Genomic DNA, 57,477 nt, shown 5'->3' with positions numbered 1-57,477 from the left:
AAACCAATGTTACTGCTGAAGAAGATGTTCAGCTCATGATCGATACAGCTGTCGAGACCTTCGGCACACTCGATATCCTTGTTAACAATGCAGGAATTATGGACAACATGTATTCCGCCGCAACGATTACAGATGATGTATGGGACAAAGTATTAGCAATTAATACTACCGGTGTCATGCGTGCAACACGTAAAGCCCTTTCCATCTTTGAAGAAAAGAAAGCTGGCGTAATTGTTAATATGGCGTCCATTTCCGCACTAACAGGCGGACGAGGTGGGCTTGCCTATACAGCCTCTAAACATGCGGTTGCAGGGATGACAAAAAACGTTGCATCTCATTATGCACATTTAAACATTCGCTGTAACGCGATTGCACCCGCTCAAATTCCCACAAATATCACAAACAACTTAGTACAACCCGACAAGCACGGTATGGAACAAGCAATGAAAGGCGTTAGCCAATTGAGCCGTCCTGGGACGAAAGAAGAGATCGCGAACATCGCGTTGTTCTTAGCATCTGATGAATCCTCTTATGTAAACGGTGTTATCATGCAAGCAGATAATGGCTGGTCTGCATACTAAGAATTGAATCCGCTTACGAATCGACTTCCTACTATTGGGAGTCGAATTTTGATTAATTTCGCAAAATCACACAACAATTTATTCAAAAAAGGGGGATTGTCGAAAATAGAAATAAGGATCAAATTATAAAACGCTATCGTTTACAAATGAAATTTCAGAGCGTATACTAATATAGTTAGATAGGGTAACTAACTATATTAGCCTTAAAGGGAGGCGAAGTAATGCATTTGGAACATCAATTCTTCAGAAGTTTTATCAAACTATATCGTCCTTTGGTGAACCAACTCAATAAACTGCTGTTGCATTATGATTTGTACAACGCACAATGGACCATTCTCAGTTTACTTTCGAGAGAAGGGGAGATGACTTCTGCAGAAATTGCGGAGGAACAGATGATTGAAAAACCGTCTGTTACAAAAGTAGTGAAACGTCTTCATGAAATCGGTTATCTGGATGTTACACAAGGGCAAGATAAGCGTGAAAAATTGTTAAAGCTCTCAAGAGAAGGGGAGCGAATCACCGCTGAGATTCAAGCGGAATTGCTACCGTTTTACGAACAGATCTTAGCTGGAATTCCTGAAGAAGGTATACAGGATGCTAAGCAGCTGCTCGATCAGGCGTACGAAAATCTTATCAACTAACGGAGAGGGTCGCTTTATGGAAGACAAGAAAAACTTATGGACAAAAGACTTTATTTTTATCTCAATCATTAACTTCTTTATAATGATTGTTATGTATATGCTTATCGTAACAATTGCACCATTTGCAGTTGACGAATATGGAGCATCCGCTAGTATGGCCGGACTAGTTTCCGGGATTTTCATCATCGGAACATTATCTGCCCGGCTTGCAACAGGTCGTGTTATTGAAAGCATAGGTAGCCGTCGCATCTTACTGATTGGTATGATTATATCAGTCATAGCCATTGCACTATATTTTACTGCACACTCGTTACCGATTCTTTTACTTGTACGTTTCATCCACGGAATTGGGCTCGGCATTGCTTCGACCGCAACCGGTACAATGGTAGCGCAAATTATACCACCATCACGACGAGGTGAGGGTATTGGATACTTTAGTTTGAGTACCGTACTTGCGACAGCAATCGGACCATTTTTCGGTATTTACTTAAGTCAACATACCGACTTTACATGGATTTTCGTATTCAGTTTAGTATTAAGTATTATTGGTCTCGGAATGTTTTTCTTTGTCGATAAACGTCCAGAAGAAGCACCACAAGAGATAAGCGAACCAAAGAATGCACCAAAAGGACTTGCAAATTACATCGAAAAATCTGCGATACCGATTGCGGTAATCACGTTGCTTGCAGGAATTGCATATTCAGGTGTTCTGTCGTTCTTGTCGTTTTACGCAAAAGAGGCAAACCTTGTCGATACAGCGAGCTTCTTCTTCCTAGTCTACGCCGTTGCCATCTTAGTTTCCCGTCCGTTTTCTGGAAAATTGCTTGACCGTAAAGGCGGGACATTTGTTGTAGTTCCTGCATTGATTTTGTTTGCAGGCGGTTTATTACTACTTAGTCAGACACATACTGGAATCATCCTGCTAATTGCTGGCGCTATAATTGGCTTAGGTTTCGGGAATTTCCAATCTTGTGCTCAGGCAATCGCTCTTATTGGTGTTCCTATTAAACGAATAGGAATTGCAACGTCTACATTCTATATCTTCCTAGACTTTGGATTTGGATTGGGTCCTTACTTCTTAGGTGGTGTAGCAACTGCAGTTGGCTACCGTGATTTATATATGATTCTTTCAGGATTAATCGTCGTTGCGCTTATCCTATACTTGTTGATTGGCCGTAAAAAGCGACCTGTTATTCAATAACTAAAAAACGGTTCTCCAGTAGATGGGGAACCGTTTTTTAAGAATGTACACGTTCAAATCCAAGAAAACGAGTACCTTGAAAAGTTAATTTACCAATATCACCTTCAGCTAACATGCCGTACTGATTCCCTCTCATTTGAAACTCCTGCCGGTCGCCACTTTCATATTCAAAAGTCACATAGTAGTAAGTACTCGCTCCTGTATCACCAGTTCCGCCGGAAGTTTCCGTTCGTTTCGTTTTCACATGTGCAGCAACCGTGAGTTGAGGAGAGTTGTTGTTTTTCCCCCATTCTGCTGCTCCTTTTATGAAAGTGAAAAGAATGATTCCTACTATAATGCAGAAGAAAATTGCGAAAAAAATAGGGATTCCGCCAAAAAATGAATTGTCAAAAGGATCCATAGTCGAACCTCCTTCCTGTTTCTTCTAGTATATACGAGTTTCAATGAAAACGGTTCCAAAAAAAGAAACCGTATTTTCATAGCTAATGCTTTGCATTCTTTAAATTGTGTGCTATCCTATTATTACTTTAACAGACTAAAGCGATGAAGCGGAGGAAGACAATATGAAAATGAAAAAAATGAAAGTTGCGTTAGCCGGACTTGGTATCATTGCACTGTTAGCTGGATGTGGGAATTCTAAAGAAGCAGCAAACGATGAAAAGGAATTAATCATCGGGGTGGATGATAAATTCGCACCAATGGGATTCCGAGATGAAGGGAATGAGCTCACTGGTTTTGACATCGACTATGCGAAAGCTGCAGCTGAACACATGGGCATGAAAGCAAAATTCCAGCCAATAGACTGGAAAGCAAAAGAAACAGAATTGGCTAGTGGACGCATCGATCTTATCTGGAATGGCTATACGATTACAGATGATCGTAAGAAGAAAGTACTCTTTACAAAGCCATATTTAAGCAACGCTCAAGTAGTTGCAGTGCTTAAGGATTCAAACATTCAATCACTAAGTGATCTCGAAGGTAAAACAGTTGGTCTTCAAGCATTGTCTTCAGCAGCTGACGCATTAGAAGCAAATCCAATCGCAGAGAAAGTTAAGAACAAAACGGAATTTGCTGATAATGTATTAGCACTTTCTGATTTAAAGAGTAAGAGAGTAGAAGCAGTTATTATCGATGAAGTTGTAATTGACTATTACATGTCTAAAGAAGAAGGTAAATTTAAAGTCCTCGACGAAACGCTCGCTCCTGAAGAATACGGTGTTGGTGTGAAAAAGGGGAACGAGGAGTTATTGAAAAAACTGCAGGATGCATTAGATACGATGAATGAAGATGGAACAGCAGCACAAATTTCCGAAACGTGGTTTGGTGAAAACAAAGTACTGAAGTAAGTCACGGTTTCTAGTTAGGTTGGAGGGATTCTCATGTCGCCAGATTATTTATTATCGATTTTAAAACCAATGCTCGAAGGGGCTAAGGCAACGATTCTATTATTTGTTATCGCAATCGTTGCTTCGATCCCACTCGGCTTCTTGCTTACTCTCGCGGTAAACAGTAAGTTTAAACCGCTATCGTGGTTAGCGAATACGTATATCTATCTCATGCGAGGAACGCCGCTCTTACTGCAATTATTGTTCTTCGTGTTCGGGTTGCCACTTATCCCTGTCATCGGGGAATACTTAGTTATGGATCGCTTCGCTGCGGCTGCCCTCGCTTTCGTACTGAATTACGCAGCATATTTCGCAGAAATCTTCCGCGGTGGTTTACTATCTATTGATAAAGGACAATACGAAGCAGCCCAAGTACTCGGGTTGAACAAATGGCAGACGACGACACGGATTGTCATTCCTCAAATGATTCGCATTGCGCTTCCTGCTCTTGCGAACGAATCGGTGACACTCGTGAAAGATACGGCGTTGTTGTATGCTGTTGCTGTTCCGGAACTGCTTCATTTTGCGCAAACGGCAGTAAACCGAGACTTTACGATTGTTCCATTTGTCATGGCAGGCGTAATCTATCTACTGATAACAGCGGTTTTGACACTCGTGTTCAAGTGGTTGGAACGACGATTCCATTATGTATGAGGAAGGTGAAAAGCAATGGCATTGATTGAAGTAATCGATATGAAAAAATCATTTGGGGATATAGAAGTCTTAAAACAGATCACATTCCAGGTTGAGAAGAACGAAGTGGTAGCGGTCATTGGACCATCCGGATCAGGGAAAAGTACAATGCTTAGAAGTCTAGCTCACCTTGAAGAAATTGAAGGGGGAACCATCCGAATCGACGGGGAAGCGCTCGTAAATGAAGGCGTTTATGTAAGCACTCCTGAAATCCGTAAGATAGGTAGACGGATTGGGATGGTGTTCCAACATTTTAACTTGTTCCCACACTTAACAGTTAAACAAAACCTAGCACTCGCACCGAAACTTGTTAAGGGAGAGCCAAAGGAGAAACTTGCTGGACGGATTACTGAACTTCTAGCAAAAGTCGGTCTTGCGGATAAAGTCAATGCGTATCCTGCTAATTTGTCAGGTGGGCAAAAACAACGCGTTGCGATTGCTCGCGCACTTATGATGGAGCCTGAGATTCTGTTGTTCGATGAACCGACCTCTGCACTCGATCCAGAATTGACGGGGGAAGTGCTCGAAGTTATGAAAAAGTTGGCAGAAGAGAATATGACGATGATTGTCGTGACACACGAAATGTCATTCGCGAAAGATGTCGCAACGAAAGCGTTGTTCATGGCAGACGGACAAATTGTCGAAGAAGGCGTGCCAGCTACGATGTTAACAAATCCGACACATGATCGCACAAAAGCATTCTTAGCGCGCACTTTAGGCTAATGTGAAGTGGCTCGGCCTTTCCTCATATGGTAAACTGGAAAGGTACGACAATTTACTAGCAATGGAGTGGTAACATTGAAAAACGCGTCTTCTACAATTGAAACGCCTATAAAAAAGCGGAATTATAAGCCGTTCATCATCATTGTATCGGTCATTCTAATCGGTGCAATCGGGATTCTTTCAGGAATACCTGGAGTCGAAAACTTTGATGCATTTGATATTACAATTCTTCCGATGCTCAATGCGATCTTCAATACCTTTACATTTCTGTTTCTGGTAGGGGCTTTGATCGCCATTAAAAAACGCAATATCACGGTACATAAGCGATTCATATACGCAGCATTCGTGACGACATTCTTCTTCCTGATCACCTATGTAATGTATCACTTCTTGGCGGAATCGACACCATTCGGTGGCAGCGGATTCATGAAAGGATTCTACTTTTTCATCCTAATTACGCACATCCTCTTAGCAGCAGCAATCGTACCACTAGCTTTAACAAGCGTAGCACGTGCATGGAATGGAGAAATCGAACGTCATCGAAAAATCGTCCGTTTCACCATGCCCATCTGGCTCTACGTCAGCTTTACCGGCGTCCTAGTCTATCTCTTAATCTCTCCTTACTATTAATAACTGATTCAGATGAATATGCTATCGTTAACAATCTCCGTTGATTGAAACGGAAGACGGCGACTCCTGCGGAATCAGCGAAGGACGAAGACCCCGCAGTGAGCGAAGCGATCGAGGAGGCTGAGTTCGAGCCCGCGGAAAGTGTCCGTCTGAAGTGGAAGTCAACACAGTCTACAATTTATACTAATTGAAAAAGCACGGACACCCCTTCAAAAATGGGATGTCCGTGCTTTTATGTCTTACAACTCCTGATACGGCTTCATAAACCGTCCGCTATCCTTCACTTCCGCGTGATACAGCGCCTTCAACGCAAAAGCCCGCTCCAATTCGTGCTCCTTCATAATCTGAGTCAACCGTGTAGATAGCTCTGGCTCCTTTTTCACAAGCTGTGCCATCTTTTGCTGATTATATTGCATATTCCATTCCGCCTCCGTTCTTTCCATGCCATTGCTACAGTATAGCACGCCTCGCACCGTTTTTCGATGCCCACACAAAAACCCCCTTTCCAGAAAATGGAAAAGGGGGAGAGAACCGCTTCCTTATAGAAGGGTACGGTTGTATTCATCTAGATCATGATCAGCTCTACGTGGATAATCCCCATCCACAAGAACAAGAATTTTACCTTCATCGAAATGATTATTGTATTGGTAGGCTTCTTCTTCAGGAATCCCCATACCAATGAGAGCACCAGCTAAACCACCAACACCCGCACCTGCAGCAGCACCCGTAATTCCTGCAACAATCGGGCCAGCAGCGATAATTGGACCGATACCAGGAATCGCAAGCGCTCCAATACCTGCTAATACACCGCCAAGTCCACCTAAGACACCGCCTGTCGCGGCTCCTGTTGCCGCACCATCCGTTGCATGTGTTCCAGTTTCTTCAACTACAGTGTTAACATGTTCACGCTCTTTACTAATCACTGAAATTTCATCTGATGAATAGCCTTGTCTTTTCAAGTCTTCAATTGCTAGAATCGCATCATTTTCACTTTCATAGTAGCCTACTACTTGTCGCTTTACCATGTTAAACCGCCTCCTGAAATTTTTTCTATTAGATTTCGTTGCTAGTCTGAGAATACCCGCACCATGTTTTCTGAAACCTTTTACTCCTTCACAAAACGTTTCTTACCCACACATTTAGATGTAGTGAATTCTAATTTTATTTTTTCCCGAATAATAGGTTTTAGTTCTGCCGAGTAGGGAATAAATCTAAGAAAGATTTTTTAGGGGGAACTTACATATGGATCAGACAGATGCGCATCAGAAGCGCAGAAAGTTAACGAAAACGCTTAAACCATCATGGGTCTTCGCAATTGCGCTAGGATCATCCGTTGGGTGGGGAGCCTTTATTCTTCCAGGTGATTGGATTGGGGAATCAGGACCACTAGGCGCCATGATTGGTTTGCTAATCGGAGCGCTAGTGATGATGGTCATCGCATCTAGCTATGGGGTAATGATTAAGAAATTCCCAGTATCCGGAGGCGGGTTTACATACGCCTTTATTGGAGCAGGTAAAATTTGGGCATTTATATGCGGGTGGTTTCTATCACTTGGATACATATCAATTGTCGCATTAAACGCTTCAGCATTTTCATTACTTCTTAAGTTCTTAGCACCTGGTTTTATGAAGCAATTCTATCTATATAGTGTTGCAGGCTGGGATGTCTATTTGCCGGAGGTTATAATATCTTCAATAATCATCTTGTTGTTTGCTTTCATTAACTCAACAGGAACTAACATTTCAGGACGTATTCAGTTTTACTTCAGTATTCTATTAGTTACAGGTGTTGTAGTGCTCGGGGCGTTTACATTTGGCATAACAGAAGCTCCATTTGAAAATATGAAACCTCTTTTTAGCAGCAACCAATCCATTTTAACATCGATTCTTGTCATATTGGCAATTGCACCTTGGGCATATGTCGGATTCGACAATGTTCCACAAGCAGCAGAAGAGTTTAATTTCTCACCTCGAAAAGCGACGATGCTCATTGTAGCTTCATTATTTGCATCCTTCCTTATATATGCTGTAATGATTGGCTTAACAGCGTGGACATTCCCTACTGGTTCATCAGTAGGAGATGGTAGCCTTTGGTTGACAGGTGAAGTCGTGAATTCCGCACTTGGATATGGTGGACTCATTATTATGGCAGTTGCGATTATGATGGGAATCTTTACTGGCCTAAACGGATTCTATATGTCATCCAGTCGTCTTCTTTTCTCTATGGCTCGTGCTCGAGCATTACCGGACATGTTTAGAACGATTTCGAAAAAGAATCAGACGCCCGTATGGGGCATTTGGTTTGTAACACTCATTACTCTTCCTACTCCTTGGTTCGGTCGCCAAGCACTTTCATGGATCGTGGACATGTCTTCTACAGGAGTAACTGTAGCGTACTTATTTACGTGCATCGCGGCGTATAAAGTACTTGCTTGGGGAGCAGAAGAAGCCAATAGGGAAATCGCTCCTATTAAAAAAGGACTCGCGTTATTCGGAATTGTAGCTAGTATCGCGTTCTTACTATTATTGCTCGTTCCATTTTCTCCAGCTTCGCTGACAACACCATCTTATATTTTGTTAGTCTGTTGGGCAGTACTTGGAGGAATTTTCTATAGTGTCATCCAAAAGCGCTATAATAGTCTAACTCAGGAAGAAACAGAATATTATATGCTCGGGAAGACGATAGAGTCTGAAGTGGATACCACTGTTGAAGTACAAACGGAACGACCAAAGCCTAAAACTACAGATACAACGGGAACAGGTTTACCTACGTAATTCGACATATAAATCTTGAATAACAGCATGTCCCTAAAAGTACCATGGGGCATGCTGTTATTTTTTGTTTTCCATAGGCATTTCGTAGTCTGATGCTTGCCATAACTAGGAGTAATCGATTACAATTAATTATTAATTAGGTGATTCGAAATGCGGAATAGGACGGAGGGTTTGAATTGACTTGTAAAACGACATGTTTAGTAACTGACTTACAAATAGAAGTAAGGGTGGATGACCGAACACAGTGCAATATGCTACTAGAGCACATGGAACGACTGCATGCTCTGGGGACTTTTAACGAGGAGAATAGCTCTGTATTTACCGTTAATGAATCTGGTCTTCGAGATTTAACTGACTTCGCACGAGATTTTTTAGATATGAAGAAATTATACTTTAGGATATCTGGAGAGGGAACTTGGAGGTCCCTCATAGAAGTTGATGAAGTGTTCACTTCACAGTGGATTGATGATCTCATCCAACAAGAACGCGTCATTTCCTTTTATCAGCCGATAGTTGACGCAGAACGCGCTGTTTTTGGCTACGAGCTATTGGCTCGATTCCATTCGCCTGATGGGCGTATGATTTATCCAGATGAAGCATTTGCGGCGGCTAGGTCACGTGGAAGACTTTACGCACTCGATCGGTTATGTCGGATTACTGCAGTGCGTCATGCAGCACCTCTTATTAATAAAAAAGCCTTCATCAACTTTGTACCTACATCAATATATTCACCTGAGTTTTGTTTGCAATCGACCGTTGCAGTGGCTGAACAGTTCAATATCGACCCATTCCAACTTGTCTTTGAAGTTGTTGAGACAGACAAAGTAGATGATGTTGAACACTTAAAAACAATATTAAGATATTATCGAGACAAAGGATTCAATTATGCACTTGATGATGTAGGGGAAGGTTATAGTACAGTGGAATTATTATCAGATTTAAAGCCACATTATATGAAGCTGGATCGATCATTTGTAGATGGTGTCTCATTGGACGTGAAAAAACAAAAAAATGCAGAGTTATTCTTGATGAAAGCTAAAGAGAGCGGTTCTGTTCCACTTGCTGAAGGAATCGAAAGGGAAGAAGATTTCGAGTGGTTAAAGAAGAAAGGCTACCAGCTTTTTCAAGGTTACTTTTTTGGAAAACCAGCCCTATCACCGCTATAATAAGATTAGTTCAAGGGCCGCCATAAAGTGCGGCCCTTTTTTAGGAGGGCTTTTTTGAAAACAATTGTCTGGTTCAGAAATGATTTACGCCTGCATGATCATCCTGCTTTAAACAAGGCGTCAGAATGTGGTCAAGTGCTTCCTGTATTCGTTCTCCCGGACCATACGTCACCGACGGCTGCGGATTGGTGGGTGTATGAATCCCTTAAGCACCTTGAGCAACAGCTCTTGGAGTTAGGAATCGCATTGACAATTTTAAAAGGACCCGCCTCAAGAGTTTTATTTAGACTCGCAACCGAAACCCAAGCAGATGCTATCTACTTTAATGGACAAGTAGATCCCGTTTCCCGAAGAGAAGAAGTGGACTTGCTTGAAACAGTATCCTTATCGGAAATAGACATTCAACGTTTTCCTTCGAATATGTTGCTGGAGCCTACCCTTTTAAAAACAGGTACTGGTCAGCCGTATAAAGTCTTTGGTGCGTTTTGGAAATCTTTACAGCAACAGACGATTCCGTGGCCGATGCCTGCACCCACCACATTGACGAGCTGGGTTCAAGTGTATCCAGAAACAATACCATTGGAACAATCAGGTTTACGGTCTTCGATTGATTGGGATGCCTCACTTCAAGAAGAATGGACACCCGGCGAAACTGCTTCTTTTGAACAATGGGAAAACTTTCGCGACAAAAGACTAAAGCAATATGAATCCAAACGTGACTTCCCAGCAATGTACGGTACCTCCAGACTGTCCGGTTTTTTAGCATCTGGAAATATGAGCATACGAGCTCTTTGGCATGCTGTAAGAAATGCGCAGGAAGAAGGGATTGCACCTCAGCCCGAAGCATTCCTTAGGCAGCTTGCATGGCGAGAATTTTCGTACTACCAGCTGTATCATTTTCCGGACATTACAGAGCGACCGTTACGTTCAGAGTTTCTCCATTTTCCTTGGCTTGAAGATTCAGAAGGACTGAGTGCGTGGAAGAAAGGGAAGACTGGCTACCCTCTCGTTGATGCAGGGATGCGTGAATTATGGGAAACAGGGACGATCCATAACCGTGTGAGAATGGTTGTCGCATCCTTCCTTATTAAACACTTGCTAATTGATTGGCGGTTAGGAGCGGAGTGGTTTCGTGAAACGCTCGTCGACTTTGACGTCGCTAACAATACATTAGGGTGGCAGTGGGTAGCAGGTTCTGGATTTGATGCGGCACCGTATTTTAGAATATTTAATCCGACAATGCAAAGTAAGAAATTCGATAAAAATGGAGCTTATATTAGGAAGTGGGTTCCTGAATTAGCTGCACTCCCAGATGTATTCCTCCATGAACCTCATAATGTCCCTGAAGATGTTCTGGTTGGTGCAGGGGTTATCCTTGGTGAGACTTATCCGTTCCCGATTGTTGACCATTCAACCGCTCGAGCCCGTGCTCTTGATGCCTATGCGCTCATAAAAGGCAAAAAAGAGGGCTCAGCTTGAAACGGATTCTTTGGGCAGTTAGCTATGGGCTAATTGGCGGGTTGATCCTACCATTCTTATTCAAATGGATTGAGTATGCTACAGGCGAGAAAGTGTACACATTCTTGCTCAATGTCGATTACATACCTATTGTGGGGGATATCGCCTTCCCAGAATGGGTAGAAGTGTTCTTTCACCTTATCGTCTCGATTGCAGTTGCACTTGGGTTTTATTTGCTGTTTCAACTGCGTCCATCGTGGAAAAAAAGAGCACTTCCGATTTGTGCGGTAGGTAGCGTCATCATCGGGATCGCATTATTTCCAACTACAGCATTATCCGATCGCACACCAGAACTTACTGATGGTTTAGCTTTTCTCTATTGGGTACTGGGTCATGCAATTTTCGGGGCAGTGCTAGGCATCTTCTTCAAATTTGAAAAGTAGACATGTGTTCATACAAAAAGCACTTCAACTGTCAATCGACAGCTGAAGTGCTTTTTTAGTTAATGGAAAATCCCAGCTTCTTTCGATTTTTTCAATAGCTTATTTGTTCCTTTATTAATGCGCTCTTTGAGCAGTGCACCGAACAGGATAAACGCAATCGAACAGCAAGCTAGGAATGACAAATCTTTTGCAACTCGTTCCCAAACGATTCCACCAACCGCTTCACGCATAACGTCAATGGCATACGTAAACGGTAAGAACGGGTTGATCATCCCGAAAAAGTCGGGTAGCAATACAACCGGATACGTTCCACCTGAGCCTGCAATTTGTAAAACGAGCATGACAATCGCCATGGCTTTACCGACGTCACCAAATACAGAAACGAGCGTGTAGACAATTGACATGAAGACCACGCTAATGATTACTCCGAACACTACAAACCAAAATGGTTCGCGAATATGAACATCGAGCAACAATAGGTCTCCCGCAACGACAATGAACATTTGCAGTAAGCCGATCAAACCGAATGTCAGAAGACGTCCGAAGTAGACTTGTCGTGTAGTAAACTCCTCTCCATGCACATCCGTAGAAAGTAAAGAGATGAGAAGAAGACAACCGACCCAGAGGGAGAGCACTGTATAGAACGGTGTCATACCCGTTCCGTAATTCTCAATCGAGTATAACCGATTTTCCTTTAATTGGATTGGTTCTTCAAAGAACGTTTTTTCAGCATTCGGATCATTTTGTAACAATTCAATTATCTGATTAATATCCGTTTCACCTTGAATGCTACGGATTTTCTCCGCTAATTGATTTACTTTTTCAGATACGTACGGATACTCAGTTACAGCTTTTTCGATTGTTTCTTTTCCTTTAGCCAATTCCCGATCTGAGTTACCAAGAATCGTTTGCACTTTTGGAAGGGTGGATTGAATTTCAGTTAGAAGTCCTTTAGCCTTTCCGAGCGTACTTTTTGCTGTAGCGACTTCTTTTTTCACAGTCGGTTCAATCGTATTGACATATTCTTTCATGAAGGCATCTAATTCAACGGATGTATTTCCGGCAATTTTTTGTAAATCATCAACTGCCTGATCCAATTCCTCAGCTTTACCTGTAACGACGCTGTTCACTGTACGGGCATTTGTTTGTGCTTCTTGTAACAGCTTCTTCAAATTGTCTGTTTTTGTAATTGCATCATCCAGTTTGCCTGACAGGTCTGGGGAGGATAAGGAGGGCGTCGTTTGTTGTTCGTTATCCTGGTTTTCATCCGGTGTTGGTAATTGTTGCACCACTTCCTTCAAACGAACTAGATCTTGCTTGACGCCATCAACCCGTTCAATACTTGCGGACATCCGATCATCCAATGATTTTTTCGCTTTGTCAAGCTCTGTAAAGTCCAACTGAACACCTTGTAACTGTTTTAAAAAATCGTTTGCTTCATTAGAAATATCGCTTACTTTTTTCAAATCAGCTTTAATTTTAGGAGACATTTCATTTAACTTCTTTTCTGCTTCGTTTAAATAGCCTAATGTTCGATTGATTTGTCCAAGGCCATCCTCTGTGATTTGTTTTGCATCTGGCAACTTGCCTTGTGCTTCATGAATGATGGCTTGGGCATCTGTCGCATCGCCTAATCCTCGATTTAGAAGAGCATAGATTTCTGGCAAACTTTTTTCCGCTTCAAACACATAGTTTTCGAATTTTTGAACGTCTGGTAAGTCTTGTTCTAATTCAAGGCCAAGTTTGTTTAGCATGTCAAAGATGACACCGTTCACAGTGGAAACGAATTGACTACTCACCTGGTCAACAATCACCGTTGCACCTTTTTCAGTAATTTTCGGTGCGATGGAGTTTAATTTTTCATTGACAAAGTAGTCGATTTCAGCTTTTTGAGGATTGCCAGATACAACTGACGCAAGTTGTTCTGACAAATTCTCTGGTAACACCATGACCGCAAAATAGTCGCCGTACTCAACTCCATCCATTGCTTCTTTTCGGGATACAAAGTGCCACTCCATGGATGGATTTTTCTTGAGTGTTGAGACGATTTCTTTCCCTGTGTCAATATGTTTCTCTTGCACATCCGCTCCCTTATCTTCATTGACAACAGCGATTGGCAAATTATCGGTTCTGCCATATGGATCTGAAGAAGCATAAATATTGAGCCATGCGTACAAAGAAGGCAGGACTATTAAGCCGCCAATCAGCACCGCGGCTACCCAGTTTGTAGAGATGTTGCGCACATCCCGCTTAAAAATCGTGAAGATATTGCGCATTGGTTTGCCTTCCTTTCGTTTGAATAATGATGTCCATACTACTAGATTCGTGTAGCATTGAGTATGTATTCGTTACTTGAATGCCCTCACTTCTATACTACCCAAAAACCCCTTATCCTGAACGTCCGGATAAGGAGTTTACTCATTTAATCAATTAATCCATCTTTCATCGTTACAATCCGGTCTGCATAGGGAAGCATTTCTTCGTCATGTGTGACCATTAACGTTGTGATTTGAAGGGTTTTCGTTAAGTTACGGATTATTTCCATTACCTCTTTGGACCGTTTAGAGTCGAGACTCGCTGTTGGTTCATCCGCAAATAGCATTTTCGGTTGGTGAATAATCGCTCGTGCAATTGCGACACGTTGTTTTTCCCCACCTGAGAGGGAAGAAGGGTAGGCATCTTTCCGATGTGACATGCCGACAAGATCCAGCACTTTTAATACTTCTTGCTTCTGCTGCTTTTTGTTTAACTTCGTTTCTGCTACATCGAGCATGAGCAACAACTGATCCTCCACCGTCAAAAAGGGGACAAGGTGTGAAGACTGGAACACAAATCCGAATTCACTTGAACGGATTTTACGGATTTCTTCTTGGCTCATCTGGGTCATATCTTTACCTTCAAAGAGTACTTGCCCACCAGTTGCTTTCTGCAGTCCAGCGGCAATCGTCAAGATCGTCGACTTACCCGAACCGGAAGGACCAACGAGAGCTGTGATTTCGCCTTCGTTCAAGTCTAGATCGACACCTTTTAAGATCTTCTCACTAACATCACCATTTTTGAATGTTTTTTCGACATCGTCAATTGTAAATATCGCCATCTTACATCTCTCCTTGTTGGATTGCCTGCAACGGCTCCACTTTTTTGATTTGGAATCCGGAAATGGTTGCTCCTATGAAGCCAATGACTAGGAATACGACAGATAGAAGTAATGTGGTTTCAATTGGCAAACTAAAAGGCATTCCCGCAGGGGCTACCATGCTAAACAACTGGCTTAGACCAACAGATAATACTAGTGAAACGACTGTAATGAGCAGCATTTGATACCACATCATGCTGAACAGAGAGCTTGTTTTTACACCAATCGCTTTCAAAATGCCATACAATCCTATTTTCTGAACGTTCATCATGTAGAAGAAAATCGCAAACAGCATACCGCTGATCACAACGAGGAACCAAATGATCATGTTAAGGGACATTTGTTCTGCGCCATAGCTCGGAATCGTATTCAAGAATTCTTTGTTAGTGAATGATTCAAGTCCCTTTATGGAATCCGGACTATCTGATCCTGGGATGAATACCGTCTGCATTTCCATCACACGGTAAATTTCTTGATAGTTTTTCATGCTGATGAACGCAACAGGTGCGTGGCTATACGTTTGCTTCTCTGCAAAACCAACGACTTTGAACTCTCCGCTGAATTGGTTATTCGTGAGAATGTCACCGACTTTGATCCCTTCATCTTTTAAGGAAGCATCTAATACGACTTCATTGTCTTTGACATTAGGGAATAGTTCACTGTCAGTGGACGTCACAAATGCAACACTGTGTTGTTTGTCTTCTGCATCGTTGACGAAGCCCATTTGAATGGACATTGCAGTTGCCCCATTGTAGTCTGCGAGCAAATTGTCTTGCTGATCGACATCGATTTTAGAAAGGCTGTATGTTTGTTTTGCATCTTCATTCAAGTAGAACTTCCCGTTGGGGACATTTTTAATAAGGGCGGCATTGTCTTCAGACAACCCGTTTGCAAGACCCGAGATAATGAACGTCAAGAAACTGACCAAAAAGATGATTGAACCGAGTATCAGGAATTTCATTTTACTTTTTTTAACTTCTTTCCACGCCATTTGCATGGTGAACACCTCCGTGATTGAATACCCTCAGTGTAATCCCTCAACATGAACGCTACATAAACACAGCATTACAATTGAATCGATACAAAAAAATTTCACTACTTGCACTGAGATGAACCATTTAAATAGAAGCAAGTACTCAATATTTTCCAATCATCATTTGTTGATAGATAGAAATATGGTATAATTATCCGGAACAAAAGAGTTAACATTCGGAAAATAGTTTCTAATCTCGTTATACATAACCCACAGTATCTAATGAGTTATTAAATAGGAAGGAGGAATTTTCATGGAAAATATGATTTCGATACTCTCACTCCTTTCATTACTTTTTTGGCTTGTACCATTTGTGTTCATCATTTGGTTTCTAATCACTTTCATTAAATTACAGAAAGAAAAAAATCAAATCTTGCGGACTATTGCGGATAAGATGAACAAATTGTAAGAGAAGGAGGTCGGAAAATGAAGCGATTAAAACAAGGGGATACAATCGGAATCTTCTCCCCATCATCACCCGCAACGGTTAATGCAGAACCTCGCTATAAACGGGCAAAAGTGTTTTTGGAATCGAAAGGATTCATCGTGAAAGAGGGGAATTTAACAGGGAAAGCCGAAGAGTACCGTTCAGGCACGCCAAAAGAGCGAGCAGATGAACTGAATGAGTTACTTAGAGATCCGGATGTCACGATGATTATGTCTACAATTGGTGGTACCAATTCAAATAGTATGTTGCCTTATATTGACTACGAAGCATTTAAACAAAACCCGAAACTTGTAGTTGGCTATTCGGATACCACAGCGATACTTCTGGCGCTTTATGCTAAAACAGGCATTCCTACATTTTATGGACCTGCTCTGGTTCCATCGTTTGGGGAATTCGAGCCACTAGTCAATGATACATATCGCTATTTCGAGAAGTATTTTTTGAAAGTAACTGATTGTCCTTACGAAGTGCCGATGTCTGACTATTGGTCCGACGAACCGGTCAACTGGTTGGAGAAGACGACTGAGAAAAAGTTGTATCCAAATGAATGGGTGACGGGGAACGGAGGAGTTGCAGAAGGACGTCTGATCGGCGGGAACTTAAATACGATGTACGGCTTTATCGGGTCACCGTATTTCCCTGAGATTAAGCAAGGGGATATTTTACTAATCGAAGACTGTACAAAACCACCATCTGTTGTGGAAAAGAATCTAGCTATGCTGAAAGTACATGGGATCTTCGAAAAAGTCGCGGGCATCATTTTAGGGAAACATGAATTATATGATGATTTAGGTACAGGCAAACAGCCTTTGGATTTATTGCTAGAACAGCTCGATGGACTGACAATTCCCATATTAGCTGAATTCGACACGTGTCACACCCATCCCATGCATCCATTAGCCATTGGAAAAAAGGTCAAGTTAGATGCTGATGCAACAACTGTTGTTTGTACTGAACGTTGGCTTGACGTTTAAGTAAGGAAATATCTACGCCGTTTTTAAACAGCATAAGAGGAGGAACAATTATGCAAGACTCACATTTATCCAGGAGTTTTATGAACTTCGCAAACATGGAATGTAAGGGTTCCAGTGAACTTTATGAGTTTTTGTCTTTGAAGATTGCTGAAGACGTTGATCTACTCGACTTGTGCCTGGCAGTGCCAAAAGGTCAACCGGTACCTAACCTACTATTCGGGGCTGTTCATTATCTTCTATTAAAAGGATATGAACATCCATTAAAAGACTATTATAGCAGTGTTACAAATCCACCAAGGAAAATAGACAACAAGACATTCAGCAATTTTAAAGATTTCTGCGAGCGATATCGAGAGGAAATCATTTCAATAGTAGAGAGCAGGTTAGTTCAAACAAATGAAGTTAGGCGATGCGGCTATCTCTATCCAGTATTTTCGTGGATTTACAACAAAGTTGATAAACCATTATCTCTTATTGAAATTGGAACCAGTGCGGGTCTTCAGCTTTTATGGGATCACTATAGCTATTCATATGGTACAGGTGAAACGTTTGGAAAAAAAGGTGCTCGTGTTCATATAACCTCGGAAGTTAAAGGTGATCACTTTCCAATAATACTTTCTGAAAGCCCTCCAATTGCATCTAAAATTGGATTAGATCTCAATATAAGCAATCTATCTGTTCCTGAAGACTATTTGTGGTTAAAGTCACTCATTTGGCCAGAGCATCAGGAACGATTGGAGTTATTCGACAGGGCTGCTGAGTCTTTGAAAGAAAACCCAGTAAAACTCGTTGAAGGCGATGGTGTCCTTTTACTTTCAGAAGTAGTAGATACACTTCCTACAGACTCAACGATTTGTATCTTCCACACTCATGTGGCAAACCAAATCCCAACTGAAACCAAACACGACTTATTAGATAAGATTGCTAAAATCGGGAGTAAGAGAGACGTCTTTCATATTTACAATAATATGTGGGATCGACAACTCCATCTAGATTACTATGAGAATGGTGTGGAATATAAAAACACGATCGGTGACACAGATGGTCACGGAAGATGGTTTGAATGGAATTTGTAACTTAACATTGTATCTTTCATAGAAAGAAATACCACCGGAGTGGGGAGGCTGCTTGAATGACTGAATCTTTAGAGGGTGAAAGAATTACCTTGAGAGAGATGGAAGAAAGAGATTGGATCGGTGTACATAGCTATGCCTCTCAATCCAGTGTCTGCGAATATCAACCGTGGGGACCGAATACCGAAGAAGAATCACAGCTATTTGTGCAACAAGTACTGTCAGATGCTACAAGGAATCCAAGAAGTAGGTTTGTTTTTGCGGTCATCGAAAACGACGTGCTTATTGGTGCGGGTGAGTTGAATATACAGAGTTTTACCAATAGAGAAGGTGAGATTGGTTATATTATTCATCCGGATTATTGGGGCAAGGGATACGCTACAGAAGTAGCAACCCTTTTAATAAACTCTGGATTTGAGACCTTAAGTCTACATCGCATCTTCGCTACATGTGATCCAAGAAACATAGGCTCTTCAAAGGTTTTAGGGAAGGTCGGAATGACTCAAGAAGGAAGAATGCGAGAAAATATGTTATTGGAAGAAGGTTGGCGAGATTCTCTTCTCTATAGTGTTTTGGATGGTGAATGGAGAAAAATGGGGGAGTAAATTCGATGCAGAAAAAGGCGAAAGTGCTTGTACTTGGAACTTTTCATATGTTTGAACACGAAGGTTTAAATTCCGAAAAAAGGCAAACTGAAATCAAGGAATTAGTTGCTAAACTAGCAATTTTTAAACCAACGAAGATTGCAGTTGAAATGGTATCAGAAGAGAACGTGGAGTTAAACGAAAAATTTATCCATTACAAATCGGGCTCGAACAACTTAGAAATGAATGAAATCGATCAAGTAGGGTTTCGTTTAGGTTTAAAGCTTGGCCATGAACAAATATACGCAATCGATTGGATGGGCGAGTATGACATGCATTATGGAGAAGTCGAGAGTTGGGGGAGAGAAAACCAACCAGAACTTTTAAATGAAATATATAAGGAACTTCACGTGCCAGAATTAACAGAAAGTAAAAGTATAGTAGATTATTATAAAGAGCTAAATGATCCAGTTCTCATTAATATGTTCCATAAAATATATGTAAACATAGCACGTATCGGTGACTTCAATAACTATGTCGGTATGAACTGGTTAAGCTGGTGGTACAAAAGAAATTTAATTTTGTTCTCTAATCTGACCCGTCTCATTGAGTCACAAAAGGAACGTATTTTGTTTATAGTAGGTAGCTCCCATTCATCAATCGTTACCAAATTCCTTGAAGAAAGTGAAGTTTGCGAGGTGGTTCAACCACTTAGCGTTCTATCATAACTTAAAGGTTGCTTTGTCCTTTTATGAGGTTCATTAAGTCGATAGATGGTATAAAGACTTAATGAACCAAACGCATTCAATTAGTCTGTGCTGCATCAGGTCCACAGTCCTTGAAGACCGTTGCTTTCCGCTTCAGAAGGCACGCTTTCCGAGGGGCGTGACTTAAGCCTCCTCGGTCGCGAAAAGCATGCGCCCTGCGGGGTCTCAAGACGCACGCTGATCCCTTCGGAGTCGGCCGTCTTCCGCTACAAGCAACAGAGCATATTACTATAAATCGCTTCTTCTTCAGCATGGCCAAATAGTTCAATAACAGGATTGATGATTTGGGGGATTTGATGAAAAGCTGGTTGGGTTCAGCAGGGATTTGTTTCAACGAAAAAAATGAACTACTAATGGTGAAATGTCAAGAATCAGAAGAATGGGCGGTTCCTTCTGGCGGAATCGAAGAAGGTGAAAGTCCAGAGGAATGTTGCATAAGGGAAGTTAAAGAAGAAACTGGATATGATGTGAGTATCCTAGAACAATTGCTAGTTAAAGAAACATCGATTACAGGGATTGAAGTGAAAACATATTATTTTGAGTAGAAAAGGTTGGCACGAGCACTGGTATTCAGGATCCTGATGGAATTATTGCAGCTGCTGCTTGGAAGTCATTATCTGAAGTGAAAACAATGTCTCATACATACCCTGAGGATTTAGATTTCTTACTGCTAATATTTACTAATAATTAACAAAATTACATTTTCTCTATGATAAGTTAGCACTTTGAAGGAATTTATTTCTTGGACAAAACAGTGAGACCAAAATTAATAAAAAGGTTAACGACAATAAAAGATATAATTTTTTCATGATCACAATCTTCTTTCAATATTTATATTGTTCAGTAAATATTCACTAATCCTGACTAAATATTTCATTTTGAATAGGCGAAAAAATAGATTTCTCTATAAATAATCTCTACAAAATGGTGTGTTAACTGAACACCTGCTGCTCTCCAAACTTATTAAATAAATAATAATGCAAAGGAAGTTGCTTACATGCTTTTTAAAGGTAAAAGAATTCGATTAAGGAAAATATCTAATATAGATGAAGATGTTTCCATTTACCATAAATGGAGAAATGATGTAGAGGTCATGCAATTTACTAATCCTTCATTAGATGTTTTTACCTATACCGAGACTGAAAATTTCATTAAAAGTATAACTGAATCCTATAATTCAAAAGGGTACATGATTGAGGAAGTTAAAACAAATAAGCCCATTGGCGTTACATCGCTTATAAACATTGATTATGTAAACCGTAACGCTGAATGTATCATTGATATCGGTGAGAAAGATTACTGGAGTAAGGGTATTGGAACGGAGGCTTTTTCACTTTTATTAGACTTTGCTTTCAACGAATTAAATTTGCATAAAGTGAATTTACGAGTGTTTTCTTTCAATGAACGGGCGATACGACTTTATCAAAAACTTGGATTTTATGAAGAAGGAAGATTAATGGAACAACTGTATCGAAATGGTTCTTGGCATGATGTTGTATTTATGGGCCTTTTAAAACGAAATTATAAGGTTTCTGGAAAATGAATTATGCGAAAACAGGTAAGATTCTAGAACAAGAATTGCGCCTTACCTACTTAATGTGTAAATAGTATAATTTCAATTTGTAGAAAAGGTGAAGCAAATGACAACTGAGATTAGATCAATACAACCAACAGATTTCACAGATTTAGTTGAACTGATGAGTGAATTGGGATATCCAACAACATTAGAAGAATTATCAAAACGATTGGATTTACTAAAAAAACATGGAGATTATGAAGCCCTAGTGGTTGTTAAAAACAATCAAGTTATAGGGTTTGCAGGGTTGTGTAAGGGGCTTGCTTATGAATTTACTGGTTTATATGTCCGAATTATTGCGTTTGTTGTAAGTTCTAAACTACGTAATCAAGGGGTTGGGACGAAACTTTTAAAAGCTTGTGAACAATGGGCAATACAACAAGGCGCAATAGGTATAACATTAAATAGCGGCAATCGAGAAGAACGTCAAATAGCACATACTTTTTATGAAAGTAATGGCTATGTAGGTAAAAGTACAGGGTTTTCAAAAAAGATCACTTGACATCAGGTACGTCAGCAATCGGGGATGTTCGAGTTATAACGATTTCGTCTATATCGGAAACGAGCTATTTGTTTAGAATGCATAATTTTCCTTTAGGGATATTAACAGTTTATTAATAAAAATGTATTCAATACATGCATGAAGAGAAACTAGTAAACAGTCGAGGTGATTTTATGGAAATTTATCACTTTAAAAAAGAAACGGGGAAGAAAATCACACAATTCAGTTCTGATTTTATATTGACACATATTTCCATTACTCATAAAGTAGCAAATATCGGATGTATGCATCTTGAGGAGAACGGAATAATTGGCTTCCATAAGGCAGTTGTACCTCAGCTTCTTTTGATTGTAAATGGAGAAGGTTTTGTAAGAGGGGAAACAGATGAATTTGTGAAAGTGCAAAGTGGGGAAGCGGTTTTTTGGGAGAAGGATGAATGGCACGAAACCAAAACTGATACTGGATTAACTGGAATTGTAATACAAAGCGAAGAGTTAGACACTTCATCATTAATCCCTTTAGAAAAATAGGGTTTCTTACCAATAGTGGACGTTTATTAAATACAAAAATTAACAATAGGTCCATATAACGGTATTGTACTACTCTATAATTTTGTTCGAAAAGTAACTTGATATTCTATTAGGGGAGAATTAATGAAGGTTGCATTTTTTGATAGAGATGGAACTATAATTGATATCCTGATCATGAGTGGACAAATATTAAACGACCCCTATTTATTGATGGTGCTATTGAAACACTTAAAGAGATTCTAAATAAAGATTACAAAGTTATTATCTTAACCCATCAATACATTATAAATGAGTGCTATATTGCTGAGAAACAATACCTTGATATAACTAAACAAATGCTTATTAAGTTAAAAAGGAATGGCATCGAAATTCATAATATTTATTATTGTTCTCATGCAAAAGTGGAAAACTGTTATTGTAATAAACCGAAAACAGGTATGATTAGACAATCTCTAAAGGAATATCCCGACATTGATTTATCTAAGTCTTTCTTGATTGGAGATTCAACTGTTGATGTGGAGTTGGCAATGAATATAGGTATAAACGGATTTGGTATCGGGGGGTGGTAATGAATATCATGCCATAAAAAAATCAAATAGACAAGATTGCTGACGTAATAAACTACCTTTAGAATTCAATTCAATATAAGGGTGCATAGAGTTAACAACCTTTGGCCACCAAATGAACCATTTATCTAAAGAAAATTCTCAATGGTTAGTACGAAAAATTCATACTGATAGGAGTTTATGAAATGCAATTCAAGTTATTTAAAAATGAAGTTCAAGATTTGGTGGATTTATTAATTAATAATGAATGGCGCTATCATTCAGGTGGTATTCCTCAAAGAGATAAAGTGAAAGTAGATATAGAAAGTGGATATTATTCAGATGGTCGAGAAACTTTTTGGTTGATAGATGTTGATAAAAAAGTTGGAATTATAGTTATTGATGATATAGACGACACGATACCTCAATTCGATATTCGTTTAGATGCTAAGTATCAAGGAAAAGGTTACGGAGTGAAATCACTAAAATGGTTACAAGATTATTTGTTTGGTAAAAGAGGGAAAATCCGTATTGAAGGATATACAAGAGCAGACAATCTTCCTATGAGAAAATGTTTCACAAAAGCAGGATTTGTTAAAGAAGGTTACTTAAGAAATAGTTGGGAAAATGAATGTGGTACTGTATCCGATACTGTTTTATATGGTGCTATATTTGAAGATTGGCAAGCAGGAAAAATCACTAATATTAAGCTCAGTGAAATACCATATTGAGAGATTAGAGAATGTCGCAATCCTGTTATCCGACGCAATCGTTGCATAACATTTGCAGATTAATATGACCATATGCTTAAAGATAGGGGTGAGAAAAAATAAAAAACGTAAACATTGGTTTAACCTTGTTAATTGTAAGTGCTATTCTTTACGGTTCCACTTGGATCTCGGCATCGATTTATTCGCAAGTCTTGAATAGTCCTAATGGAGAAGGATGGGATTCTAGGTATGGTGTTTTTAAAACTGCTCTAATACAAGTAGGAACCTTACCATTAATAATAGCCTCCTTAGTAGCAGTAGTAGGCATAGTTTTTATTGTTCAATCGGTTAGAAAGCGTTAGTTTCCTTTTTTCAGAATAAGAAAAGATTATTAGTACGCACCTTAACACTCGAGGGGGAATTCAAATTAACAAGTTTATGTTAATGTTTTTGATTTTAATCTCGTTAACATTATTCCAAGGGTGTTCAGCAGATGAAGGGATACGAATAGGAACACCTGTAAATCGCACAGAGATTAGTTTTGAAATGGAGATTAAGGATGCAGAATCTATCGAGGCTTTGAGAATGATAATTAAGGAAGCTAGGGAGATAGAAGAACCGAAAGACTTTGATAGAAAACCAGATACATTTTTCACGCTTGAAAGACGCAAAGAAGGTATTTCCGAAATGTGGTTTTATGTATTTTATCAGGAAGATGGTAGTTCAATTTTATATAATGACGGTGCAAATAGTTACTTTACACTTTCTAAACAAGAAACAAATGAGTTACGAGACATCATAGATCAATAATTTCTCTCTATTAGGCAAGAGAGGGATATTATTTAATAAGGATCTGTGTCTATTCTGGAAAATGAGTCTATTGAAGATGAAGAAAGGGCAGACATAATATGGAGAACGTAACAAATGTAGATAAAGTGGAATCAATAAAATCTTTACAATCGACAATTAGTAAACTTGAAAATGCTTTTTCTCAGATGACTCAGAAAGGCGCAAATACCACATTAGTAAAGAAGCGACTGAAAGCTGTTAGCATAGGATTGGCTACGCTGGAATACGCTTGGGATCAAAAACCTTATCATTACGCACCCGCAGATTTAGTGGAAGCTCGTAGTGTTCTCAATGGTCTATTCCCATCAATCGAGAACAGTTATGCTAAGTCAAAGGCTGGTACCCCTCAGAAAACTCTTTTAGAGAGAAGAATGAAAGCATTAGGATTAGCTGTTAAGGCGATTGACGATTTATCTAATTAATGGACCGCTGTACTTTAGCTCCTCAAAAATTATCTAAAAATATTTCATATAACATGGTATTTTTCACGCATTGACAAGGAGATCTCTTACCGTAAGAGGAAACTAATTAAATTTCTCTTTTGAAACTTATAACTCCTCTTAAAAAACACTGATCAAATACATATAGATTTTTTACTATTTTTGTGTCATCTTGGGGGAAAGCAAATTGCGCATTGTTAAATACATCTTCTTTACACTGATTGCTCTAATTTTTACAGCTATCTTGTTGGTTGGCATCTTTCTATTATCAAGTAAGCTATGGGGAACTATTGTTTTGATTCTTGTATTGATCGCCTTGTTTACAGCTTTTATTTTTGCACTAATCAGCTTTATTAAATCGCAGTCTAAGTTTTATAATTGGAACGGACTAATAAAACTTTCCTTAAAATCTTTATACTTAGCTATAACCGGTAGTCTTTTGGTTGTACTATGGATTTTTAACTTTGCGATAATTGATGAATACGGGGAGTTTACTCCGTTTCATAAAATGAATGTCGTCTTGGGTAAGGCCGATGTTAATGAAAAAGCCATCCAACAGCTCATAAAAGACTATCCTGAATTAAAAAACAGAAATATTACGTTTAAATACCCACCGAATGCGGAGGACAAAGTTCATGAGATAATCAGCAAAATGGGTGATATTGAACAACTTGAACTGGAAATCTTCGGATATCAAATACCGAAAACGAAGAATTTAGAAGTGATTATTTTGCCTAACTATGATGAGTACATACAAGCAAGAACATCTGCAGGGGAAAGGGAGGGCGGTTCGTATACAAGATTGGATAATAGAGCCATCATGTATGAGCAGCCAAAAGATGTGAATGGTGAGGAACCTTCCTTGTCTGGAATTTTTAGTCATGAGTATGGTCACTATTTGATGGACATGTTTTTAGTCGACAAGGGAATAAAGTTTGACGATGTCCCAGCTTGGTATCATGAAGGCGTGAGCGAATACATGGGGAATCAGATAGGTGATGAATCGAGAAAATCTGGAAACATTAGCCCCGATTTAACATTGGACAACTTACAAAGTTCTCAAGATTGGAAGAATGCCACTAACCAATCTGAATCTGATGTCTATTACTTTGCAGGAAAAACAATTGAATATGTACTAGGAAGCGTTGACGATTCCATTATTTTGTCAGACATTGTATTGAATATAAAAGAATCTGGAACGTTTGATGAGTCCTTTAAACAACTCACTGGGTTAGATCCAAAGACACTTACTATTACAAGTATTAATTCATTGGAAAAAGATTTAGATACAGCCTACAAGCTTTGGCAGGAGGATGATTTCAAAAAAGCTGAAAAACACTATAAAAAAATTCTTAAGAAGCATCCACGCGAACCGTTAGCATGGCACCAATACGCTTTAATGCTGGAAAAACAAAAAAGATGGGAAGAAGCCCTCAGTGCTAGAAGAAAAATCATTAGTATAGAACCGGAAAATCCGAGTAGTTACATGTATCTCTCCTATTTATTAACCGTTATTGACTCTCAAGAAGCTGTAAACACTGCAGAAAAAGCATTGGAGATAGTTAAGAAAGATAATATTGAGGACTGGGGTTTCCATCAAAAATGGTTAGATGAGGTTTCTCACTATCATGAACTGAAGAATGAAAAGAAATATACAGAAGCTTGTCAATTCATTTCACAAAGCGAGCAATTGTCTACTTTTCCTGAATTAATTGAAGAGCTTAGCTTGATTAAGAAATAGTTGTTTCTATCTTATTGCTATCACAAGATGGATTTTGGAAGGGGATGCGGTGACATGAAAAAATATGTTCTTCTCATGCTTTTCGCTACTATTTTATTACTTGCGGCTTGTTCAAAAGGGGAAAGAGATGAAGTACAAGGTTACTCAAGCGTTATTGGCCATGGGGCAGCCATGGGATATCAATACATTGTAGTTAAAGAACAAGATACATTTTCTTGGGATATTAGTTATAAAGGAAATACCTTACTCATTGAAGAAAATGAAGATAACGTAAAGAATCTAGAGAACTTTATGTTTAGTGTTAACGAGAGCGAGTTAGAGTTAGGTACGTTAATAATATCGTTCTCTTACTTTGTACTTGTTGTTATAACCGCCCTGATCCTTTACAAGAAAAAGAGTGTGTTGCTTAAAGGTAGCGGCACGTTAGTAATTATTCTAGCAGGAGCACTTGGACTATATTTCTCTCTTGTGACTGCCGTTGATTTAAGTAGTTTATTACATGAAATACTATTATATGATACTGGCCACTTAAATTAGATTTTTCATTTTTTATGTCCCTGCATAAAAAAACAGAACTTTCCACCAGTTCAAACGTCTTACAATAATAGTGGAGGAGTTGCTGAAGAACCATCACGCTTAAATTACACCTGAGTTTCCGATTGATTCTATTCAGACTATAAAATATAAAAACCACAATACGATTAATATCAAAACATGTTAAGGGGGCGTTCATTATGGCTAACAATAGCACTTTTTTAGTAAAGAACTTAAAGGGGATAACGTCTAAATAACAACAGTGACTTAGCGTTCCCCCTAAAATCGGAAGGGGAAAATGTATGAAAGCAGGTAATGTGAAAATTGAAGAATTGAACGAAGATAACTGGTATGACTGTTGTGAATTGGAATTATCAGAGAACCAAGTTGAGTATATGGAAGCGAACGCTGTTTCAATTGCCCAATCAAAGTTTGAGCCCTCTTTAAAACCCTTTGCAATTTATTTTGAAGAAAAAGTAGTTGGTTTTCTAATGTTTAATACACTGAAAGAGGAACTTGATGGTTACTGGGTATTTAGAATAATGGTTGATAAGAACTTCCAGGGGCAAGGTATAGGAAAAGTTGCAACTCAATTAATGATTTCAGAGATGAGTAAGCTACCCAATGCAGAAAAGATTGTTGTGGGTTACCATCCGGATAATAAAGCGGCCCACCACTTATACGCCAGTTTAGGATTTATTGACAATGGAGATCGTTTTGGCAAGGAAATGGCTGTAATCAAACATATAAACTTAAGTTAAATTAGGATTACCTATAATTGGTTCTCCTTAATTGCTAAAAACGGTGGTATTCACTGGTATTAAGTCTTCAACCGTAATAGAAATTCCATCAAAAACTTGTTTTAGAATTGAGCGCGTTTAAAAAATGTTAGGAGGAATTCTCTTGCAAGAAAGTACCAAAAAGGAAGTATACTCTTGGATAAAATCAATTGTATTTGCTGCATTTATTGTGATTGTGTGCCGTCTATTTATCTTTACACCCGTGACCGTTCAAGGTGTATCTATGGAACCCACATTCGAAGATAATAATAGAATTGTTGTAAGTAAAACAAGCAAATTGGATCGATTTGATACGATTGTTTTCAAAGCTCCAGATGCTGATAAACAATACATTAAGAGAATAATCGGTCTCCCTGGGGATCGCATAGAAATGCAAGACGATGTGCTATACGTGAACGGAACTCCGTATGAAGAAACTTATGTGAAAAGAAAAAATGATTTTGATTTGCCTAGAATTACTGGTGATTTCACATTGCAAGAACTTACTGGAAAGACAACGGTTCCTAAAGGTTATCTTTTTGTTTTGGGCGATAATCGATTGAAAAGTAGCGATAGTAGAGAATATGGGTTAATTTCGACTGACTCAGTTATTGGAGAAGTGAAATTCAGGTTTTATCCACTTCAAAAAACTGGTGTTCCTAAATAGTAGAACTATGCTGTTGGGTACACTTCGTCCTAGCTATGTACCCTAATTTCAAACGAGCTTGCTAAAAAGAAGGTAATCCTATTGGAAATCATTACACAAAAACTCATATATATAGCGTTGTTCATTTTTATCATTCATTCTATTGAAACGCTTGCCTATGCCGTAAGATTATCAGGAGCACGAGTACGGATGATTGCTTCAGCCTTATCTCTTTTTAATATAATGGTGATGTTTTCAAGATTGGCAAATATGATGCAACAGCCATTTACAGGAAGTCTAATAGACACTGCGCCAACTCATAATGCGCAAGAATTCGTAGAGACACAATTTCGTTTTCTCATTGGAGCCTCTACAGTCGGTACTGTGTTTGGCATGCTTTTACTTCCTACCTTTGTAGCGTTATTTTCAAGGGCAATCATTCATTTATCTGAAGAAAAGGGTTCTGTTCCATCGCTATTAAAAAAACTGTTTTCCTCGCAGTACATTAAACGCGGCATTACACATTTCAGTTTACCGAAATTTTCATATTTGAAGGATACGAAGATCAAAGATATTCCAGTCCGATTATTTTTAATAAATATGATAATAACCGCCATATACACTATTGGTGTGCTATCTGCTTTATATGCGGCATTACTCTCCCCAGAGCGTGCATCAACAGCAATTATGGCATCCGGTTTAATCAATGGTATGGCTACCATTCTATTAGTTATTTTCGTCGATCCTAAAGTCTCCGTGGTTGCGGATGATGTAGTGAATCAAAGAGGTAATTATCAAACACTTAAAAATATCTCATTGATGATGGTTACGTCCAGGCTATTTGGAACTTTGTTGGCACAATTATTCTTTATACCTGGAGCTAAATACATAGCTTGGTTTACACAATTTATAGTTTAGTTTTTTCATCCAAGTGCTATGTTGCTGAATAATCGATTCCATTAGTTTAATGATGGAAGGTCTCCTCATTTAGAAAGATTACTGGCCAAATATCCTGCAATAACACAAATAATTATTTCGGAGGAACTTTAATATGGTTATCGTAAATGTCGAAGGTGCTATAAGGAAAAATGATAAGTGGCTTATAATTGAAAGAAGCAAGAAAGAGGAACATGCGGGTGGCCAGCTTTCACTTGTTGGAGGTAAGGTGGATCTGGAAGGGAATTCATCAGATATATTAGAGCGAACAGTGAAAAGAGAAATATATGAAGAAGTCGGTGTGAACGTAAAAGACAGATTAAATTATGTACATAGTACATCGTTTGTAACTGGTAAAGGAGAACATGTCGTGGATATTGTTTTTCTTTGTGAATATGAATCTGGGGAGGCATTCTGCAAAAGTCCCGATGAGGTTGAAAAAGTATTATGGTTAACTACTGAAGAAATAGTAACCCACTCGAATTCACCACAATTTTTAAAGCAAAGCATTCAACACGCAGATATGTTAGTTCAGAATCAGTAATAATCTGCGAGGGAAATTTAGCAGCTGCAATAGTGAAAGTAAACGGGAAAAACACCGTACACATTCATTTGTAATAAGTTCCTCCTGCAAAGCGAGGTTGTTCTGAGAGAAGGTTAAGAATTATTGGGAAATTAAATTGCGTTGTTGAGCTTCTTTGGATAGAATTGTCTAAAGAGGTTTTTTTATGTTAGCTGTACCCTATATCATAGATGGTCAGCCACTTCAAAAAATGTAATGAGCTGATTGCTTATTATCCAGAGGGCCTTAGACTAGATACCCCCTTAAATGGTTGCGTACTGTAACGAGATTGGGTAATCGACATGTTTTGACACGTTCATATGAACACTGAAATTGGTACCATCTATAATGGCTAGATTATTAAACGGGAGGAAGGCATGAATAAAAACGAAAACATACTTCCCCATATAAGAATGAGGAAATTACGTGAAGATGATTATGAAATTGTTAAAAAGTGGAGTCGTGATGATACGTTTTGTGAAGCAAATGGATGGGATTTTAATAGAAGTGAAAAAGAGTTATATAGATGGTGGCTTCACTGTGTAACTCATGAGTCTAAAGATTTTGTCCGTCTGGGCATCCAGCTGGGAGACAAATTAGTTGGATATGTGGACTTGGCTCATATTAACAATCATACTGCTGAAATTGGCATTGCAATTGGAGAAAGTGATGTATGGGGGAAAGGTATCGGCTCAAGGTCCATTATCATTATGATGGAATATGCTTCTGATCAATTTGGAATTACTATTTTTGATGCGGAAACACAAGAAGGAAATATTCGCTCAAGAAAAATGCTGGAAAAGGTAGGATTTGTAGAGATAAGTAAAATTGGCAAAGAAGAATACTTAGGAACTGATAACCAATTAATACAATTTCGTTTTTATAAGTAGTCAAACTACCGTTAAACTAGCTGCCTTTTGAAATGGCGTCGTGTTCAATGTCAAACCAACTATGACAGCATGCTAACTTCATCCTTCGAGATTTAACCAAGAAAAAGAATGACATGATAAAAATAGAATTCTTTTTATGAAGTTTTCAGCACCGTTCTGTGTATTAGGAACAGTTTTTATAGAGCTTTTTTCTCAGTTCAACAGAAGTGATGTACTTAAAGAGGGAGGGGCTTCATAGTGAAACCTCATGTACTTGTTGTTGGAGGAACCGGGATGCTAAAAGAGGTATGCTTATGGCTTGTCGATCAAGGGTACAATGTTTCAGTTATTGGAAGAACCCAAGAACGTTTAAACGACGTAGTAAAACAAGCTTGTGATTCTTCTAGCATTTCCCCAATTAGTGTTGATTACCGGAACGAGGAACATTTTCTTAAAGAGATTATTGAAATTCAACATAAGCGTGGCCCCATCACGCTAGCTGTGTGTTGGATTCATTCAGATGCTCCTAATGCGCTCCGTATTTTAGCAGAAACGCTTTCAAACCTATCACCTAATCCTTGGCGGTTATTTCATGTCAGGGGGAGTACCGCTCATTTATCTCAAGTCCCTATGCCTGTACCAGAAAGATGTCTTTATCGTCAAATAGTGCTTGGTTTTATTCTGAGCGATACCTCCTCTCGTTGGCTTACAAACAAAGAAATTGCTACCGGTATTATTAAAGCGATTCAACGGGATCAAGTGAAGTGCGTAGTTGGAACTCTGGAACCATGGGAGAAACGACCTTAAATCAAACGGTTGCCAGTTCGAACAATCATTTAAGAAGCACAAGAGGTTATTACTTTTTCGTATAACAAAAAAACATATTTATAATTGTGAGGGAATCTATGATGATCAGACGTTTAGTTCCACAAGATGCAGAAAGTTATCTTTCTCTAAGATTAAAAGCTTTACAAAACAGTCCTGAATCATTTGGTTCTACTTACGAAGAGGAAAAAGATTATCCTGTTGACAAGTATAAAATTAGATTTCAATCAGAGGACTCTCTAACATTTGGCGCTTTTGAAAATGGTGTTCTTGTCGGAATTATTACTTTAGTTACAGAAAAGCGGATTAAACTGCGCCACAGAGCAACGATTGTAGCTCTGTATGTTTCACCAGATATGCGTGGTTTTGGGATTGGTAAAGCTTTAATAATGGAAGCCATTAATATGGCGAAAGAATTGCAAGGTGTTGAACAGATTTATTTAACTGTGGTGACCACGAATAAGGCCGCAAAAGAGTTATATTCTTTGCTGGGATTTGAGATTTACGCTACGGAGAGACGTGCACTAAAGCTAGATGACGTCTATTTTGACGAAGATCTAATGGTATTGTTTTTTTAAAAGAAATGAGTGGACGGTTAATCGGTACTTGTTAACGCCCCTTCGCCAAATGCTTTTTTTCATTTACGAAGCTGGAGGTTGGAGATTATGTTTAAACTATTTTTATTTTTCATTATTGTTATTGCATTCTACGCAAGTTCAATCTGGCAGTATATAAATCCCACAAAAGCTATTCATTTATCGTTTAAAAAAGCTTTTATAACAACTCCTATAGTAGATGAAGTAGCGGTTAAGCGTTCTCTTATAATTAGAGGTATCTTCTTTACTTTGGTTTTTATTATAATAGCTGTCAGTTATATATAACTGGTATGTATAGACGCATCTTAATCGTTCGATCTAAAGTTTAAAGCTTATTAGACTAACGAACTTTTAGATTGTTGCTAATCCATTCGTACGTAAACTAAACGCTGGAGGTTCAAATGGAATTAAAATTATCGAAATTCCAAGAAACTGATTTTGAGTTGTATTATCGTCTTGTATCGAATGACGGTGTTATGGCTCAAATAACTGAGCGTACATTCCTTTACGATGAAGCTAAAATAAGTTTTCAAAAACTTATAAATCGAAATGAAAAATACGATAGTTTTGGTTCATATAAAATCTATGATTATTTAGACAAGACATTCATTGGTCTGGGACATTTGACGATAAATGAAGACAGAAGTCGGGAAGCAGAAATTGGATATATGTTGCTACCGGAGTATTGGGGAAAAGGTTATGGAACTGAGACTGCAAAAAAACTATTAGAAATTGCCAAACCATTAGATTTAAAGGTAATTACAGCTATTATTGACCCCGCGAATAATCCTTCGAGAAAAATATTAAGCAACCTTGGTTTTATATCCCAGGAGTTTTGTGAAATAGACGGTTTACCAGGAGAAATCTTACATAAACAATTTTAAGCCGGTGTCCGTAACTAAGTACTTTTAACGGGGGAGATTATTTGAAAGTTCGATTGTCAGAGTACGATAGAAATTGGATTCGAATGTACGAAGAAGAAGTTAACATCTTTTGTAAAATATTCGGGGATGAGATCATTAAGTTCGAACATTTTGGAAGTACCTCGGTTCCAAACATGAAGGCAAAGCCTGTTGTTGATATGATGTGTCTCGTTAAAGATATCAAAACAATTGACCTATTCAATGAACAAATGGAGCAGTTAGGCTATGATGTTGCTGGGGAATGGGGAATTCCAGGTAGACGCTTATTTCGTAAAGGTGGAAATGACAGAACCCATCATATACATGTTTATCAGGAAAATCATCCCCAAATTAAACGCCATCTTGTGTTTAGAGACTATTTAAGGACTCATCCTGACGAAGTTGAACGCTATACGTGTTTCAAACAAAGATTGGCTGATCAATACGACGATACAGCCTTATACAGTAAAGCAAAGAAGCCTTTCATACAGGAAATGGAACAACGGGCATTGAATTGGTTTGATAACTAAGCAGCATAAATTTTATTTAACGATCCTTCAAGTTAGCTAGTCAGTTAGCTGGAAAAGAATTTTTAAGTAACTACAATAAAAGTGGAGTAAATTAGGGGGTGAGTGTATGACACCACCAAAACACATTGTTTCGGCAGCCACAATTGTCATAAATAACAAGAATGAGCTTTTGTTAATAAAAGGGCCCCGTAGAGGGTGGGAGATGCCTGGTGGACAAGTTGAAGAGGGGGAATCTCTAAAGGACGCTGCAATCAGGGAAACGAAAGAGGAATCTGGTATTGATATAGAGATTGTTAAGTTCTGTGGAATCTTTCAAAATGTTGAACGATCCATTTGTAACACACTATTTTTAGGCAAAGTTATTGGAGGCAATCCTACTACAAGTCCAGAAAGTTTAGAAGTAGGATTTTTCCCAATTAAGAAAGCATTGGAAATGGTAACAATGACGAACTTTAGACAGCGAATTGAATACTGTCTAGACGAAAACACCCATCCTTTTTTTGTGGATTTTTAAAATGCAGTAGAGTGAAAAGTACCTGCGCGAGAAACAAACATGATCGTTTTAACATCCATGAAAGTTTGAACACAGGTACTTTTATAAATCGCTCACTAAAACCAAATTTAATGAGTAACTGCTGGCTTGGTAGGGATCTTTTTTTGTGAAAATCCACCAAGGAGGAGCTTTCCATACGGTAAAAATCTCTGTATGATTATTGAAAAAATGATTGGAACAACTAAACCGAATGCGGTGAAGCCTACAATGCCATATGTGAAGTAATCGTTTAGCAAAATATCTGTAAAGATGTGCAAGTACATAATCGTTAAGGAGTGCTTCTCGATTTTTTGCAACCATTTTACAGACAGCTGCGCAGCAATGAGCTGGAATATGCCAACTAATACGAGCGTAAATGAAAGTGGTATGATCAAATCTAAAAAGAAATGGTCATAACGTAAAAACTTCATACTTAAATGATAGTCAATTGCATGATTCATATCGAGTGAAATGGCTGTTACACTACCTATTAATCCGACGATTAACCATCTCATTGAAACATTCGTCCAAATATCCTTCATGTAATAACCTAACGCAAAATAGACAACTGCCATAAGGACAACATCGATGTTCCAAATCATTGGGACTGTTTGAGACGCAATGTCTGGTTTCCCGCCAATAACGCTCATCGCAAAAAAACTTTCATAATGCGCAATACTATAAGAGATTGCCAAAATAATGATCTGTTTCGTGCGGCTAAAGTATTTAGTCATCCATAAGAAAAACAAATACGTGAAGAAAAGCGTCGTGACAAACCAGAAAACACCGTACGCACCACGAGCAAAGCGTCCGCCGACCACAAGCGTCCAAAAATCATTCACATACCATGACAAATCTATATTGCCCGAACTAAGCTCAATCCCGTAACGGATGAGCGTAATGCTTCCTAGAAAAAACAAATAAGGGACTATCAATTGCATAAATCGTTTATGAATCATGTGCTTCATTAAGCCCTTTTCAATGACAGGTTTAAAAAACATCCCACTTAAAATAAAGAAAGCTGGCATGTGAAACCAATAGATATATTTAACGAGTGGGAAATCAAGCTGTCCGGGATAATGACCAATGACCACAAGAATCATTAAAAATCCTTTTGCTCCATCCACCCAGGTTAATCGTTTCTTACTCATACTCATAATTAGGCACCTCAAGTAAATTGACGTATCTACAATGTACCCCCTTTCTGCAATTTGGAGTGTAATGTTACAGAATTGAAACGCGGATGTTAGTTAGTTGGTAATACATAGGAGTATTTTCATGATTTATTACGGATAACTGACTAAATCGAATTATTAGTCCCTCTTATTACAGGAGAATTATATGCCTTTCGATTTTTTCTTGAGTGGGATCAAGAAAAATACAAAAATACGATGCATGATTGGAGTTTTGAAATGAGAGAAGGAGTCATACGGCCACTGGTTATTTGTGTTTTCCAACAGGTTGATACCATCCTTGTTGCTGAAGGTTATGATCCAGTGAAACAGGATTACTTTTACCGGCCAATTGGTGGAGGAATCGAATTCGGTGAAAGCAGTGAAGAAGCACTCATCCGAGAAATGAAAGAAGAACTGAATACAACTGTTACGGATCTTGCATATTTAGGAACGCTAGAAAATATATTCAGCTTCAACGGAAATATAGGTCACGAGATTGTAAGGGTCTATGATGCATCTTTCACCGATAACGCTTTCAACAAAGCAAGTACGTTCGAAGGAATAGAAGATAACGGAGAACTATTTAAAGTGATGCGTCTGCCTATAGAAACGTTTCGAACAGGAGAACTTCGTCTTGTTCCAGACAACTTATTGGACCTGCTTGAAGTGAATGACATCTCTCCAAAGTGATTGAAAAAGGACTTGATACAACATTAAGCTGAAAGTACCATCTTATTCTGCCTGATGTGAAGTAACAGCAATTCTACATCTCAAAATGAAAAGACCGTTTGTTTTCTTGATGAATTGCAATGGGATTGAAAATCGTCGATTTTTGGACGCTAAAAAACTTATGAAAGGGGAAATTCAAATTGAAAGAAGAATTCCCAATTATTGAAACGGAGCGATTACTTTTAAGAGAGGTACAAAAAGAGGATTCAACTGATATGCTTTCGTATTTATCGGATAAAGATGTTGTAAAACATATGGGTCTGAACCCTTTTCATACTGTGAAAGAGGCAGAAGAAGAAATAGAGTGGTACCAACAGATCTATAAAGATAGTACTGGAATTAGGTGGGGAATCTCTCTCAAAGACAATGGACGGGTTATTGGCAGTTGTGGTTTTCTTAATAGGCAGCCCAAGCATTTTCGAACTGAAATCGGTTATGAGTTAAGCAAAGAATATTGGGGGAAAGGTATTGCCAGTGAAGCATTGGAAGCAGTAGTTAAATATGGATTTCAACACTTGCAGTTAGAACGAATTGAAGCATTAATTGAACCTGCTAATGTAGCATCGCTGAAATTATTAACTAAAAATGGATTTGAAAAGGAAGGATTATTAAGACATTATGAATTTACTTGTGGTAAATTCGATGATTTGTATATGTATTCAATTTTAAAAGGTGACGTCGTCACTACCTAACAACTATCAATTCTATATAACTACACGATAATGGCTTTAGCAGTGTATCCTCAACAAATAATCACAAAATAGTAACCTTAAAGAAAATAGAGCAAGCTTGTATAGAATTGCACTTGCTTTAACTAGCTCAGGTGCTGAAAATGTACTCTGCTTTTTCGGTCCAAAGAATGCTTAAGAAGAGCATATTGAAATCATTAATTGGAGGTACTATCCGATGTTATGGGGAACTATTTTACTATGGATTGTTGGCTTATTACTTTTGTACGTAGTAGTCTTTACAGCAGTAAAGGATGGGATTGATAAGTCAGAGGTGGGTCAGTTCATAAAAACGAATTATGGGGTTAAAGATAACATTGTTACGGTTAGTGATGAGGAAATTGAAAAGGAATTAGAAGACGAATTCAAGAATTAGGAAAAATAGTTACAACGATTAGGTTCAAATTGTACTTTGATGATAACGCATGTCGCACTAGTCCTAACGCAACAGATAAAGCAGAAGAGAATATAGGGTTAATCCATCGAGGATCTAATAATGTATCAGACCTGCATATCTATTAACTGTAGGAGGTTTTATGTATTGATTAAAGGTTTATACGAAGCACATTTACCCGTAAGTGATTTAAATAAGGCTATCCAGTTTTACGAAGGTCTAGAACTGGTGCTTGATCATAAAATTGAAGAAAGATTAGCGTTTTTATGGATTGAAAAAGATAAAAGCTGGTTGGGCTTGTGGAATACAGATAAAGTGGAAGTAGAATATCATCCTTCAATTAGACATATCGCTTTCGAGGTCTCATTGGAAAGCCTCAAAGACTCAGTAAACTGGCTAACAAAAAAGGGCTATACACCTAGGAAAGCCTTTGGGTTTGAACCCACCGAACCTTTTGTCATGCCTAATGATGGATTTGGTCACGCTAAAATTCATTTTAATGATCCTGATGGAAACAGCCTAGAATTCATTTGTAAAATCAATAATCCCAAAAACATTTCAAAAACTATGTATCTAAGCGAGTGGGAAAAAATAAGTAATGAATTTTCTTAATGTTGTAATTTATTATTCAAGATTATGGTTTTGTCTTGAAAAAGAATTGGTACAGAACTTACTGCATAATAAATCTTTAGTATAGGAAGTACGAGAGGATGGAGATATGCTACAACTCTTGATTTTTTATCTTATAGTTGTGCCGATTTGTATTTTACTCCATTAGCTAAGACATGGAATCGGCGCTGTCTCATCTTCAAATTCCCATGCACATATCTATTTAGGACCAAGAAGTGAACATAATAAAGAGAATTTCAGATTTGGTAGGCTTCACTTTCACATCTCTTTGTCATTTATCGGTTTTGCTTATTGGGATACTGTTTTAACTAATCGACAGAGAGCAATTGCTCTAGCAGGAGGACCTTTCTTGTTTCTCGTAATTGCATTTGGATTCCTGACATTTTCCTCTGTCCACAGTCAGTTGCATCCATTATTTTGGTGGACAATTATTTTTAACTTCCTCCAATTTGTAGTTACAATCATTCCTGTGACATACCCTCGTTGGATGGGAGGATATAGCGGTTACAAATCAAATGGTTTACAGCTGTTAAGGATACTAAGAGGTCAAAATTGACATTCTGTATATTAAGTAATTGAACACATTTCTTAAAAAATGCAGGTCCTCAATATAGTCAAAGTAAAGAGGTGATCGGAATGGGTGAACGATTTGAGCTGAGTTTCAAAAATAAGGAAGTCAGAGTATGGTTGGTTATTATGGTGCCGACTGTGATAGCGGAAGTCTTACTTATACTTTTTTCTGAAACTCCAACCAGCTATGTTACAAGCTTGCTTACACTAATCTCTTGGACAATCTTTTTTATTTGGCGGTATTTTTATAAGAAGAAACAGAAGAAAGTACAATCGGTTAGTTAGTACCTCATTCTAATCTATTTAGTTTCTACATGACTAATTGGGAACGATAATCTAATACAGTGTACATGATTTATGAAAAACACATTCAGGTAACTAGGAAAGGTGGATGTAATGATTGATTTCTTTGAAAGAAAGTTAAGACTTCAGGATTTAGAAGTCTGGGATGTCCGATGTGGGGAAAGCATTTATAGAATGCTTATTTTTGATGAGAATCGTTTGCCTGAATTAGCAGATTTGGACATACCCAGCAATGCTATAGCAGATGATTTAAGGGAAAATTTAATAACTGTTAGTGTCTATTCTAATACTCTTGTAAAAGATGAACATATCGATGATATAGACCAGTTTGCAAAGCAATTGACGGATCATGTCGCATTAGCTCATTGTCATGTTGTCACGAACTTTTATACAGGAGCGATAGACGAGATGTCCAAATGGTTTTTGAAAGAAAAATTAAATTTGAACTATGAGGAAATACCTTTAACGCAACTGTGGCACTTAAATCAAGACAATTAGTCATACGGTCTGGTTTTGTTAGAACGCAGTAGTAACCAATTACTCTCCCAATTCCAACTGAATGAGGTGTATTTCTTGTGATCATCATGATAAATGGGGCATTTGGTGTAGGGAAAACAACAATAGCTAGTGGACTCGTAAACGAGATTGAAAATAGCATGATATTTGATCCTGAGGAGATTGGTTTTATGTTAAGAAATATTCTTCCTCAACAAACAATCCATCTTGAAGCGAACACTGGAGATTTCCAAGATCTAGAACTTTGGAAAGAGTTAACGGTTCAAGTAGCACATGCTTTACTTGTTAAATACAAAAAGAACTTAATCGTTCCTATGACCATTCGCAAACCCGAGTACTATCTTTATATAAAAAACGGATTTAGTAAGCTCGATACACACACCTATCATTTTTGTTTAACTGCTAGTAAAGAGACAATTTACAGGCGACTTGGTCATCGCGGGGAAGAGGCAGGGAATTGGTGCTTTCAACAAACAGACAAATGCTTAACTGCTTTTAATGAGTACAACTTTGGAGAGTATATAGATACTGATCGTGTCGCAATCCCTTCAGTTATCGCTGAGATTAAGAATAGAATACAAGATTTCCCTAAAATGAGGTAGGAAAAATGAAAACACTTAAGAGACTAGTCTTTTTTATTACTATTTTTAATTTGACCTTCATAACAATCTTAACCTTGCAGTTTCAGTTTCGATTCAATCATCATTCAAATTTCTCTGAATTGATTATGTATGCCTCAATTTTCTCTATTACTATCTCAATAATTCCTTCAGTTTGCTATTTCTTCTCTAGGGTAATTTTTTTGAGATTGATTCAAAGTAAAATAGATCATAGCGCTTTGCTTCTCTCAGCCTTGATTCTCCTTACTACTGCTACGATGACCTATATTTTAACTGAGATCGTCTTTCATAACTTTGTTGCGTCTATACTATGTATTGGTAGTACAGTGGTAACTTTGGTTCTACTATTCTATATGGACTCACGGAGTAACAAGAGCGTTTTGACAGGAGATTAATGGTAGTCTTGTCGAGTATTATTTAGGCTGTCATCTTTTATATTTTATAATTCGTCATCTCTGCTGCTGTTAAAAATGGAAGCAACTATTTTGTACTAGAAGATTCTTTTAAAAACAAAGATGAGAGTCACCGAAAAAAAGTCCTTCATGTGAGGAGAGTCATGTATGAGCAGCATATCCATTTTAAAACGATTCGGATTTAACATAGAAACGGAACAAAAGAGTATCTATCCATTTTCTCCAGTTTATAAGATAGATAACTACATCATAAAAAGAACTCAGTTTCCTATAGCCAGTGCTCTCAACCTTGTAAATTATACTTCTTACCTTGAGGGAAACAGCATAGACATCGTAACTCCTGTCGATTTAAGTTTCAATAATCCACAGCAAATCAACGACGAGTGTTTTGTTTGTTATCCTTTTATTGAGGGAGTTGCCTATGAAGGATCAGAAGAACAGATCATACAAGCTGGCGAACTGTTAGGTCGAATTCATTCTTTAGCGACTATAGAGAATAGGTTTCAACTAGAAGAATATGATGTTTTTGATTTTAATTATCAAGAAGTGGAGGATTCTATAAAGAAAATCGAAAAATTCGTTGTGTTATATGATGTTAACATTGACACTCATAGGTTGAAAATACTACTAAATCAAGGAGTTAAAAATCAGAATACTATTAAAAATAGTAATATTTATTGGATCGAGACACCACACGATTTTAAAGCGAATAACTTAATTTATAAAGACAACAGTCCGGTTTTGATTGATGCGGATAATGCTAAATGGATTCCTCGTGCTTTTGACTTGGCATTGGCCTTCCTACTGTTTCACAATGAACTCGCTTCAGCGCCAAATAGAGTATTTACTCCGGATGAATGGCGCCTTTTTTTATCAGGTTATCTCAACTATCAAACGCCATCCGAAGTAGAGCGTACACAGTGGGAAGATATCGTATTACACGTTTTTCTAGATGAAGTGATGTGGTTAATGGCTGAGGTCGAAGAGGACTGGAAACGAGCTGAACAAAGGGAACTATTTGTTAGTCTCTCGAATGTATTGGCTACTTTAAATGATTATCCCCTTCTTAAAAAATGAATAGATAAAAAGTGTTTATAAGGACATCGGCCTACAAAAACGTTAAGATACTAGCTATGTAAAATTTGAAATAGTCTATCTTAATTAGTGTCTGTTGCTATATAAAGAAGAACGATGATGTTAGTTGGCGTTAAAAGTATGAGTAAAAAAAGTAAAGGGTGTTCTATTTAATGACTACTATTGGGCTAATTAGACACGGGATTACTGAGTGGAACCGTCTTGGTAAAGCGCAAGGCACATCAGACATTCCATTAAACGAGTTAGGTAGAAAGCAAGCTCTTGATATTGGCAATAGGCTTCTGCCTGAAACAAAGTGGGATTTAATTATTTCAAGTGACTTATCAAGAGCTGTTGAAACAGCTCAGATTATTGGGAGTACTATAAACCTATCCATTCATCATACCGACAAAAGAATTAGAGAAATTTATTGTGGAGACATTGAAGGGACCACGGAAAAGATTCGCTTGGAAAAATGGGGAAGCAATTGGCGTGACATAGATTTAGGTATCGAAAGTTTTGAGGAAGTAGGAAAAAGAGGAATAGAATTCATTGAAGAAATAAACCATATTTATAATGGAAAGCGAGTTTTGATAGTTAGTCACGGTGCCTTAATCGGTTTAACCTTACAACAATTGCTCCCTACAACGTTCCCATCAACCAATATACACAACACCTCGCTTACAATTTTGAATAATACCCATGGAAAATGGGATTGTACACTCTACAATTGTACAAAGCATATGATATGAGGTTAATAAATGCTAACTCATAGATCCCGGGTTTACTAAAAAGAATATTTCGGTAATTGATGAAGCTGTAAAAGTAGTTTTGTACAATTAGCGCGCACCGGAACGAATCCGAGAATTCTTTATGTGTCCATCAAATTGAAAAGACGCAAAAGCTTAAAAAGTCGAAGTGTCTTCTGCATCACGGTACATATATAACATTAATTTTGAAATGGAGGCATCCTATAACCAATGATTAAGGCAATTTTATTCGACCTAGATAACACGTTGTTAGATAGAGATGCATCTGTAAAGCTGTTTATCGCCAATCAGTACGAAAGACTGCATCGTTTACTAGGTGACGTTCAGAAAGAAGAGTATGTCTCAAGATTTTTAGCATTGGATATCCATGGTTATGTATGGAAGGACAAGGTCTACCAGCAATTGACCCATGAGTTTAAGATCGAACAAATCACTTGGGAAGATCTGCTCCAGGACTATGAACAAAAATTTAAGTATACGTGCGTTCCTTTTCCAGGGCTTTTTCAAATGTTAGAGGAGTTAAAGCGGCAGAATCTTCTTCTTGGCATTATTACAAATGGATTTGGTCAGTTCCAGATGGAAAACATCCAGAGTTTGGGGATAATAGATTATTTCGATGTGATAGTAATATCAGAGTGGGAAGGAATCAAAAAACCGGATCCTAGGATTTTCGTAAAAGCTTTAGAGAAGCTAAATGTTTCTGCTGGTGAGAGCGTCTTTGTAGGAGATCATCCCGAAAATGATGTGGCTGCAGCGATGGCTATTGGCATGAGAGGTGTCTGGAAGAAAACTTCTCATTTTGACAGCGGAGACTGTGACTATGTTATTGATAATTTTATGGAACTTTTATTGTTCCTGAATCCGTTGAAGGGTTAGCTATAATCATTATTATTTTTAATTTTTCTTCAAATCAGGTTTGAAAGTGAACTTAGTATAGTCCGATTTCTTAGGATTATCTATTTGAACAAGATGAATTCAGAATAAATAATCACATACATCTTATTTGAAGAAAGCAGTTACAACTAATTGATAAAGGGGGAAGCAATTTATGAGAGTGGGATTAATTGCAGACATTCATGGAAATGCTCCCGCATTAAGAGCTGTTCTTCAGGATTTGGATAAAAGGCTGGATATTGATCAGATCTTTTGTTTGGGGGATATGATTGGAATTGGGCCAGATACAAATGAAGTTTTAGAAATTTTATTCTCCAGAACAGATATATCTATGATCACTGGGAATCACGATGAAGCAGTTCTAGCACTTTTAAAAGATGAAGAACATCCACGCAGCCACTCACATGCTAGAGAGCATCATCAATGGATTGCTGATACTATGGAGGACAGGTTCATTTCAAAATTAGATCAATTGCCTCGAACGATTCATCAAAACATCAATAGGCAGCGTGTCTTGTTCACACATTATCACATTGAGAATTCAAAGCGGTTGGATCACATTAGCTTAGACCCTTTCAGTAACATTGTCGAACCAACTCTTGAAAACCTAACCTCATTATATCAAGACTCAGAAGCAGAGTTAATTTGTTTTGGACACCACCACCCACTTCACTTTTTTGAGAGTAAGACCACAACTTATCTAAATCCAGGATCTTTAGGATGTAATTCTAAACCTATCGCTCCCTACACAATCGTAGACATTTTACAGAATCAAATTAGAGTAAGCTTTGAAGAAGTTTCTTATGATAACACTAGCTTTTTGTCATCTTATGACCTTCTCCAAGTTCCTGATCGCGAATTCATTCTCAAGGCTTTTCATGGGAATCAACGGGTTAAATTTTAGCAAATGGAGAGATAGGATTGATCACGTCAATCATACTGCAAGTTCTGAGTTAAGAGGCAAGTAACTTGAACCTGTAGAAGAACTCTTCATTCATATTGAAGTTTCTATCTCCCCAGGTAATAGATGAGAGTGCGAAAGATTGGATAGATAGTCAAGAAGAGATTTTTGAAGTTTAGTGTTAATTTAAATCCATCATGCGGTCTACTTTTATGTACATTCATACATGAAACGTCTTAGCCAGCAAACACATTAGACTAATTCGCGGTGAGATCGCTCTACTGTACACTAGCTAGATTACGAACTAACATGAACAGTTGCTTTCCGCAGGTGTACCACCTGCACTTCAGGCTACTGAAAGTATTTTACCTAAAGCATTTTTTCTTCAAACGTGCCACTTTCTTAAAAACCGACGCCATTGACAATAGAGAAGATGATACAAGAAGTTGGGGGGAGAATTTTATGTCTCTGGTAAAACGATTTGCATTTTGGTTGCCAGTAATCGCGGTCATTCACTACGTATTTGAATGGCTCTGGAACCCAGTTAAAGACATACTATTTGCCTTTGATCCCTTGCTAACAAAAATATTTGGACTGCTTGACAGTAATGGAATGCTGTATGATAACGAACATTTTAAAATCCTGTTTCCTTTTTGGTACACTTTTTCTTGTGGTTAATCTACGGCGTTATTATTGATTACATTATCAAAGTGTTACTAAGGAAAAATAGAAATGATGAATGAAATTGCTTGCTGATTAAGCAGGTAATAATCGGGGGTTAGGTTATATGCGATTCTTTCTATTTCGCGAACTTTGACCACATTGTTTTGATTTATATCTTATGGATAGAATGAGGCGTTATGTTATGAAAACAATATATGTACTTTACGGGGTGAATTCATTTTAAGGGATGGGCGTATAATTGCCCCTAAAACTACGCGGACTCGAAATCAGGAGGAAAAATATGATTATTAGAGACTATGAACCTAATGATGAAATGGGTTGGGTAAGATGCCGAGTACTTGCGTTTTTAGAGACTGCATATTTTGATAATGTATTAAAACAAAAAGAACGCTATGATAACCCTGCAATCGAATTAATTGCAGAGATGGATGGCCAAATTGTTGGACTTATTGATGTTGAATACGAAAAAGAGGAACGAACAGTTTGCTCGAGAGGAGAAGGGCTGGGTGGGATGATTTGGCATATCGCAGTCCATCCTGATTTTTCTCGACAAGGAATCGGACAACAATTACTAGACTCTGCTGTAAAAAGGGCTAAAGCAATTGGATTAAATCGTTTTGAGGCTTGGACACGAGACGATCTGTGGGTTTGGAACTGGTATGAGAAACAGAAATTCACTCATGTTTATTCTTATTATCATATCTATTTTGAAGGTAATGAGATGAATCAAAGAATTCAGAGTACAATACCAAAACTACACTTGGTGAATGCTTTTGCACATTATGTAGGGGAGGACATAAGTCAATTTAAAACTGAAAATAAACGTATTCATCAATGTGTTTGTTTTGAAAAGGTCTTTTAATCCTGTTTTAACCATATTAGATGATTTTTGTTTCACAAATGGTGAATTAAACAGCACGGCCTATGCAAGAATTGTGCCATTTAACTGTATAGCAAAACTTTAGTATTTTGCGCCTAAATAACTTTGAATTCTATGAGGAGGGGATTTTTTGAAGGTTGCATTCTTTGATAGAGATGGAACTATAATTGATGATTATCCTGACCATAAATGGACAAGTGTTAAACGACCGGTTTTTCTTGATGGCGCCATTCGAACATTAAAAGAGGTCCTAAATAAAGGGTATAAAATTATCATAATAACCAATCAATACATAATAAACGAGGGCTATATTACAGAAGAACAATACCAAGATATAACCAAACAAATGCTTATCGAACTAAAGAATAATGATATTAGTATTCATGATATTTATTATTGTCCTCATGCGAAAACGGATGGCTGTTATTGTATTAAACCGAGAACAGGTATGATACGGCAAGCTTTAAAAGTGTATCCCGACATTGATTTGTCTAAGTCTTTCATGGTTGGAGACTCAGCTGTTGATGTAGAGTTAGCAATAAACATGAAAATAAAAGGTTTTGGTATCGGGATTGGTTCTGAATATGACGACAAAAAAATTATACAAATAGAAAAGATAAAAGACTTAATTAACTATCTTTAGAGTTCAGTTGAGAATTTTAGATCAATGCAACTATAGGACGCAATTCTGGAATAGGGATTTGCACCCCATGTTGAACAAACTGGCCATTTTATTGGAAAGGAAATTTAGAAGTTGTGGAGGAGGTAATGTATGAAACGGTTTGGTATTATTTTGGGATTGTTATTGATTGTCGTAGCTGTGCTTTTATTCGTAAATAAATCATATTATCCACCTTTGCCGGTGGATAATCTATCAGCAAAAGAAGCAATTGAAAAATTAAAAAATACTGACGAGAAGATAGTGGAGGTCGCCACAGAAAAAGATTCCATTTGGTATATTACTAAATCTGAAAATAAAGGCATGTCACTAGCCGATGATAATATTAAGCAGATAATTGGATCAAAAGGATGGCGATTTAAAAACCAAGATGGTGCTGGTCTATTCTTTGAAAATGACGGGGAAGAATTAATCGTGACTACTGAAATGTGGACTACAAAATATGTACTCGTTCAGGTACAGAAAAAGTTCATACAGAACAAAACAAAGTAGAAAGTTTATCGACTGAATCATGATATATCCCGCAAAAAAAGAAACGGCTTCTTTTTGAAAAAATGAAGTAATATTATTTACACATCAATCGGGAGCTTTTTCCGATTAAGGATTACGCATGTACAAAAGAACGTGTAGCTTGATGATAGGATATAATATAAAAAAGTTTTTCATTATATTAAAAAACTATATTTTAGGAATGAGACTTTTAGTTATTCCATTTAAAAGAAAGTAGAAAATGAAAAAGGTGAAATTATGCTCAATGTAAAGGCTTCTGTTCTAGATCAGAAGAGGATATTATTGGTTGACGACGAACAAGATATTCTAGACCTTTTGGAAATGGTCTTAATAAAAGAAGGATTTAAAAATATTTACAAAGCAAGGAATGGAAACGAAGGAATTGAACTATGCAAAGAAAAAAATCCAGATATCCTTGTGTTGGATATTATGCTCCCGGACATAGATGGCCTTGAAGTTTGTCAAAGGATACGAGAATTTTCTTTTTGTCCTATTATTTTCCTTTCGGCCAAATCAGATGATATAGATAAGCTTATGGGATTAGGGATTGGTGGAGATGATTATGTAACAAAACCATTTAGCCCGAAAGAAATCGCCTATAGAATTAAAGCGCAATTTCGGAGACTCGAACAAACGCAATATATAGAGAGAAGTCAATCAATTGAGCATTTAAATAAAATTTTCACCTATGATAATCTTGAAATAAACGAAACTAAGGCGGAAGTGAGAAAGTCAGGTCAATTGATTGACTTAACAGCGAAGGAGTACCAACTCTTATTGTATCTAGCAAAGAATTCAAACAGAATACTAAGTAAAGACTTAATCTTAGAAAGAATTTGGGGGAGTGATTATGAAGGTTATGACAATACGTTAATGGTTCATATTAGAAATTTGAGAAAGAAAATTGAGGAGAATCCATCTTCGCCAAAGTACATTGTCACATTTAAAGGCTTAGGATATAAGTTTGTAAAAGGGGATTAAAATGAGGAGAAAAATCACATTTAGCTTTCTAACAGTTATCGTTATATCTTCTTTACTAATCCTGCTATTAACATTAACTTGCATTTATTTTTTTGTCTTTTCTAAAAACAAAGTGATGACAGATTATCCACCAAATTTTACATTATCCTTTGGTTTGCATATTGGCTTCCAAAACGATGAGGTCTCGGTCAATAAAAAAGGGCAACAACTTTTAAAAGATAGAAATGCTTGGATACAAATCCTCGATACCAACGGGAATGAGGTTTACGAATTATATAAACCTGAAGACGCCCCTATGCACTATTCACCGGCACAAATTGTACATTCGCACATGTATCCCGATACAATTGACGGCTATACACTTTTCGTTGCATCACCTTCTAATAATAAGAACCTAAGCTACATTATTGGATTTCCTAGTACAGAAATAAGTAAGCATACATTCGAACATGAATCCAATTTATTCGCTTTAGTAATAAAATTTACTTTGTTAGTTTTATTAGTATCCATAATTGTATTTATCATTACCGGTAACATTTTCGGTAATAAACTGACGAATCCTGTTGTTCGGATTGTTGAAGGGGTAGAACTACTATCTCAAAAAAAATACGGGATTCAATATGATGAAAAAGGTATTTATAGTAAGGTTTTTGGCAGTCTAAATATGCTCGGTGAAAATTTAAAGTTGAGTGAAAGAGAACGACAAAAAAATGAAAGAATGAGAGAGGAATGGATTGCAAATATCTCTCATGACTTAAAAACACCACTCTCTACTATTAAAGGATATTCGGAAGTTCTATCTGATTCAGGTTACCATATCTCCAAAGAGGAAATCATTCTGTATTCAGACATAATATCTAAGAAGGTCATCTACATGGAGGAAATGATAGAAGAACTTCGGTTAAATGAAAAATTAAAACATAACGTAATGACGCTGCATAAAACAAAAAATAATTTAACCAAATTTTTAAGAAGCATCGTTGTTGACATATTAAACGATCCGAATTATTCAGGGAGGACTATCAATTTTAATACACCAGAAGAAGTCATTGAATATTATTTTGATCAAAAGTTGATGAAGAGAGCTATTGAGAATCTTTTATTCAATGCGTTAATACATAACGATCAGGAAGCAGATGTGATTGTTAATTTATACAAACAAGAGAAAATCACCATTGAAATTACAGACCTAGGCAGGGGAATTCGTGAAGAAGATGTAGAAAAACTATTTAACCGATACTACAGAGGAACGAACACTAAAGATCATAAAGGTTCAGGTCTTGGATTGTCGATAGCAAAAGAGGTAATAGAAGCCCATCAAGGTGAAATAACGGTGGATAGCCAATTAAACATTGGTACGACAATTAGAATAACTTTATAAGTCTTGTTTCAAGATAGCATGAATGCCATGCTATCTTTTTTGTATTTAGTCATCTTGTCTTCTAACAACTAGAATTAAGGAGGATTTAAGGATGGGTAAATTTGAGTTTAAGGAGCCTCATTTATACTCAAATCATAACAATTAAGAAATGAGTGTAGATAAGTTGAAACATCTTATATTCAGTGAATTCAAAAAAGCATTATCGGTGCGATTCTTTCTTTTTAGTATGGTTCTCATCTTTTTACCTCTTATCGTGGTGATTCCGATAATTAATGGCTCTTATCAATTTTTTAGACCATTTGAGGTTCATTCACAACTTCTTAGCAGTTCTGCAATTGCTTTGTTATTTCCGATATTACTAGTTCCTTTGTTTTCTGGATCATATGCAAATGAAAAGAAAAACAACTTTCTTCTCTATGTTAAACCAAGGGTTAGGCTGACGGATTATCTTTTTGCAAAAGGACTTGTGAATGGCATTGTGACATTGATTGTTGTGTTTTCAATGATATTTATCCCTTTTATGTTTATTGAATATTTAGATCGATTCTTTAATGTGATTCAGTATGAAGCAGATTATTATGAACCTGTCTCAGTGGGCACCTTCGAGTTTTTGGCTGAAAAGTCCGTATTTCTTTACGGAGTCGTCTATTCCATATGGGTCGCTATCAATGGTGCCCTTTATGTAACAGTAGCTTACTTGTTTTCAATTCTTATTAAGAACAGGTTTGTAGCATTAACGATTCCGTTTTTATGGTGGTTTATTATGAATTTCGTAACAGGTGTATTAGGTATTGAATCATTTTCGCCTGTCTATTCGGTCTTTCCGTTTTTGATTACTTCTCAGCCGGTATGGGTAGTTTTTGTTCCATTCATTACGCTGATTGTAGCAATAGTAGGCTTGCTAATTTCCATTAAATTAAAGAATAAGGTTTGGGTGGAATAATATGAGAATGACAAAAGACTATGTTGTTTCATGGAAATGGATTATTGCTACTTTACCAATCATATTAGTCTCTTTTAGCAACAGACATTTTATTCGTTTCTTGGAAAAAAAACATCAAATAACTGCTAATGTCTGGGACTTTACTTTAAATCCTTTGAATGACCCATATTTAATGGTTTATTACGTATTCCCTTTAATGGTATTCCTATCATCGATTTACATAAATCGAACATTTGACTACACAAAACTTATACGACTGGGTTCCTATAAAAATTGGATTGTCACAAAAGCAAAGCAGTTGATTGTATTCGATCTCTATTTTATTGGTTTGTTTTTAGGAGGAATAATTATTACTGCAATTAATACGCCATTTTCCATGGGCTGGAGTGACATCGGAACGATAAATGAATCCGGCAATGTAATTCTTTATACGTTGCAATCACATTTTTCTACTCCATTTGTGGCACTAGCTATACAAATTGGATTATTTTTGCTCACATTGATAACCGTACAATTAATCATGTGTGTTCTGTATGCACGATTTAAGAAACAATCTGTATTACATTATTTGAATGTTCTCTTGTTTGTTTTCGGGACAGCTGGCTTCAAAATCATTCCGGATTCGCTGCCTCTTTTGAAGGCACCAAATTATTTGCTCTTATTTCATGGAGTAAAGAGTTTTAATAGTATCGCTACCCCAGTTATCATCATAATTATGATGCTAACTATAACTCTAATTATCGTAAATAACATAGACAGAAACCGAAGTAGTATGAAACAATTTTCCACTGCAAATTATCCGCTTATTGCCTATATGTCGTTATGTTTATTAGGAATATCTATAAACATTGAAAGGTATGTAAACGAGGATTTGCCAATATGGAACATGTTAACCGTAACTTTTACTGGTACTACAAACGAAATGTATTCGCTGCTTGCGTTTGCGTATTATGTTGTCGTTTTTATAGGTTTCATCTACTTCGTCCAATTGGCATTACAAAGATATCTGTCCGACATGAGCTATTTTACAATTATTCGGTATCGATCAATGAACCGATGGTTTCTAAGTTGGTTTCCTAAAATAGTTAAGTCTATTATTACCCTATTACTTTCCCTAATGGTTGTTACATTTTTGATAGCTGGATTGAATGGATATGCGTTCGACTCAACAGATAATTTGTTTCAAACGATTTATCATTTTATAATTAACGGATTTTTCCAACTTTTATTTTATGTACTATTAGTTATTATCGTCTCAATATTTACAAAGGACGTTCTGAAAAGCTTTATCTCTTTGCTTGTACTTACTATTTTTATGATGCCTGGATTTAGGTTAAATAATTTTGTTCCAGTCGGATTAAATAGCATGGGTTATCTATTGGAAAACGAGCAATTATTTTATATCTCTTTAAAGCTGATTGGATATATTATTATCGAAGCAATTGTTTTAATATTACTGCTTAACAAGAAGGACTATACATTTTAGAAAGATAGGTGGATATGATGAGTGTAATTGAATTAAAAAACGTTAGTAAATCCTATAAGGGATTGTCATTGTTTGAAAATACAACAGCGTCCTTTGAAAAAGGGAAAACATATGGGATAGTAGGACATAACGGTTCCGGAAAATCTGTCTTATTTAAAATGATGTGTGGGTTTGTTTTTCCCGATCAAGGAAATGTTTTGGTTAATGGACATGAGCTTGGTAAAAGCAAAAGATTTCCTGAAAACTTCGGCATTATTATTGAAAGGCCAGGTTATTTAGACGATAAAACGGGATTTGAAAACCTGAGATACCTAGCAGATATCCAAAATAAAATATCAGATGAAAAAATTAAGGAAACGTTAGATAAGGTAGGTATACCACATACAATAAAACAAAAAGTAAAAAATTATTCGCTTGGAATGAAACAAAAATTGGCAATTGCGCAGGCAATTATGGAAGATCAAGAAATATTGTTACTTGATGAGCCATTTAATGGGTTAGACATTGATAGTGTAGAAAACATTAGAAAATTGCTAAAGGATTTAAAAACCCAAGGAAAAACGATTATATTAACGAGTCACAACAATGAAGACATAGAAATTTTGTGCGATCATGTGTTTAGGATTAGATCATTCACGTTGGAACAACTTAAATAAAAGACTTTATAAAGGGCAACTTTTCTTATTAGAAAGGGCTTATACTTATTGTATCAGTCTGCCATAATCGGGGAACAAGCTTGTGCAAGAATTGAGCCAGATTAGTGTATGAGAAGAAGTGTGGGAGGCGTTGATGTCATGATTATCTACGATTGGCTGATAACTCTATATAGGAACGTAGAGCTTCAAACACTAGCTTTAATCTCTTTAGGGATACTACTGCCTACAATTTACTTTCAGAAAAAACGTAGCTTGGAAAAATGAACTCCACAATCCGCAAACGGGGCTTAACTAGAACAAGGCTGTTAGCAGACAGCTTTTATTTTTATTCAAACAAGGAAAAAGGGGGAGTTGGAAATTGGATAAGTTTAGTTGGGTGGGGTGTCAAGAACAATTTGTTGACTTACCGCATATTCAGCAAGTCAACAATCTTACAATCGGGCGTTTCGGCGGGAATTCATCCGCAGGTCAATATAAAAACGAGGATGGTTGTTTAGTTTGGTCAAATGAGAAACAGGATTGGGAATTCGCTATGCTTCTTGATGCTCATAACTCAGCGGAGAGTGCGGAACTTCTTGTAAAAACAATTACAAGAGAAGAGGTAAATTTAGTAAGTATTTTCAACAAGTCATTACCTGATTCTTTCATCCAATTGGATCAATATCTTATAAGCATTTTCCAGAATCCACTTTTTTTAGCAAGTTGTCGTGAAATACAAGGGGAAACATCTTGTCTTATGGTTTTAAGAAAAGACAAATATGTTTGGTGGTTTTCAGTTGGAGATTGTATTCTTCATTTGTTTCATTCTGACCTGACTAAGATGGATCAACATCTATTAAACCAAAGAAATTTTTATGAATGGATAGGAAATGTAAACACCTTTGAATTGGATGTACCCTGTTATAGTACCGGTCGCAGGGAATTAAGAAAAGGAATGAACCATCTCTTCTTGACAACTGATGGATTAACAGAATGCCCTGATGGTTCTTTTCATAACCCTATCGAAATTATGAAGGCATTTGACAATTCCAAACCTCATCAAGATTCAATAGGCTATTTATTAAAGGTAATTGAAGAAAAAGGAGTACGGGACAGCACTACTATTATTTCATGGATAGTCAACATAGACAAGAATGCAAGTGAGCCAAGTAACTTGTAAATTTACAGCTAATTTTCTTTCAATATGAAAAAAGGTGGTATTTCTATGTTTACCGTAAAAACAGATTCGATATTGGGTTATAAGGAAATGGAAATTCCCTTTACATTATTAAGCACCAATGAAAATTCTAAAAAAATAGCGATTTTGCTTCCTGGAGCAGGCTATACCGTCCAAGCTCCTCTACTTCATTATTCAACTGGTGTGTTTCTAAACAAATCTTTCGATGTGCTACAAGTGAATTACTCATATAACAATTTCTATGATAATCTCAGTATGGATGAAATCGCTGAAGCTATTAAACACGATGTACGAGCAGTTATCGATAAGGTTTTAAATAATAACTCGTATGAATATTTTTATCTAATCGGAAAATCATTAGGAACAATTGCTATGACCTCTGAGTTAAAAAGAGAGAAATTTAGTAATGCAAAAACAGTGTGGCTTACTCCACTTCTTCAAAGGGATGATGTTTTTGAAACCATATTAAAAAGCAAAAACAGAGGTTTGTGTTTTATAGGTGACAACGATCGTCATTACAATGCGGAAAGATATAAACAATTAGTCAACAATACCAATATCGTTTCCAGACTTTTTCCTAATGCGAATCATAGTTTGCAGTATGAGAGTGATCCTGTAAATTCAATTGACGTATTAAAAAGTGTAATCAAGGAGATTAATGAATTTTAAAAGCAGGTAAATTTCATGGGAATTTTCTTCTTTAACCAACGGGGGCGATTGTTTTACAAGAGATTTCGTCGATATCGCAATCGGGATACTTTATTTCTTGCATAGGCGTATTAATCCAAGGGCAGTTTATGTTTGGACTAAGAGTTATAAAGAGGTGAGAGTATATTGGGGGTTTGGTCAGTTGGAGAAGGACATTGGCACGTTGGTTATTACGAAGGGAAATACTGTATAGAAGCTATTGGATTTGAAAATGAGGAAGGTACTTGGGATGTCTTTTTTAACCACTTAGATGATGAAGATGTTCTAAAGCTGTTCGGTACAGAATATGAAATAGATAATGATTTCGGTGTACTGATTTTTAAGACAAAAGATCATGAAGAGGCCCAAACTAAACTTTCTATATGGGTAGAAACTATACTTTTTCCCTTTCTAAACAATAAGTGAATTTGTGTCATGAAACCAGCACGAGTTGGTAAATTTACCGGTGGGAAATATGCTGTTTTTGTGCTGGACCATACTAAAGAGGAAGTCAGTGAATTTGGGAGCAATTTTTTTCTGTCATTGAAAAAAAAGCTATCTATTACGAAAAAGCCAATTGTAGAAAGATATACTTCACAGACGATTGATAACAATTTATGTGAATATTAGTTCCAATCCAGTAATATGCTGGGGTATTTCCTCTACAAAAGAGCGCACTTACGGAAAAAAGGTACTCATTGGGGGATATTTATTTATCTTACAAACATATGACTCATACGGGGGAGAATGTTGGATGAAAAGAAGAAAAGTAGGCATTTTACTTTATGATTTTGTAGATATTTTAGATTTTACTGGTCCTGCAGAAGTGTTATCCCTTACCTCATACAGCAAAGCTGATCAAGTTGTTAATCTTTATAAAAAACATTTATTACCCTCAAATCCATTTGACGTATGTACTATTACAGAAACGGGCAAGAAAGTACGATCCCACTCAGGAATAAAGATTGAACCTGATTTTAGTATTGTTGATGCTCCTGAAATGGATATTCTCATAATCCCAGGAGGTCCTTTAAGAGCGGTACAATCTATAGCCAAAAAACAGAATATAATAAATTGGATTATAAAACAGAAGAATATTGAATTCATATGTTCAGTATGCACTGGAGCGTATATTTTAGGGGCAACTGGATTGTTAGATGGAAAAAAGGCAGCGACCCATCATTTAGCTGTCAAAGGTTTACAAGAAAAACATCCAGATATTCAGGTTTTATCGGATAAAAAAGTAATTCATAGTTTAAATCTCGTAACTTCTGGTGGTGTTTCTTCAGGAATTAACATGGCACTATATCTTGTTGAGCAAACTTTGGGGAAGTCTACTGCTGAGCGAACAGCTAAAACTATTGAATTTATGTATTAAATGTTTTGTTCCATTATAGGGCGCAATTATTGTAAAAGGATTTGTGTTCTTTCAACAATACAGTTAGAGCAATAAGAAATTAATGAAAAATAAGGTAGGGGGTGTTAAGTTATGAATTATCAGTTGTACTTTTCTGTACCTACATTCTCGTTAGAAAATGACGGCTTTCCAATGACTGATAACTATGAATATTGGATTCCATTGATGGAATATTTCTTGAAAGGCTCAGACACAATCGAAATACATTCATGGTACGATGAAAAACAAGTAATAGAAGAAATCAGTTACTTTTCCAATCTAACCAAAATACCAACGGAAATTAAATTGAGTTACTATAAAGGAAATTTAACCCCAGAAATTGTAGAACATATTTTAAGAAACAACGTAACCAACAACGGAAGACTAAAGTGGTTCAGCATTTTTTTAAGTAAAGATGGACAATCCATTTTCAACTCAGAGCATTGGGGAACGGAATTCTTTGCACATACAGTTAATAAAAATGACATTTCATTCATTACATCAATTATGCCAAAAGATACTAATTTTCATAAACCATATTAATGGATCGACTATTAAAATGTCACGGGGCACCTAGATTCTACTTTTTCTAATATCACTAACTGGTGGGCAATACACGAATAAAATCCGTGCTCAATTTGGGGATTTTTTGTAAAATGTGCTGGTTTAAATTATGGATTATAGAAACATGAGTACTTGTGGGAATTAGGTGAATTATATGCGGTTACCAATGTATATTACAGGTTTGGCAAATAACAAGATAGATTTAAAGAAGATGGATGGACATTTATTTCAAAAGGTAGGATACGAAATTGCTAGGAGATTTCATGGTGAAGTCATTGGTTATATCCCACCCAGTTATCCATTAAATTATTTCCGCCTAGATATCAAGATGGATGAAAATATAATGTCCATTTTACTTTATGAATATTTCCCTTATATCGCCATAGCTTCATATGAAAATGAACTTCAAATTGATTATTTAGATTCTGAAGATATAATAAACGAATTGAGACCATACTATACAGTTTTAGAAGTGGCATTTCTAAACGAACCCTTTAATCCCAATTCTCATGACTTATCAGAGATCGAATTAAAAAACGTGAAACATTGGAGACCGAATACAAACGGAGAAGTTATTTTTAATTGTTGGGATTAGCATACTCTATTAATAGTGGCAATTCCTTCACAAGGGTTTACACTCTTTTCAGCAACAGGTCCATTTAATTGAGGTGGAGGGTAAAATTTTGCAACTAGGAATAATGCAGAGTTTGTGAGGTGTTGTTAAGTGGTGCATCAGATGGGATTGTTTGGCGAATATTTTCACGCTATTAAAGAAGGAAAAAAGACGGTAGAAGTCCGATTGAACGATGAAAAGAGGAGGAAAATCAAAGTTGGAGATTTAATAGAATTTTTAAAGGTTCCCCAACAAGATGAAATTCTAAGAGTACAAGTACTAGATCTTAGAAGTTACGATACTTTTGAAAAAATGTACAATGATATTCCTCTTAAAGATTTCGACTGTGAATGCTGGACAATGAAACAAATGATAGATGGAACAAATGAAATATACACTCCAGAGCAAGAAAAAGAGTGGGGAACCTTAGCATTTATGATTAACTATTAAGTGGAATTTATTCAGCTATCCAGCTCAATTATTTAATTTTTTATCCTAATTCCTCGTTTAAGAAACGGAGGGGTTAGGCTTTTTTTTATTCAATTTATTGCCTATAAACTGTGGTTAACACGACTAATTTCTTTATATTTTAAAAAAAGTGCATCTTTTTTTGGTACTCAACCCTCTAATAAATAGGACGGTGAGAAGATGATGGATAGAGAGCAGAGAATCATACAAGCAATAGGAGCATTCCTGTTAGAAGCTTTTTCGGGGACTTGAATAGAAAAAGCCCTCTTGGTATGATGCGGGGTGTCAAATCTGCACGAATTGACCCCTAATTTGCATACCAAGGAGGACTCATCATGAA

72 protein-coding genes (1 of these 72 only partly in view) are annotated in these 57,477 nt (G+C 37.1%); 65 read left to right on the top strand and 7 right to left on the bottom strand.

The features are described 5' to 3' along the window. From M3197_RS16570 to M3197_RS16560, 3 genes are all read left to right on the top strand, one after another. Positions 1-581, top strand: partial view of a glucose 1-dehydrogenase gene (locus M3197_RS16570; protein ID WP_251662919.1) — the 3' portion only. 181 nt of this gene lie to the left of the window's left edge; 581 of the gene's 762 nt are visible here — the last part of the coding sequence; its start codon lies off the left edge, out of view; its stop codon occupies positions 579-581. Between the two features lie 221 nt (positions 582-802). Next, the gene (locus tag M3197_RS16565) at positions 803-1,222 is read left to right on the top strand and encodes a MarR family winged helix-turn-helix transcriptional regulator (RefSeq protein ID WP_251662910.1); all 420 of its coding nucleotides are present in this window, start codon (positions 803-805) and stop codon (positions 1,220-1,222) included. Positions 1,223-1,238: 16 nt separating this feature from the next. Continuing rightward, positions 1,239-2,423 (top strand): MFS transporter, encoded by a 1,185-nt coding sequence (locus tag M3197_RS16560; RefSeq protein WP_251662909.1) that lies wholly within the window; start codon positions 1,239-1,241, stop codon positions 2,421-2,423. A gap of 37 nt (positions 2,424-2,460) precedes the next feature. Here the strand turns inward: M3197_RS16560 and M3197_RS16555 are convergent, their stop codons facing one another. Further along, positions 2,461-2,823 carry a DUF2500 domain-containing protein gene (locus tag M3197_RS16555; RefSeq protein WP_251662908.1) on the bottom strand — a complete coding sequence of 121 codons (363 nt, stop codon included), beginning with the start codon at positions 2,821-2,823 and terminating at the stop codon, positions 2,461-2,463. 169 nt (positions 2,824-2,992) lie between these two features. Between M3197_RS16555 and M3197_RS16550 the strand changes: the two genes are divergently transcribed. From M3197_RS16550 to M3197_RS16535, 4 genes are all read left to right on the top strand, one after another. Next, a complete protein-coding gene (locus M3197_RS16550; protein ID WP_251662918.1) occupies positions 2,993-3,769 on the top strand; it encodes an amino acid ABC transporter substrate-binding protein in 777 nt (258 codons plus the stop codon). A gap of 33 nt (positions 3,770-3,802) precedes the next feature. Next, positions 3,803-4,462 (top strand): amino acid ABC transporter permease, encoded by a 660-nt coding sequence (locus M3197_RS16545; RefSeq protein WP_251662907.1) that lies wholly within the window; start codon positions 3,803-3,805, stop codon positions 4,460-4,462. 15 nt (positions 4,463-4,477) lie between these two features. Beyond that, the gene (locus M3197_RS16540) at positions 4,478-5,224 is read left to right on the top strand and encodes an amino acid ABC transporter ATP-binding protein (RefSeq protein ID WP_251662906.1); all 747 of its coding nucleotides are present in this window, start codon (positions 4,478-4,480) and stop codon (positions 5,222-5,224) included. 75 nt (positions 5,225-5,299) lie between these two features. Beyond that, complete coding sequence (locus M3197_RS16535) at positions 5,300-5,854, top strand: DUF420 domain-containing protein (RefSeq protein ID WP_025784423.1); 555 nt, start codon at positions 5,300-5,302, stop codon at positions 5,852-5,854. A gap of 239 nt (positions 5,855-6,093) precedes the next feature. Here M3197_RS16535 and M3197_RS16530 read toward each other — a convergent pair whose 3' ends face one another. Then, on the bottom strand, positions 6,094-6,297 hold the full coding sequence (locus M3197_RS16530) for a hypothetical protein (RefSeq protein ID WP_432814012.1): 204 nt from the start codon (positions 6,295-6,297) through the stop codon (positions 6,094-6,096). Positions 6,298-6,393: 96 nt separating this feature from the next. After that, positions 6,394-6,879: a general stress protein gene (locus tag M3197_RS16525; RefSeq protein WP_025784424.1), complete on the bottom strand. Its 486-nt coding sequence runs from the start codon at positions 6,877-6,879 to the stop codon at positions 6,394-6,396. 217 nt (positions 6,880-7,096) lie between these two features. Here M3197_RS16525 and M3197_RS16520 point away from each other — a divergent pair, with 217 nt between their 5' ends. The 4 genes from M3197_RS16520 to M3197_RS16505 all read left to right on the top strand — a co-directional run bounded on the left by M3197_RS16520 (position 7,097) and on the right by M3197_RS16505 (position 11,696). Continuing rightward, positions 7,097-8,629, top strand: coding sequence for an APC family permease (locus tag M3197_RS16520; protein WP_251662905.1), 1,533 nt, complete (start codon positions 7,097-7,099; stop codon positions 8,627-8,629). A gap of 176 nt (positions 8,630-8,805) precedes the next feature. After that, positions 8,806-9,795, top strand: a complete 990-nt coding sequence (locus tag M3197_RS16515) for an EAL domain-containing protein (protein WP_251662904.1) — start codon at positions 8,806-8,808, stop codon at positions 9,793-9,795. 54 nt (positions 9,796-9,849) lie between these two features. Continuing rightward, a complete protein-coding gene (locus tag M3197_RS16510; protein ID WP_251662903.1) occupies positions 9,850-11,274 on the top strand; it encodes a cryptochrome/photolyase family protein in 1,425 nt (474 codons plus the stop codon). Then, entirely contained in the window at positions 11,271-11,696 is a 426-nt protein-coding gene (locus M3197_RS16505) for a hypothetical protein (RefSeq protein WP_251662902.1), read from the top strand. The genes M3197_RS16510 and M3197_RS16505 overlap by 4 nt, the downstream gene beginning before the upstream one ends. 59 nt (positions 11,697-11,755) lie before the next feature. On the opposite strand, the gene M3197_RS16500 is transcribed toward M3197_RS16505, so the two are convergent. The 3 genes from M3197_RS16500 to M3197_RS16490 all read right to left on the bottom strand — a co-directional run bounded on the left by M3197_RS16500 (position 11,756) and on the right by M3197_RS16490 (position 15,829). Beyond that, positions 11,756-13,972, bottom strand: a complete 2,217-nt coding sequence (locus M3197_RS16500) for a YhgE/Pip domain-containing protein (RefSeq protein WP_251662900.1) — start codon at positions 13,970-13,972, stop codon at positions 11,756-11,758. A 146-nt stretch (positions 13,973-14,118) separates the two neighbouring features. After that, positions 14,119-14,793 (bottom strand): ABC transporter ATP-binding protein, encoded by a 675-nt coding sequence (locus M3197_RS16495; RefSeq protein ID WP_251662899.1) that lies wholly within the window; start codon positions 14,791-14,793, stop codon positions 14,119-14,121. A gap of 1 nt (position 14,794) precedes the next feature. Continuing rightward, the gene (locus M3197_RS16490) at positions 14,795-15,829 is read right to left on the bottom strand and encodes an ABC transporter permease (protein ID WP_251662898.1); all 1,035 of its coding nucleotides are present in this window, start codon (positions 15,827-15,829) and stop codon (positions 14,795-14,797) included. 289 nt (positions 15,830-16,118) lie between these two features. Between M3197_RS16490 and M3197_RS16485 the strand changes: the two genes are divergently transcribed. From M3197_RS16485 to M3197_RS16360, 26 genes are all read left to right on the top strand, one after another. Beyond that, entirely contained in the window at positions 16,119-16,274 is a 156-nt protein-coding gene (locus M3197_RS16485; protein WP_251662897.1) for a hypothetical protein, read from the top strand. A gap of 17 nt (positions 16,275-16,291) precedes the next feature. Next, positions 16,292-17,287 carry a S66 family peptidase gene (locus tag M3197_RS16480; RefSeq protein WP_251662896.1) on the top strand — a complete coding sequence of 332 codons (996 nt, stop codon included), beginning with the start codon at positions 16,292-16,294 and terminating at the stop codon, positions 17,285-17,287. Between the two features lie 47 nt (positions 17,288-17,334). Beyond that, entirely contained in the window at positions 17,335-18,363 is a 1,029-nt protein-coding gene (locus tag M3197_RS16475) for a DUF2332 domain-containing protein (RefSeq protein WP_432814013.1), read from the top strand. A gap of 56 nt (positions 18,364-18,419) precedes the next feature. Next, the gene (locus tag M3197_RS16470) at positions 18,420-18,965 is read left to right on the top strand and encodes a GNAT family N-acetyltransferase (RefSeq protein WP_251662892.1); all 546 of its coding nucleotides are present in this window, start codon (positions 18,420-18,422) and stop codon (positions 18,963-18,965) included. Between the two features lie 5 nt (positions 18,966-18,970). After that, positions 18,971-19,672: a DUF5694 domain-containing protein gene (locus M3197_RS16465; protein WP_251662890.1), complete on the top strand. Its 702-nt coding sequence runs from the start codon at positions 18,971-18,973 to the stop codon at positions 19,670-19,672. A 335-nt stretch (positions 19,673-20,007) separates the two neighbouring features. Further along, positions 20,008-20,256 carry an NUDIX hydrolase gene (locus M3197_RS16460; RefSeq protein WP_251662888.1) on the top strand — a complete coding sequence of 83 codons (249 nt, stop codon included), beginning with the start codon at positions 20,008-20,010 and terminating at the stop codon, positions 20,254-20,256. 452 nt (positions 20,257-20,708) lie between these two features. Next, positions 20,709-21,254, top strand: coding sequence for a GNAT family N-acetyltransferase (locus M3197_RS16455; RefSeq protein WP_251662885.1), 546 nt, complete (start codon positions 20,709-20,711; stop codon positions 21,252-21,254). Positions 21,255-21,351: 97 nt separating this feature from the next. After that, positions 21,352-21,789 carry a GNAT family N-acetyltransferase gene (locus M3197_RS16450; RefSeq protein ID WP_251662917.1) on the top strand — a complete coding sequence of 146 codons (438 nt, stop codon included), beginning with the start codon at positions 21,352-21,354 and terminating at the stop codon, positions 21,787-21,789. 173 nt (positions 21,790-21,962) lie between these two features. Continuing rightward, positions 21,963-22,319: a cupin gene (locus tag M3197_RS16445; protein WP_251662916.1), complete on the top strand. Its 357-nt coding sequence runs from the start codon at positions 21,963-21,965 to the stop codon at positions 22,317-22,319. A 188-nt stretch (positions 22,320-22,507) separates the two neighbouring features. After that, positions 22,508-22,888 (top strand): HAD-IIIA family hydrolase, encoded by a 381-nt coding sequence (locus M3197_RS16440; protein WP_349774153.1) that lies wholly within the window; start codon positions 22,508-22,510, stop codon positions 22,886-22,888. Positions 22,889-23,070: 182 nt separating this feature from the next. Next, complete coding sequence (locus M3197_RS16435) at positions 23,071-23,595, top strand: GNAT family N-acetyltransferase (protein WP_251662883.1); 525 nt, start codon at positions 23,071-23,073, stop codon at positions 23,593-23,595. 417 nt (positions 23,596-24,012) lie between these two features. After that, complete coding sequence (locus tag M3197_RS16430; RefSeq protein ID WP_251662882.1) at positions 24,013-24,384, top strand: YhfM domain-containing protein; 372 nt, start codon at positions 24,013-24,015, stop codon at positions 24,382-24,384. Positions 24,385-24,482: 98 nt separating this feature from the next. Next, complete coding sequence (locus M3197_RS16425) at positions 24,483-24,845, top strand: hypothetical protein (RefSeq protein WP_251662880.1); 363 nt, start codon at positions 24,483-24,485, stop codon at positions 24,843-24,845. Positions 24,846-25,050: 205 nt separating this feature from the next. Then, positions 25,051-26,604: a hypothetical protein gene (locus M3197_RS16420; protein ID WP_251662878.1), complete on the top strand. Its 1,554-nt coding sequence runs from the start codon at positions 25,051-25,053 to the stop codon at positions 26,602-26,604. Between the two features lie 54 nt (positions 26,605-26,658). Beyond that, positions 26,659-27,141: a hypothetical protein gene (locus M3197_RS16415; RefSeq protein ID WP_251662876.1), complete on the top strand. Its 483-nt coding sequence runs from the start codon at positions 26,659-26,661 to the stop codon at positions 27,139-27,141. Positions 27,142-27,440: 299 nt separating this feature from the next. Then, positions 27,441-27,899 carry a GNAT family N-acetyltransferase gene (locus M3197_RS16410; protein ID WP_251662874.1) on the top strand — a complete coding sequence of 153 codons (459 nt, stop codon included), beginning with the start codon at positions 27,441-27,443 and terminating at the stop codon, positions 27,897-27,899. 142 nt (positions 27,900-28,041) lie between these two features. Then, complete coding sequence (lepB, locus tag M3197_RS16405) at positions 28,042-28,584, top strand: signal peptidase I (protein ID WP_432814011.1); 543 nt, start codon at positions 28,042-28,044, stop codon at positions 28,582-28,584. A gap of 81 nt (positions 28,585-28,665) precedes the next feature. Further along, on the top strand, positions 28,666-29,481 hold the full coding sequence (locus tag M3197_RS16400; protein WP_251662870.1) for a lipid II flippase Amj family protein: 816 nt from the start codon (positions 28,666-28,668) through the stop codon (positions 29,479-29,481). 133 nt (positions 29,482-29,614) lie between these two features. Beyond that, entirely contained in the window at positions 29,615-30,043 is a 429-nt protein-coding gene (locus M3197_RS16395; protein WP_251662868.1) for an NUDIX hydrolase, read from the top strand. 395 nt (positions 30,044-30,438) lie between these two features. Further along, positions 30,439-30,951, top strand: coding sequence for a GNAT family N-acetyltransferase (locus M3197_RS16390; RefSeq protein WP_251662866.1), 513 nt, complete (start codon positions 30,439-30,441; stop codon positions 30,949-30,951). A 237-nt stretch (positions 30,952-31,188) separates the two neighbouring features. Then, entirely contained in the window at positions 31,189-31,737 is a 549-nt protein-coding gene (locus tag M3197_RS16385) for a short-chain dehydrogenase (RefSeq protein ID WP_251662864.1), read from the top strand. Between the two features lie 98 nt (positions 31,738-31,835). Next, positions 31,836-32,333 (top strand): GNAT family N-acetyltransferase, encoded by a 498-nt coding sequence (locus tag M3197_RS16380; RefSeq protein WP_251662862.1) that lies wholly within the window; start codon positions 31,836-31,838, stop codon positions 32,331-32,333. Between the two features lie 87 nt (positions 32,334-32,420). Continuing rightward, positions 32,421-32,636, top strand: a complete 216-nt coding sequence (locus M3197_RS16375; RefSeq protein ID WP_251662860.1) for a hypothetical protein — start codon at positions 32,421-32,423, stop codon at positions 32,634-32,636. Between the two features lie 116 nt (positions 32,637-32,752). After that, the gene (locus M3197_RS16370) at positions 32,753-33,235 is read left to right on the top strand and encodes a GNAT family N-acetyltransferase (protein WP_251662859.1); all 483 of its coding nucleotides are present in this window, start codon (positions 32,753-32,755) and stop codon (positions 33,233-33,235) included. A gap of 41 nt (positions 33,236-33,276) precedes the next feature. Next, complete coding sequence (locus M3197_RS16365) at positions 33,277-33,783, top strand: GrpB family protein (protein ID WP_251662858.1); 507 nt, start codon at positions 33,277-33,279, stop codon at positions 33,781-33,783. A gap of 106 nt (positions 33,784-33,889) precedes the next feature. Beyond that, positions 33,890-34,297, top strand: a complete 408-nt coding sequence (locus M3197_RS16360; protein WP_251662857.1) for an NUDIX hydrolase — start codon at positions 33,890-33,892, stop codon at positions 34,295-34,297. Between the two features lie 107 nt (positions 34,298-34,404). Here M3197_RS16360 and M3197_RS16355 read toward each other — a convergent pair whose 3' ends face one another. After that, on the bottom strand, positions 34,405-35,472 hold the full coding sequence (locus tag M3197_RS16355; RefSeq protein WP_251662856.1) for an acyltransferase family protein: 1,068 nt from the start codon (positions 35,470-35,472) through the stop codon (positions 34,405-34,407). A gap of 255 nt (positions 35,473-35,727) precedes the next feature. Between M3197_RS16355 and M3197_RS16350 the strand changes: the two genes are divergently transcribed. The 28 genes from M3197_RS16350 (at position 35,728) to M3197_RS16215 (ending at position 57,119) form a co-directional block, all read left to right on the top strand. Next, positions 35,728-36,180, top strand: a complete 453-nt coding sequence (locus M3197_RS16350) for an NUDIX hydrolase (protein WP_251662855.1) — start codon at positions 35,728-35,730, stop codon at positions 36,178-36,180. A gap of 179 nt (positions 36,181-36,359) precedes the next feature. Next, positions 36,360-36,911, top strand: a complete 552-nt coding sequence (locus M3197_RS16345) for a GNAT family N-acetyltransferase (RefSeq protein WP_251662854.1) — start codon at positions 36,360-36,362, stop codon at positions 36,909-36,911. A 214-nt stretch (positions 36,912-37,125) separates the two neighbouring features. After that, positions 37,126-37,323 (top strand): hypothetical protein, encoded by a 198-nt coding sequence (locus M3197_RS16340; RefSeq protein WP_251662852.1) that lies wholly within the window; start codon positions 37,126-37,128, stop codon positions 37,321-37,323. 165 nt (positions 37,324-37,488) lie between these two features. Next, complete coding sequence (locus M3197_RS16335; protein ID WP_251662849.1) at positions 37,489-37,953, top strand: VOC family protein; 465 nt, start codon at positions 37,489-37,491, stop codon at positions 37,951-37,953. Positions 37,954-38,320: 367 nt separating this feature from the next. After that, positions 38,321-38,527 (top strand): hypothetical protein, encoded by a 207-nt coding sequence (locus M3197_RS16330; protein ID WP_251662847.1) that lies wholly within the window; start codon positions 38,321-38,323, stop codon positions 38,525-38,527. 410 nt (positions 38,528-38,937) lie between these two features. Then, a complete protein-coding gene (locus tag M3197_RS16325) occupies positions 38,938-39,342 on the top strand; it encodes a hypothetical protein (protein WP_251662914.1) in 405 nt (134 codons plus the stop codon). Positions 39,343-39,428: 86 nt separating this feature from the next. Beyond that, positions 39,429-39,962, top strand: coding sequence for an AAA family ATPase (locus M3197_RS16320; protein WP_251662913.1), 534 nt, complete (start codon positions 39,429-39,431; stop codon positions 39,960-39,962). Positions 39,963-40,540: 578 nt separating this feature from the next. Then, positions 40,541-41,470 carry an aminoglycoside phosphotransferase/kinase family protein gene (locus M3197_RS16315; RefSeq protein ID WP_251662846.1) on the top strand — a complete coding sequence of 310 codons (930 nt, stop codon included), beginning with the start codon at positions 40,541-40,543 and terminating at the stop codon, positions 41,468-41,470. 170 nt (positions 41,471-41,640) lie between these two features. Further along, positions 41,641-42,219 (top strand): histidine phosphatase family protein, encoded by a 579-nt coding sequence (locus M3197_RS16310; RefSeq protein ID WP_251662844.1) that lies wholly within the window; start codon positions 41,641-41,643, stop codon positions 42,217-42,219. A gap of 228 nt (positions 42,220-42,447) precedes the next feature. Next, complete coding sequence (locus M3197_RS16305; RefSeq protein ID WP_251662842.1) at positions 42,448-43,113, top strand: HAD family hydrolase; 666 nt, start codon at positions 42,448-42,450, stop codon at positions 43,111-43,113. Positions 43,114-43,285: 172 nt separating this feature from the next. Next, positions 43,286-44,035, top strand: coding sequence for a metallophosphoesterase family protein (locus M3197_RS16300; protein ID WP_251662840.1), 750 nt, complete (start codon positions 43,286-43,288; stop codon positions 44,033-44,035). Positions 44,036-44,494: 459 nt separating this feature from the next. Beyond that, positions 44,495-44,710, top strand: coding sequence for a hypothetical protein (locus M3197_RS16295; RefSeq protein ID WP_251662838.1), 216 nt, complete (start codon positions 44,495-44,497; stop codon positions 44,708-44,710). 286 nt (positions 44,711-44,996) lie between these two features. Beyond that, a complete protein-coding gene (locus tag M3197_RS16290; protein ID WP_251662836.1) occupies positions 44,997-45,578 on the top strand; it encodes a GNAT family N-acetyltransferase in 582 nt (193 codons plus the stop codon). Between the two features lie 148 nt (positions 45,579-45,726). Further along, positions 45,727-46,239 (top strand): HAD-IIIA family hydrolase, encoded by a 513-nt coding sequence (locus tag M3197_RS16285; RefSeq protein WP_251662834.1) that lies wholly within the window; start codon positions 45,727-45,729, stop codon positions 46,237-46,239. Positions 46,240-46,368: 129 nt separating this feature from the next. After that, entirely contained in the window at positions 46,369-46,767 is a 399-nt protein-coding gene (locus M3197_RS16280) for a hypothetical protein (protein ID WP_251662832.1), read from the top strand. A 255-nt stretch (positions 46,768-47,022) separates the two neighbouring features. Then, complete coding sequence (locus M3197_RS16275) at positions 47,023-47,766, top strand: response regulator transcription factor (RefSeq protein WP_251662830.1); 744 nt, start codon at positions 47,023-47,025, stop codon at positions 47,764-47,766. A gap of 115 nt (positions 47,767-47,881) precedes the next feature. Then, a complete protein-coding gene (locus M3197_RS16270) occupies positions 47,882-49,147 on the top strand; it encodes a sensor histidine kinase (RefSeq protein ID WP_251662828.1) in 1,266 nt (421 codons plus the stop codon). Between the two features lie 253 nt (positions 49,148-49,400). After that, a complete protein-coding gene (locus M3197_RS16265) occupies positions 49,401-50,090 on the top strand; it encodes an ABC transporter permease (RefSeq protein WP_251662826.1) in 690 nt (229 codons plus the stop codon). Between the two features lie 172 nt (positions 50,091-50,262). Next, positions 50,263-51,576, top strand: a complete 1,314-nt coding sequence (locus M3197_RS16260; RefSeq protein ID WP_251662824.1) for a hypothetical protein — start codon at positions 50,263-50,265, stop codon at positions 51,574-51,576. Between the two features lie 17 nt (positions 51,577-51,593). Then, complete coding sequence (locus tag M3197_RS16255; protein WP_251662821.1) at positions 51,594-52,232, top strand: ABC transporter ATP-binding protein; 639 nt, start codon at positions 51,594-51,596, stop codon at positions 52,230-52,232. 358 nt (positions 52,233-52,590) lie between these two features. Beyond that, the gene (locus tag M3197_RS16250) at positions 52,591-53,391 is read left to right on the top strand and encodes a PP2C family serine/threonine-protein phosphatase (RefSeq protein WP_251662819.1); all 801 of its coding nucleotides are present in this window, start codon (positions 52,591-52,593) and stop codon (positions 53,389-53,391) included. Between the two features lie 24 nt (positions 53,392-53,415). Further along, a complete protein-coding gene (locus tag M3197_RS16245; RefSeq protein WP_251662817.1) occupies positions 53,416-54,078 on the top strand; it encodes an alpha/beta hydrolase in 663 nt (220 codons plus the stop codon). 165 nt (positions 54,079-54,243) lie between these two features. Then, on the top strand, positions 54,244-54,522 hold the full coding sequence (locus tag M3197_RS16240; protein WP_251662815.1) for a DUF3986 family protein: 279 nt from the start codon (positions 54,244-54,246) through the stop codon (positions 54,520-54,522). A 9-nt stretch (positions 54,523-54,531) separates the two neighbouring features. After that, complete coding sequence (locus tag M3197_RS16235) at positions 54,532-54,726, top strand: hypothetical protein (protein ID WP_251662813.1); 195 nt, start codon at positions 54,532-54,534, stop codon at positions 54,724-54,726. A 124-nt stretch (positions 54,727-54,850) separates the two neighbouring features. After that, on the top strand, positions 54,851-55,474 hold the full coding sequence (locus M3197_RS16230) for a DJ-1/PfpI family protein (RefSeq protein WP_251662811.1): 624 nt from the start codon (positions 54,851-54,853) through the stop codon (positions 55,472-55,474). Between the two features lie 111 nt (positions 55,475-55,585). Further along, positions 55,586-56,035 carry a hypothetical protein gene (locus M3197_RS16225; RefSeq protein WP_251662809.1) on the top strand — a complete coding sequence of 150 codons (450 nt, stop codon included), beginning with the start codon at positions 55,586-55,588 and terminating at the stop codon, positions 56,033-56,035. A 175-nt stretch (positions 56,036-56,210) separates the two neighbouring features. Further along, positions 56,211-56,651 (top strand): hypothetical protein, encoded by a 441-nt coding sequence (locus M3197_RS16220; protein ID WP_251662807.1) that lies wholly within the window; start codon positions 56,211-56,213, stop codon positions 56,649-56,651. Positions 56,652-56,780: 129 nt separating this feature from the next. Further along, positions 56,781-57,119 (top strand): ASCH domain-containing protein, encoded by a 339-nt coding sequence (locus M3197_RS16215; protein WP_251662805.1) that lies wholly within the window; start codon positions 56,781-56,783, stop codon positions 57,117-57,119. Positions 57,120-57,477: the final 358 nt, after the last annotated feature.

The organism is Sporosarcina aquimarina, from assembly GCF_023715615.1.
In the GTDB taxonomy this organism is placed as follows: Bacteria; Bacillota; Bacilli; order Bacillales_A; family Planococcaceae; genus Sporosarcina; species Sporosarcina aquimarina_A.
The sequence above is the reverse complement of the archived record's forward strand: the minus strand, read 5'-3'. Positions and strand labels throughout refer to the sequence as shown.

What these genes read in the sequence shown, in the direction of transcription:
- M3197_RS16565 (WP_251662910.1), top strand. Translation starts at nt 803, where the DNA reads ATGCATTTGGAACATCAATTCTTCAGAAGTTTTATCAAACTATATCGT.
- M3197_RS16560 (WP_251662909.1), top strand. Translation starts at nt 1,239, where the DNA reads ATGGAAGACAAGAAAAACTTATGGACAAAAGACTTTATTTTTATCTCA.
- M3197_RS16555 (WP_251662908.1), bottom strand. Translation starts at nt 2,823, where the DNA reads ATGGATCCTTTTGACAATTCATTTTTTGGCGGAATCCCTATTTTTTTC.
- M3197_RS16550 (WP_251662918.1), top strand. Translation starts at nt 2,993, where the DNA reads ATGAAAAAAATGAAAGTTGCGTTAGCCGGACTTGGTATCATTGCACTG.
- M3197_RS16545 (WP_251662907.1), top strand. Translation starts at nt 3,803, where the DNA reads ATGTCGCCAGATTATTTATTATCGATTTTAAAACCAATGCTCGAAGGG.
- M3197_RS16540 (WP_251662906.1), top strand. Translation starts at nt 4,478, where the DNA reads ATGGCATTGATTGAAGTAATCGATATGAAAAAATCATTTGGGGATATA.
- M3197_RS16530 (WP_432814012.1), bottom strand. Translation starts at nt 6,297, where the DNA reads ATGGAAAGAACGGAGGCGGAATGGAATATGCAATATAATCAGCAAAAG.
- M3197_RS16525 (WP_025784424.1), bottom strand. Translation starts at nt 6,879, where the DNA reads ATGGTAAAGCGACAAGTAGTAGGCTACTATGAAAGTGAAAATGATGCG.
- M3197_RS16520 (WP_251662905.1), top strand. Translation starts at nt 7,097, where the DNA reads ATGGATCAGACAGATGCGCATCAGAAGCGCAGAAAGTTAACGAAAACG.
- M3197_RS16500 (WP_251662900.1), bottom strand. Translation starts at nt 13,972, where the DNA reads ATGCGCAATATCTTCACGATTTTTAAGCGGGATGTGCGCAACATCTCT.
- M3197_RS16495 (WP_251662899.1), bottom strand. Translation starts at nt 14,793, where the DNA reads ATGGCGATATTTACAATTGACGATGTCGAAAAAACATTCAAAAATGGT.
- M3197_RS16490 (WP_251662898.1), bottom strand. Translation starts at nt 15,829, where the DNA reads ATGCAAATGGCGTGGAAAGAAGTTAAAAAAAGTAAAATGAAATTCCTG.
- M3197_RS16485 (WP_251662897.1), top strand. Translation starts at nt 16,119, where the DNA reads ATGGAAAATATGATTTCGATACTCTCACTCCTTTCATTACTTTTTTGG.
- M3197_RS16480 (WP_251662896.1), top strand. Translation starts at nt 16,292, where the DNA reads ATGAAGCGATTAAAACAAGGGGATACAATCGGAATCTTCTCCCCATCA.
- M3197_RS16470 (WP_251662892.1), top strand. Translation starts at nt 18,420, where the DNA reads ATGACTGAATCTTTAGAGGGTGAAAGAATTACCTTGAGAGAGATGGAA.
- M3197_RS16465 (WP_251662890.1), top strand. Translation starts at nt 18,971, where the DNA reads ATGCAGAAAAAGGCGAAAGTGCTTGTACTTGGAACTTTTCATATGTTT.
- M3197_RS16460 (WP_251662888.1), top strand. Translation starts at nt 20,008, where the DNA reads ATGAAAAGCTGGTTGGGTTCAGCAGGGATTTGTTTCAACGAAAAAAAT.
- M3197_RS16455 (WP_251662885.1), top strand. Translation starts at nt 20,709, where the DNA reads ATGCTTTTTAAAGGTAAAAGAATTCGATTAAGGAAAATATCTAATATA.
- M3197_RS16450 (WP_251662917.1), top strand. Translation starts at nt 21,352, where the DNA reads ATGACAACTGAGATTAGATCAATACAACCAACAGATTTCACAGATTTA.
- M3197_RS16445 (WP_251662916.1), top strand. Translation starts at nt 21,963, where the DNA reads ATGGAAATTTATCACTTTAAAAAAGAAACGGGGAAGAAAATCACACAA.
- M3197_RS16435 (WP_251662883.1), top strand. Translation starts at nt 23,071, where the DNA reads ATGCAATTCAAGTTATTTAAAAATGAAGTTCAAGATTTGGTGGATTTA.
- M3197_RS16430 (WP_251662882.1), top strand. Translation starts at nt 24,013, where the DNA reads ATGTTAATGTTTTTGATTTTAATCTCGTTAACATTATTCCAAGGGTGT.
- M3197_RS16425 (WP_251662880.1), top strand. Translation starts at nt 24,483, where the DNA reads ATGGAGAACGTAACAAATGTAGATAAAGTGGAATCAATAAAATCTTTA.
- M3197_RS16415 (WP_251662876.1), top strand. Translation starts at nt 26,659, where the DNA reads ATGAAAAAATATGTTCTTCTCATGCTTTTCGCTACTATTTTATTACTT.
- M3197_RS16410 (WP_251662874.1), top strand. Translation starts at nt 27,441, where the DNA reads ATGAAAGCAGGTAATGTGAAAATTGAAGAATTGAACGAAGATAACTGG.
- M3197_RS16395 (WP_251662868.1), top strand. Translation starts at nt 29,615, where the DNA reads ATGGTTATCGTAAATGTCGAAGGTGCTATAAGGAAAAATGATAAGTGG.
- M3197_RS16390 (WP_251662866.1), top strand. Translation starts at nt 30,439, where the DNA reads ATGAATAAAAACGAAAACATACTTCCCCATATAAGAATGAGGAAATTA.
- M3197_RS16380 (WP_251662862.1), top strand. Translation starts at nt 31,836, where the DNA reads ATGATGATCAGACGTTTAGTTCCACAAGATGCAGAAAGTTATCTTTCT.
- M3197_RS16375 (WP_251662860.1), top strand. Translation starts at nt 32,421, where the DNA reads ATGTTTAAACTATTTTTATTTTTCATTATTGTTATTGCATTCTACGCA.
- M3197_RS16370 (WP_251662859.1), top strand. Translation starts at nt 32,753, where the DNA reads ATGGAATTAAAATTATCGAAATTCCAAGAAACTGATTTTGAGTTGTAT.
- M3197_RS16360 (WP_251662857.1), top strand. Translation starts at nt 33,890, where the DNA reads ATGACACCACCAAAACACATTGTTTCGGCAGCCACAATTGTCATAAAT.
- M3197_RS16355 (WP_251662856.1), bottom strand. Translation starts at nt 35,472, where the DNA reads ATGAGTATGAGTAAGAAACGATTAACCTGGGTGGATGGAGCAAAAGGA.
- M3197_RS16350 (WP_251662855.1), top strand. Translation starts at nt 35,728, where the DNA reads ATGAGAGAAGGAGTCATACGGCCACTGGTTATTTGTGTTTTCCAACAG.
- M3197_RS16340 (WP_251662852.1), top strand. Translation starts at nt 37,126, where the DNA reads ATGTTATGGGGAACTATTTTACTATGGATTGTTGGCTTATTACTTTTG.
- M3197_RS16325 (WP_251662914.1), top strand. Translation starts at nt 38,938, where the DNA reads ATGATTGATTTCTTTGAAAGAAAGTTAAGACTTCAGGATTTAGAAGTC.
- M3197_RS16320 (WP_251662913.1), top strand. Translation starts at nt 39,429, where the DNA reads ATGATAAATGGGGCATTTGGTGTAGGGAAAACAACAATAGCTAGTGGA.
- M3197_RS16315 (WP_251662846.1), top strand. Translation starts at nt 40,541, where the DNA reads ATGAGCAGCATATCCATTTTAAAACGATTCGGATTTAACATAGAAACG.
- M3197_RS16310 (WP_251662844.1), top strand. Translation starts at nt 41,641, where the DNA reads ATGACTACTATTGGGCTAATTAGACACGGGATTACTGAGTGGAACCGT.
- M3197_RS16305 (WP_251662842.1), top strand. Translation starts at nt 42,448, where the DNA reads ATGATTAAGGCAATTTTATTCGACCTAGATAACACGTTGTTAGATAGA.
- M3197_RS16300 (WP_251662840.1), top strand. Translation starts at nt 43,286, where the DNA reads ATGAGAGTGGGATTAATTGCAGACATTCATGGAAATGCTCCCGCATTA.
- M3197_RS16295 (WP_251662838.1), top strand. Translation starts at nt 44,495, where the DNA reads ATGTCTCTGGTAAAACGATTTGCATTTTGGTTGCCAGTAATCGCGGTC.
- M3197_RS16290 (WP_251662836.1), top strand. Translation starts at nt 44,997, where the DNA reads ATGATTATTAGAGACTATGAACCTAATGATGAAATGGGTTGGGTAAGA.
- M3197_RS16280 (WP_251662832.1), top strand. Translation starts at nt 46,369, where the DNA reads ATGAAACGGTTTGGTATTATTTTGGGATTGTTATTGATTGTCGTAGCT.
- M3197_RS16275 (WP_251662830.1), top strand. Translation starts at nt 47,023, where the DNA reads ATGCTCAATGTAAAGGCTTCTGTTCTAGATCAGAAGAGGATATTATTG.
- M3197_RS16270 (WP_251662828.1), top strand. Translation starts at nt 47,882, where the DNA reads ATGACAGATTATCCACCAAATTTTACATTATCCTTTGGTTTGCATATT.
- M3197_RS16260 (WP_251662824.1), top strand. Translation starts at nt 50,263, where the DNA reads ATGGTTTATTACGTATTCCCTTTAATGGTATTCCTATCATCGATTTAC.
- M3197_RS16255 (WP_251662821.1), top strand. Translation starts at nt 51,594, where the DNA reads ATGAGTGTAATTGAATTAAAAAACGTTAGTAAATCCTATAAGGGATTG.
- M3197_RS16245 (WP_251662817.1), top strand. Translation starts at nt 53,416, where the DNA reads ATGAAAAAAGGTGGTATTTCTATGTTTACCGTAAAAACAGATTCGATA.
- M3197_RS16235 (WP_251662813.1), top strand. Translation starts at nt 54,532, where the DNA reads ATGAAACCAGCACGAGTTGGTAAATTTACCGGTGGGAAATATGCTGTT.
- M3197_RS16230 (WP_251662811.1), top strand. Translation starts at nt 54,851, where the DNA reads ATGAAAAGAAGAAAAGTAGGCATTTTACTTTATGATTTTGTAGATATT.
- M3197_RS16225 (WP_251662809.1), top strand. Translation starts at nt 55,586, where the DNA reads ATGAATTATCAGTTGTACTTTTCTGTACCTACATTCTCGTTAGAAAAT.
- M3197_RS16220 (WP_251662807.1), top strand. Translation starts at nt 56,211, where the DNA reads ATGCGGTTACCAATGTATATTACAGGTTTGGCAAATAACAAGATAGAT.